Annotated in this window: 43 protein-coding genes, 1 pseudogene and 1 riboswitch (1 of these 45 running past the window's edge); of the genes and pseudogenes, 13 read left to right on the top strand and 31 right to left on the bottom strand. The window is 71.4% G+C overall.

Going from position 1 to position 57,671, the window contains the following annotated elements:
- On the bottom strand, positions 1–2,422 hold the 5' portion of the coding sequence (locus tag ABZ937_RS04325; protein WP_361685523.1) for a GNAT family N-acetyltransferase. It extends 398 nt beyond the left edge of the window; the window shows 2,422 of its 2,820 coding nt (coding positions 1–2,422); its start codon is at positions 2,420–2,422; its stop codon lies beyond the left edge, outside the window.
- 178 nt (positions 2,423–2,600) lie between these two features.
- Here ABZ937_RS04325 and ABZ937_RS04320 point away from each other — a divergent pair, with 178 nt between their 5' ends.
- The gene (locus ABZ937_RS04320) at positions 2,601–2,882 is read left to right on the top strand and encodes an HPr family phosphocarrier protein (protein WP_145866789.1); all 282 of its coding nucleotides are present in this window, start codon (positions 2,601–2,603) and stop codon (positions 2,880–2,882) included.
- A gap of 172 nt (positions 2,883–3,054) precedes the next feature.
- Here the strand turns inward: ABZ937_RS04320 and ABZ937_RS04315 are convergent, their stop codons facing one another.
- The 4 genes from ABZ937_RS04315 to ABZ937_RS04300 all read right to left on the bottom strand — a co-directional run bounded on the left by ABZ937_RS04315 (position 3,055) and on the right by ABZ937_RS04300 (position 7,866).
- Positions 3,055–3,741: a GntR family transcriptional regulator gene (locus tag ABZ937_RS04315; protein ID WP_361685520.1), complete on the bottom strand. Its 687-nt coding sequence runs from the start codon at positions 3,739–3,741 to the stop codon at positions 3,055–3,057.
- A gap of 198 nt (positions 3,742–3,939) precedes the next feature.
- Positions 3,940–4,695 carry a M23 family metallopeptidase gene (locus ABZ937_RS04310; RefSeq protein ID WP_361685518.1) on the bottom strand — a complete coding sequence of 252 codons (756 nt, stop codon included), beginning with the start codon at positions 4,693–4,695 and terminating at the stop codon, positions 3,940–3,942.
- Positions 4,696–4,707: 12 nt separating this feature from the next.
- Positions 4,708–4,868: riboswitch (cyclic di-AMP (ydaO/yuaA leader) on the bottom strand.
- Positions 4,869–5,077: 209 nt separating this feature from the next.
- Positions 5,078–6,466 carry a pitrilysin family protein gene (locus ABZ937_RS04305; RefSeq protein ID WP_361685516.1) on the bottom strand — a complete coding sequence of 463 codons (1,389 nt, stop codon included), beginning with the start codon at positions 6,464–6,466 and terminating at the stop codon, positions 5,078–5,080.
- Positions 6,463–7,866 (bottom strand): pitrilysin family protein, encoded by a 1,404-nt coding sequence (locus tag ABZ937_RS04300; protein ID WP_361685514.1) that lies wholly within the window; start codon positions 7,864–7,866, stop codon positions 6,463–6,465. Before ABZ937_RS04300 ends, ABZ937_RS04305 begins: the two co-directional genes overlap by 4 nt.
- Positions 7,867–8,226: 360 nt before the next feature.
- Here ABZ937_RS04300 and ABZ937_RS04295 point away from each other — a divergent pair, with 360 nt between their 5' ends.
- The gene (locus ABZ937_RS04295; RefSeq protein ID WP_361685512.1) at positions 8,227–10,686 is read left to right on the top strand and encodes a DNA topoisomerase IV subunit A; all 2,460 of its coding nucleotides are present in this window, start codon (positions 8,227–8,229) and stop codon (positions 10,684–10,686) included.
- Here ABZ937_RS04295 and ABZ937_RS04290 read toward each other — a convergent pair.
- Together ABZ937_RS04290 and ABZ937_RS04285 are read right to left on the bottom strand one after the other, a co-directional pair.
- Positions 10,683–11,750 carry a GTP-binding protein gene (locus ABZ937_RS04290; protein WP_361685510.1) on the bottom strand — a complete coding sequence of 356 codons (1,068 nt, stop codon included), beginning with the start codon at positions 11,748–11,750 and terminating at the stop codon, positions 10,683–10,685. The genes ABZ937_RS04295 and ABZ937_RS04290 overlap by 4 nt on opposite strands.
- Positions 11,751–11,874: 124 nt before the next feature.
- Positions 11,875–13,041, bottom strand: coding sequence for a citrate synthase/methylcitrate synthase (locus ABZ937_RS04285; RefSeq protein WP_361685508.1), 1,167 nt, complete (start codon positions 13,039–13,041; stop codon positions 11,875–11,877).
- A 113-nt stretch (positions 13,042–13,154) separates the two neighbouring features.
- On the opposite strand from ABZ937_RS04285, the gene ABZ937_RS04280 reads away from it, so the two are divergent.
- The 4 genes from ABZ937_RS04280 to ABZ937_RS04265 all read left to right on the top strand — a co-directional run bounded on the left by ABZ937_RS04280 (position 13,155) and on the right by ABZ937_RS04265 (position 17,871).
- The gene (locus ABZ937_RS04280; RefSeq protein ID WP_361685506.1) at positions 13,155–14,411 is read left to right on the top strand and encodes a citrate synthase; all 1,257 of its coding nucleotides are present in this window, start codon (positions 13,155–13,157) and stop codon (positions 14,409–14,411) included.
- A gap of 53 nt (positions 14,412–14,464) precedes the next feature.
- Complete coding sequence (locus ABZ937_RS04275) at positions 14,465–15,406, top strand: sucrase ferredoxin (protein ID WP_361685504.1); 942 nt, start codon at positions 14,465–14,467, stop codon at positions 15,404–15,406.
- A 93-nt stretch (positions 15,407–15,499) separates the two neighbouring features.
- Positions 15,500–17,191: a sensor histidine kinase gene (locus ABZ937_RS04270; protein ID WP_361685502.1), complete on the top strand. Its 1,692-nt coding sequence runs from the start codon at positions 15,500–15,502 to the stop codon at positions 17,189–17,191.
- Complete coding sequence (locus tag ABZ937_RS04265) at positions 17,191–17,871, top strand: response regulator (RefSeq protein ID WP_361685500.1); 681 nt, start codon at positions 17,191–17,193, stop codon at positions 17,869–17,871. The genes ABZ937_RS04270 and ABZ937_RS04265 overlap by 1 nt, the downstream gene beginning before the upstream one ends.
- 18 nt (positions 17,872–17,889) lie before the next feature.
- Here the strand turns inward: ABZ937_RS04265 and ABZ937_RS04260 are convergent, their stop codons facing one another.
- The 3 genes from ABZ937_RS04260 to ABZ937_RS04250 form a co-directional block, all read right to left on the bottom strand.
- Positions 17,890–18,945 carry an ABC transporter substrate-binding protein gene (locus ABZ937_RS04260; protein ID WP_361685498.1) on the bottom strand — a complete coding sequence of 352 codons (1,056 nt, stop codon included), beginning with the start codon at positions 18,943–18,945 and terminating at the stop codon, positions 17,890–17,892.
- Between the two features lie 61 nt (positions 18,946–19,006).
- Positions 19,007–19,870 (bottom strand): ABC transporter permease, encoded by an 864-nt coding sequence (locus ABZ937_RS04255; protein ID WP_361685496.1) that lies wholly within the window; start codon positions 19,868–19,870, stop codon positions 19,007–19,009.
- The gene (locus ABZ937_RS04250) at positions 19,860–20,675 is read right to left on the bottom strand and encodes an ABC transporter ATP-binding protein (RefSeq protein ID WP_361685495.1); all 816 of its coding nucleotides are present in this window, start codon (positions 20,673–20,675) and stop codon (positions 19,860–19,862) included. The genes ABZ937_RS04255 and ABZ937_RS04250 overlap by 11 nt, the downstream gene beginning before the upstream one ends.
- Positions 20,676–20,833: 158 nt before the next feature.
- Between ABZ937_RS04250 and ABZ937_RS04245 the strand changes: the two genes are divergently transcribed.
- On the top strand, positions 20,834–21,526 hold the full coding sequence (locus tag ABZ937_RS04245) for a response regulator (RefSeq protein WP_361685493.1): 693 nt from the start codon (positions 20,834–20,836) through the stop codon (positions 21,524–21,526).
- An 18-nt stretch (positions 21,527–21,544) separates the two neighbouring features.
- Here ABZ937_RS04245 and ABZ937_RS04240 read toward each other — a convergent pair whose 3' ends face one another.
- The 6 genes from ABZ937_RS04240 to ABZ937_RS04215 all read right to left on the bottom strand — a co-directional run bounded on the left by ABZ937_RS04240 (position 21,545) and on the right by ABZ937_RS04215 (position 28,790).
- Complete coding sequence (locus tag ABZ937_RS04240; protein ID WP_361685491.1) at positions 21,545–23,137, bottom strand: cation acetate symporter; 1,593 nt, start codon at positions 23,135–23,137, stop codon at positions 21,545–21,547.
- The gene (locus ABZ937_RS04235; RefSeq protein WP_361685489.1) at positions 23,134–23,679 is read right to left on the bottom strand and encodes a DUF485 domain-containing protein; all 546 of its coding nucleotides are present in this window, start codon (positions 23,677–23,679) and stop codon (positions 23,134–23,136) included. The genes ABZ937_RS04240 and ABZ937_RS04235 overlap by 4 nt, the downstream gene beginning before the upstream one ends.
- A gap of 69 nt (positions 23,680–23,748) precedes the next feature.
- Positions 23,749–24,438, bottom strand: a complete 690-nt coding sequence (locus tag ABZ937_RS04230; RefSeq protein ID WP_361685487.1) for a response regulator transcription factor — start codon at positions 24,436–24,438, stop codon at positions 23,749–23,751.
- Entirely contained in the window at positions 24,435–25,586 is a 1,152-nt protein-coding gene (locus ABZ937_RS04225; RefSeq protein WP_361685485.1) for a histidine kinase, read from the bottom strand. Before ABZ937_RS04225 ends, ABZ937_RS04230 begins: the two co-directional genes overlap by 4 nt.
- Positions 25,583–26,104 carry a DUF1453 domain-containing protein gene (locus ABZ937_RS04220; protein WP_361685483.1) on the bottom strand — a complete coding sequence of 174 codons (522 nt, stop codon included), beginning with the start codon at positions 26,102–26,104 and terminating at the stop codon, positions 25,583–25,585. The genes ABZ937_RS04225 and ABZ937_RS04220 overlap by 4 nt, the downstream gene beginning before the upstream one ends.
- Positions 26,105–26,666: 562 nt before the next feature.
- On the bottom strand, positions 26,667–28,790 hold the full coding sequence (locus ABZ937_RS04215) for a DNA topoisomerase IV subunit B (RefSeq protein WP_361685481.1): 2,124 nt from the start codon (positions 28,788–28,790) through the stop codon (positions 26,667–26,669).
- Positions 28,791–29,232: 442 nt separating this feature from the next.
- On the opposite strand from ABZ937_RS04215, the gene ABZ937_RS04210 reads away from it, so the two are divergent.
- Positions 29,233–29,463, top strand: a complete 231-nt coding sequence (locus tag ABZ937_RS04210) for a hypothetical protein (RefSeq protein ID WP_030785372.1) — start codon at positions 29,233–29,235, stop codon at positions 29,461–29,463.
- A gap of 99 nt (positions 29,464–29,562) precedes the next feature.
- On the opposite strand, the gene ABZ937_RS04205 is transcribed toward ABZ937_RS04210, so the two are convergent.
- From ABZ937_RS04205 to ABZ937_RS04175, 7 genes are all read right to left on the bottom strand, one after another.
- Complete coding sequence (locus ABZ937_RS04205; protein WP_361685479.1) at positions 29,563–30,423, bottom strand: serine protease; 861 nt, start codon at positions 30,421–30,423, stop codon at positions 29,563–29,565.
- 120 nt (positions 30,424–30,543) lie between these two features.
- Entirely contained in the window at positions 30,544–32,085 is a 1,542-nt protein-coding gene (locus ABZ937_RS04200; RefSeq protein ID WP_361685477.1) for an RNA polymerase sigma factor, read from the bottom strand.
- A gap of 438 nt (positions 32,086–32,523) precedes the next feature.
- Positions 32,524–33,411 carry a FadR/GntR family transcriptional regulator gene (locus ABZ937_RS04195; RefSeq protein ID WP_361685475.1) on the bottom strand — a complete coding sequence of 296 codons (888 nt, stop codon included), beginning with the start codon at positions 33,409–33,411 and terminating at the stop codon, positions 32,524–32,526.
- Between the two features lie 162 nt (positions 33,412–33,573).
- Complete coding sequence (locus ABZ937_RS04190) at positions 33,574–36,303, bottom strand: ATP-binding cassette domain-containing protein (RefSeq protein WP_361685473.1); 2,730 nt, start codon at positions 36,301–36,303, stop codon at positions 33,574–33,576.
- A gap of 162 nt (positions 36,304–36,465) precedes the next feature.
- Positions 36,466–37,224, bottom strand: a complete 759-nt coding sequence (locus tag ABZ937_RS04185) for an NUDIX hydrolase (protein ID WP_361685471.1) — start codon at positions 37,222–37,224, stop codon at positions 36,466–36,468.
- A gap of 151 nt (positions 37,225–37,375) precedes the next feature.
- Positions 37,376–39,292: a glycogen debranching N-terminal domain-containing protein gene (locus tag ABZ937_RS04180; RefSeq protein ID WP_361686108.1), complete on the bottom strand. Its 1,917-nt coding sequence runs from the start codon at positions 39,290–39,292 to the stop codon at positions 37,376–37,378.
- Between the two features lie 647 nt (positions 39,293–39,939).
- Positions 39,940–41,499: a DUF4192 family protein gene (locus tag ABZ937_RS04175; RefSeq protein ID WP_361685469.1), complete on the bottom strand. Its 1,560-nt coding sequence runs from the start codon at positions 41,497–41,499 to the stop codon at positions 39,940–39,942.
- A 142-nt stretch (positions 41,500–41,641) separates the two neighbouring features.
- Between ABZ937_RS04175 and ABZ937_RS04170 the strand changes: the two genes are divergently transcribed.
- Both ABZ937_RS04170 and ABZ937_RS04165 read left to right on the top strand, forming a co-directional pair.
- Entirely contained in the window at positions 41,642–43,807 is a 2,166-nt protein-coding gene (locus ABZ937_RS04170) for a RecQ family ATP-dependent DNA helicase (RefSeq protein WP_361685467.1), read from the top strand.
- Between the two features lie 338 nt (positions 43,808–44,145).
- A complete protein-coding gene (locus tag ABZ937_RS04165; RefSeq protein WP_361685465.1) occupies positions 44,146–44,766 on the top strand; it encodes a hypothetical protein in 621 nt (206 codons plus the stop codon).
- 423 nt (positions 44,767–45,189) lie between these two features.
- On the opposite strand, the gene ABZ937_RS04160 is transcribed toward ABZ937_RS04165, so the two are convergent.
- The 3 genes from ABZ937_RS04160 to ABZ937_RS04150 all read right to left on the bottom strand — a co-directional run bounded on the left by ABZ937_RS04160 (position 45,190) and on the right by ABZ937_RS04150 (position 47,297).
- On the bottom strand, positions 45,190–45,822 hold the full coding sequence (locus ABZ937_RS04160) for a hypothetical protein (RefSeq protein ID WP_361685463.1): 633 nt from the start codon (positions 45,820–45,822) through the stop codon (positions 45,190–45,192).
- A 68-nt stretch (positions 45,823–45,890) separates the two neighbouring features.
- Positions 45,891–46,592, bottom strand: a complete 702-nt coding sequence (locus ABZ937_RS04155; RefSeq protein WP_361685461.1) for a ribonuclease HII — start codon at positions 46,590–46,592, stop codon at positions 45,891–45,893.
- Between the two features lie 81 nt (positions 46,593–46,673).
- Entirely contained in the window at positions 46,674–47,297 is a 624-nt protein-coding gene (locus tag ABZ937_RS04150) for a TetR/AcrR family transcriptional regulator (RefSeq protein WP_361685459.1), read from the bottom strand.
- Positions 47,298–47,480: 183 nt separating this feature from the next.
- Between ABZ937_RS04150 and ABZ937_RS04145 the strand changes: the two genes are divergently transcribed.
- Entirely contained in the window at positions 47,481–49,031 is a 1,551-nt protein-coding gene (locus tag ABZ937_RS04145; protein ID WP_361685457.1) for an MFS transporter, read from the top strand.
- 367 nt (positions 49,032–49,398) lie between these two features.
- Here ABZ937_RS04145 and ABZ937_RS04140 read toward each other — a convergent pair whose 3' ends face one another.
- From ABZ937_RS04140 to ABZ937_RS04130, 3 genes are all read right to left on the bottom strand, one after another.
- On the bottom strand, positions 49,399–50,304 hold the full coding sequence (locus tag ABZ937_RS04140) for an ADP-ribosylglycohydrolase family protein (RefSeq protein WP_361685455.1): 906 nt from the start codon (positions 50,302–50,304) through the stop codon (positions 49,399–49,401).
- 12 nt (positions 50,305–50,316) lie between these two features.
- Complete coding sequence (locus ABZ937_RS04135) at positions 50,317–50,976, bottom strand: histidine phosphatase family protein (RefSeq protein ID WP_361685453.1); 660 nt, start codon at positions 50,974–50,976, stop codon at positions 50,317–50,319.
- Positions 50,977–51,125: 149 nt separating this feature from the next.
- Positions 51,126–51,731 (bottom strand): YdbC family protein, encoded by a 606-nt coding sequence (locus ABZ937_RS04130; protein WP_361685451.1) that lies wholly within the window; start codon positions 51,729–51,731, stop codon positions 51,126–51,128.
- 125 nt (positions 51,732–51,856) lie between these two features.
- On the opposite strand from ABZ937_RS04130, the pseudogene ABZ937_RS04125 reads away from it, so the two are divergent.
- Positions 51,857–52,417: pseudogene (locus ABZ937_RS04125) on the top strand (TerD family protein); the annotation flags it as partial.
- Positions 52,418–52,516: 99 nt separating this feature from the next.
- Here the strand turns inward: ABZ937_RS04125 and ABZ937_RS04120 are convergent.
- Positions 52,517–55,417 carry a vitamin B12-dependent ribonucleotide reductase gene (locus ABZ937_RS04120; protein WP_361685449.1) on the bottom strand — a complete coding sequence of 967 codons (2,901 nt, stop codon included), beginning with the start codon at positions 55,415–55,417 and terminating at the stop codon, positions 52,517–52,519.
- A 164-nt stretch (positions 55,418–55,581) separates the two neighbouring features.
- Positions 55,582–56,133 (bottom strand): transcriptional regulator NrdR, encoded by a 552-nt coding sequence (gene nrdR / locus ABZ937_RS04115; RefSeq protein WP_361685447.1) that lies wholly within the window; start codon positions 56,131–56,133, stop codon positions 55,582–55,584.
- Positions 56,134–56,695: 562 nt separating this feature from the next.
- On the opposite strand from nrdR, the gene lexA reads away from it, so the two are divergent.
- A complete protein-coding gene (gene lexA / locus ABZ937_RS04110; protein ID WP_030750750.1) occupies positions 56,696–57,475 on the top strand; it encodes a transcriptional repressor LexA in 780 nt (259 codons plus the stop codon).
- The last annotated feature ends 196 nt before the right edge of the window (positions 57,476–57,671 follow it).

Genomic DNA, 57,671 nt, shown 5'->3' with positions numbered 1-57,671 from the left:
GTGCCATCGCCTGCACCACCGGGCGCAGCTCCTCCGGCGGCCCGAACAGCTCGGTCAACTCGGCGTACGACCTCAGCAGTTGCTCCTCGTCCGCGAGGTCCAGGCGTACGCCGCCCAGGTCGGCGCGGTGCCTGAGGTGCGGGGCCGTGGCCTTGAGGGCCACCGGGTAGCCGAGGGCGCGGGCGGCTTCGGCGGCGGCGTCCGGGGTGAGCGCGGAAAGCGCCCGGCGGACGTGGATGCCGTACTTCCCGAGCAGCTCACAGGTCTCGTCGGCGGAGATGGTGAGCCCTTCCCCGCGCGCCAGCAGCCCCTCGATCAGCCGCGCGGCCCCCTTCTCGTCGATGTCGTCGTAGTCCGGCACCTTCCCGGGGTCGGCCGCCTCCCGCTGCCACTGGCCGTACTTCACGGCTTCCGACAGAGCCCGGACGGCGCGTTCGGCGGCGGGGTAGGCGGGGATGAGGTGGGTGCCCTCGGGCGGGGAGGTCCGCGCGGGGGGCTCGGCCGTGCCGGCCGCCGCCGCGGTGTCGGACGCCCTGCCGGTGGCCCACGGTGCGGTACTGGCCGCGGCCGACAGCGCCTCCGCCAGCCCCCCGAGCTCCACGTGCACCACCAGCACCGGCTTGCCCGGCACCGCGGCGGCGGCCGACCGCAGCGCCTCCGCCAGCTCCGCGTCCCCCGGCGACCCCTCGCCGATCGCGGGGATCGCCGTGACGACGACGGCGTCGTTCGTGCCGTCGGCCAGCGCGGCGGCGAGTGCCCGGTGGAAGTCCTCCGCCGTCGCCCCGGTCGTCAGGTCGACCGGCCGCGCCGGCCGCAGCCCCTCGGCGAGACACCGGTCGTACGTCAGGACGCCCAGCGACTCCGAGTTGCCGAGGATGGCCACGCGCGGCCCCGCGGGCAGCGGCTGACGCGCGAGCAGCAGCCCGGCGTCGACCAGCTCGGTGATCGTGTCGACCCGGATCACGCCGGCCTGGCGGAGCAGCGCGGAGACGGTGGCGTGCGGCAGCCGGGTGGCCCGTACCGCGTGCCCCTGGGGTGCCGCACCGGTCCCCTGGACCACCACCAGCGGCTTCGCCGCCGCCGTGCGCCGGGCGAGGCGGGTGAACTTGCGGGGGTTGCCGATGGACTCCAGGTACATGAGGACGACGTCGGTCTCGGGGTCGTCGTACCAGTACTGCAGGACGTCGTTGCCCGAGACGTCGGCGCGGTTGCCGGCGGACACGAAGGTGGACACGCCGGTGACCCCCGTGACCCCTCCCCCGCGCCGGTGCAGCCGGGACAGCAGGGCGATGCCGATGGCGCCGGACTGGGCGAACAGTCCGATGCGGCCGGGGCGGGGCGGCTCGGGGGCGAGCGAGGCGTTCAGCCGGACGTCCGGCGCGGTGTTGATGACACCGAAGGCGTTCGGGCCGATGATCCGCATGCCGTACGCGCGTGCGGCCCGGACGAGGGCCCGCTGCCGCTCGCGTCCCTCGGGCCCGCTCTCGGCGTATCCGGCGGAGAGCACGACCAGCCCCTGGACGCCGTGCTCCCCGCACTCGGCGACCACCCCGGGCACGTGCTCGGCCGGTACGGCGACGACGGCGAGGTCCACATGCCCGTCGATGTCCCGCACCGAGCGGTACGCGGGCACCCCGTCGACCTCCTTGAGGTCCTCCGGGAACGCCTTGTTGACGGCGTGCAGGCGGCCGGGGTAGCCGGCGTCGCGGATGTTGCCCAGGATGCTGCGGCCCACCCCGCCGGGGGCCCGGCCGACGCCGACGACCGCGACGGAGCCGGGCGCGAGGAGCCGCCGTACCGAACGGCCCTCGGCGCGCTGCTCCCGCGCGCGCTGCACGGCGACGGAGCGGTCGGTGGGTTCGAGGTCGAACTCCAGGCGGACGACGCCGTCCTCGAAGCTGCGCTTCTGGGTGTAGCCGGCGTCCGTGAACACCTTGATCATCTTGTTGTTGGCGGGGAGCACCTCGGCGGCGAAGCGCCGGATCCCGCGCTCGCGCGCGACGGCCGCGATGTGCTCCAGGAGGGCGGAGGCGACCCCGCGGCCCTGGTGGGCGTCCTGGACGAGGAAGGCGACCTCGGCCTCGTCGGCGGGCGCTGAGGCGGGCATGCCGTCGGCGCCGATGCGGTCATAGCGTACGGTGGCGATGAACTCGCCGCCGATCGTGGCCGCGAGTCCCACCCGGTCCACAAAGTCGTGGTGCGTGAAGCGGTGGACGTCCTTGGCGGAGAGTCGTGGGTACGGCGCGAAGAAGCGGTAGTACTTCGACTCGTCCGAGACCTGCTCGTAGAAACTGACCAGGCGGTCGGCGTCATCAACGGTGATGGGCCTGACGCGCGCGGTGCCACCGTCGCGCAGCACCACGTCCGCCTCCCAGTGGGCGGGGTACTGGTGCCGGTCCTGCCGGCCCGCCGAGGTCTGCATGGGCCCCAGAGTACGGCTCGCGTACGACAACGGCGCGGGGCAGTCTGTGGAGGACGGAGAGCCGGACCGAGGCCGCGGTCCGGTGCCACGGCGGAGCGGGACGAACGTCCCCTCCGGGCACGCTTCGCGATATGGGAAACTGGTCTAGACAACCCTGAACACCGAAGGGCAGCAACACATGGCTGAGCGCCGCGTCAACGTCGGCTGGGCCGAGGGCCTCCACGCCCGCCCCGCCTCCATCTTCGTCCGAGCCGCCACGGCCGCAGGCGTCCCGGTGACGATCGCCAAGGCCGGGGGCAACCCCGTCAACGCGGCCTCGATGCTGGCCGTCCTGGGCCTGGGCGCCCAGGGTGGCGAGGAGATCGTCCTCGCCTCCGACGCCGAGGGCGCGGACGTCGCCCTCGACCGTCTGGCCAAGCTGGTCTCCGAGGGCCTGGAGGAGCTGCCCGAGACCGTCTGAGCAGGACCGGGAAGCCGCGTCGTCCGTACCGGACGGCGCGGCTTCCGCGTTTTCCCGGCAGCCTGAATTCCCCGCGGGCACCGAACGGCTCGCGTCCCGGAATTCAGGCAGGAAAAGGGCAGCAGAAAACACCCCTCCACCGAATAACTCTTCTTTGTATACGGTGTCCGTGTTAATACCGCGGGCCCGAGATGTTTACGGCGTGTTGCGAAGTCCTCACACGCTCCGCGGCACCGGAAAAGCGCAGCCGGTGCGCGCCTGTCGCGCGCTCCGCGTGCAGCGCCGTGAGCGTCCGCGCGCGCTCCCCGTCCCCGCGCGCCACCGCGTCCACGATCGCGCCGTGCTCCGCCCAGGAGTCCCCCGGGCTCAGCGGCGCCTCCAGCACGTACATCCAGGCGATCTTGTGCCGCAGCTGGGTGAGCATCGAGGTCAGCGAGGGGCTGCCGGAGGCCTGCGCGAGCGTCTCGTGGAACCAGCCGCCCAGCGAGCGCAGATCCTCGCTGTTGCCCCTCCTGGCCCGCTCCTGGCCCAGCCGGACCAGGCCGCGCAGCACCTTCAGATGGGCCTCGGTGCGCCGCTGGGCGGCCCGGGCGGCACCCAGCGGCTCCAGCAGCATCCGCATCTCCAGCAGGTCGGCGGCCTCCTGCTCGGTCGGCTCGGCCACGCACGCGCCCGCGTGCCGGCGCGTCACCACGAAGCCCTCGGCCTCCAGGGTGCGCAGGGCCTCGCGCACGGGGACGCGCGAGACGCCGTAGCGGCGGGCCAGGACTTCCTCGGTGAGACGGCTGCCACGCTCGTAGACACCGGCGACGATGTCGTCCCGGACCGCGGTGCACACCGAGTGCGCCGGAATACGCATGACCGACCTCCGCTTTAATCCCCGTGAAACGTCGTCGACGGACGCGTGTTCCGAGACTCTATTCCAATGAGCCGGAATTTCCGACGGCAGGCCGTAATCCATGGATATTTTTTGGACAACGGGTCCGGCGGACACTGCGAAAAACGACGAAAGCCCCGGCTCGATGAGCCGGGGCTTCGGACTGCCGTGCGGGAGGCGTCAGATGTTCACGCCGTGCTGGCGGAGGTAGGCGACGGGGTCGACGTCCGAGCCGTACTCGGGGGTCGTACGCGCCTCGAAGTGGAGGTGCGGGCCGGTGACGTTGCCGGTGGCGCCGGACAGGCCGATCTGCTGGCCCGGGACGACCTTCTGGCCCACCGTGACGCCGATGGAGGACAGGTGCCCGTACTGGGTGTACATGCCGTCGGCCATCCGGATCACGATCTGGTTGCCGTAGGCGCCGCCCCAGCCCGTGGAGACGACCGTGCCGGAGCCCACCGCGTGGACGGCCGTGCCGCTGGCCGCGTGGAAGTCGACGCCGGTGTGCGAGCCGGAGGACCACAGCGAGCTGCTGGCCTGGTAGCCCGTGGAGACGTAGGAGTGCGCGATGGGCGCGACGAAGGCGTTCAACAGCTTGCGCTCGGCCTCCCGGGCGGCGCGGGCCTTGGCCTCGCGCACCTCCTGGGCCCGCTGGGCGGCTTCCTTCGCCGCGGCCGCCTCGGCCGCCTTCTCGTCGGCGGCCTGCTGCTGGGCGGCGGCCTGCGCGTCGATCTGCTCGGCGACGTCGTCGGTAGCGGCGAGGACCGGGGTGAGGCCGGTCTGCTCCGCGGGGGTCTCGGCGGCCAGCGCCGGGGAGGCGGCGAGGGTGCTGATCACACCGGTGGTGGTGAGGGCCGCGATACCGGCCGCCTGAGCGGTGGTCCGCTTGACCCGGCCGGGCTTGCGGTGCTTCCCGGTGGCGCACATGAACGCCATGAAGTGGCTGGTCCTTTCCTTCCCTCTCGCCTACCGGGTTAGCTGACGGGTTCGGAGCAGGAAGGTCTCCTACGAGCCCCCTCGCAGCCGCGCGGGCGCCCGATTCACCCCAGGGACGGTGGGTCCCCGGCTCCCCTGGCTCGCGCCGTACGGGGACTCGGCGATGGCTGTCCGGTGCCGCGGGCGCGGCGCACTGCCTGACGAACAGCCCGGACGACGCTACGGTGGCCCGCTTTCAATCCTCAAACGGATCCGGGCTTTTGTAGCGCATCCCACAGGGCAGACAGGCAACCTCCGCCCCAAAACGGGCATCTGGGGGAACGAGTGGAACAGCAGGGGCCCTGACGACCCGTAGGTCGTCAGGGCCCCTGCGCGCGTGGCACTACTCGGCCGTCACCACGGTCACTTCACCGATGCCGAGCGCCTCGACCGGCGCCTTGATCTGGGCGGCGTCGCCGACGAGGACGGTCACCAGGCGGTCCACCGGGAAGGCGTTCACGACGGCCGCGGTGGCCTCCACCGTGCCCGTGCCGGCCAGCTGCTGGTAGAGCGTCGCCTGGAAGTCGTCGGGCAGGTGCTGCTCGACCTGGTCGGCCAGCGTGCTCGCGACGGCCGCGGCGGTCTCGTACTTCAGCGGCGCCACGCCGACGAGGTTCTGCACGGCGACGTCCCGCTCGGCGTCGGTCAGGCCCTCCGTCGCGACGGTCCGCAGCACCTTCCACAGGTCGTCCAGCGCCGGGCCGGTGTTCGGGGTGTCCACGGATCCGCTGATGGCGAGCATGGCCGCGCCCGTGCCGTCCGGCGCGGACCGCAGAACCTGCCCGAAGGACCGCACGCCGTAGGTGTAGCCCTTCTCCTCGCGCAGGACGCGGTCCAGCCGGGAGGTGAGGGTGCCGCCGAGGCAGTACGTGCCGAGCACCTGGGCGGGCCACACCCGGTCGTGCCGGTCGGGTCCGATCCGGCCGATGAGCAGCTGCGTCTGGACGGCGCCGGGCCGGTCCACGATGATCACGCGCCCCGTGTCGTCGGCGGTCACCGGCGGCACCGGCCGGGGCTCGCCCGGGGTGCCCGTCCAGGCGCCCAGGGTGTCGCCGAGCAGCGCGTCCAGGTCGATGCCGGTCAGATCGCCGACGACCACCACGGTGGCCGTGGCGGGCCGGACGTGGCGGTCGCAGAAGGCGCGCACGGCCGCCGCGTCGATCTTCTCGACCGTCTCCTCGGTGCCCTGGCGCGGGCGGGACATGCGCGAGGTCGCCGGGAACAGCTCCTTGGAGAGTTCCTTTGCGGCCCGGCGGGCGGGGTTGGCCAGCTCGTGCGGGATCTCGTCCAGGCGGTTGCGGACCAGCCGCTCGACCTCGCTCTCGGCGAACGCGGGCGCGCGCAGGGCGTCGGCGAGCAGGCCGAGGCCCTTGGCGAGACGGGAGGCCGGGACCTCCAGGCTGATCCGGACGCCGGGGTGGTCGGCGTGCGCGTCGAGGGTGGCGCCGGCGCGCTCCAGCTCGGCGGCGAACTCCTCGGCGGAGTGCTTGTCGGTGCCCTCGGAGAAGGCCCGCGCCATGATCGTGGCGACGCCGTCCAGGCCGTTCGGCTCGGCGTCCAGAGGCGCGTCCAGCAGCACCTCCACGGCGACGACCTGCTGGCCGGGGCGGTGGCAGCGCAGCACGGTCAGGCCGTTGTCGAGCGCGGTCCGCTCGGGGGCCGGGAACGCCCAGGGCCTGGCCTCGCCGGGCTGCGGCTGGGGGTGGAAGTCCATGGTGGCGAGCTGGGTCACTTGGCCGTCTCCTCGTTCTCGGTCTCGTCGCGGCCCGCCTCTACGGTCGCTTCCTGCTCCGGGTCCTCGGGGACGTCGGCGTCCGGGGCCTTTTCCGGGGACTTCGGCTCGTAGACGAGGACCGCGCGGTTGTCGGGGCGCAGGTGGGCCTTGGCGACCTCCTGGACCTCCTCCGGGGTCACCGCCAGGACGCGCTGGACGGCGGTCAGGGCGAGCTGCGGGTCGCCGAACAGGACGGCGAACCGGCACAGTTCGTCGGCGCGGCCGGCGACCGTGCCGAGCCGGTCCAGCCACTCGCGCTCCAGCTGGGCCTGGGCGCGCTCCATCTCCTCGGGGGTGGGGCCCTCGGCGGCGAACCGGGCCAGCTCCTCGTCGATGGCGGCCTCGATGACGGGCACCTCGACGTCACCGGAGGCCTTCACGTCCAGCCAGCCCATGGAGGGCGCGCCGGCCAGGCGCAGCAGGCCGAAGCCGGCCGCGACGGCCGTGCGGTCCCGGCGCACCAGCCGGTTGTACAGGCGGGAGGACTCGCCGCCGCCGAGGACGGTCAGGGCCAGATCGGCCGCGTCGCACGCGCGCGTGCCGTCCTGCGGGAGCCGGTAGGCGGCCATCAGGGCGCGCGCCGGGACCTCCTCGACGACGACCTCGCGCAGCTGCTCGCCGATGACGTCCGGCAGGGAGCCCTCGCGGGGCTCGGGCTTGCCGTCGTGGGACGCGATCGACCCGAAGTACTTCTCGATCCAGGCGAGGGTCTGCTGGGGGTCGATGTCGCCGACCACGGAGAGCACCGCGTTGTTCGGCGCGTAGTAGGTGCGGAAGAACTGGCGGGCGTCCTCCAGGGTGGCCGCGTCCAGGTCCGCCATCGAGCCGATCGGCGTGTGGTGGTAGGGGTGGCCCTCCGGGTAGGAGAGGGCGGTCAGCTTCTCGAAGGCGGTGCCGTACGGCACGTTGTCGTAGCGCTGGCGGCGCTCGTTCTTGACGACGTCCCGCTGGTTCTCCATGGACTCGTCGTCCAGGGCGGCCAGCAGGGAGCCCATGCGGTCGGCCTCCAGCCAGAGGGCCAGCTCCAGCTGGTGGGTGGGCATGGTCTCGAAGTAGTTGGTGCGCTCGAAGCTGGTGGTGCCGTTCAGCGAGCCGCCGGCGCCCTGCACCAGCTCGAAGTGACCGTTGCCCTTGACCTGGGCGGAGCCCTGGAACATCAAGTGCTCGAAAAGGTGAGCCAGGCCGGTACGCCCCTTGACTTCGTGGCGGGAACCGACGTCGTACCAGAGGCAGACCGCCGCCACCGGGGTCAGGTGGTCCTCGGAGAGCACCACGCGCAGACCGTTGGCCAGCCGGTGCTCGGTCGCTGCCAGGCCCCCGGAGCCTGCCTCGGCCGTGGTCGTGTGACCCATGGGCATGTACGTCCCTTCGCGAGCGGAGGCGGTCGAAAGAAACCGCGGTTTTCCTGCCGTTCCTGCCACTGTATGCAAAGCGTGCGGGGCCTCGGCGAAGTTCCCGCGGGGCGTACGCCGAGAGCGGATCGCGTAGCCTGCGTCGGACCCGCTCCCGGACGGCCTCGCGGCTCCGGGGCGGCCGTTCCCCAGCGGCCTCGCGCCGCCGGATCGGGCCGCGCCCGACGGCCCCGCGCCGCCGGGGCGGGCCGTTCCCCGGCGCCGGCCGGGCCGCCGGGACCGGGTCGCGGCACCGCTTGTCAGTGCCTCGGTCCACAATGGTCCGCGTCAGATCCGTCAAACGCTTCAGCAAGGAGCCAGGCAGCGATGGCCCGCCGCAGCACGAAGACCCCGCCGCCCGACGATTCGTTCGAGGAGAGGATCCTCGACATCGACGTCGTGGACGAGATGCGTGGCTCCTACCTTGAGTACGCGTACTCGGTCATCTACTCGCGCGCCCTGCCGGACGCCCGTGACGGCCTCAAGCCGGTGCACCGCCGGATCGTCTACCAGATGAACGAGATGGGCCTGCGCCCCGAACGCTCGTACGTGAAGTGCGCGCGTGTCGTCGGTGAGGTCATGGGCAAGCTGCACCCGCACGGCGACGCGTCGATCTACGACGCCCTGGTGCGCATGGCGCAGCCCTTCTCCATGCGTGTGCCGCTGGTCGACGGCCACGGCAACTTCGGCTCCCTGGGCAACGACGACCCGCCGGCCGCCATGCGGTACACCGAGTGCCGGATGGCCGAGGCGACGAGCCTGATGACCGAGTCGATCGACGAGGACACGGTCGACTTCGCGCCGAACTACGACGGCCAGGAGCAGGAGCCGGTGGCCCTGCCCGCCGCCTTCCCGAACCTGCTGGTCAACGGCTCCTCGGGCATCGCGGTCGGCATGGCGACGAACATGCCGCCGCACAACCTGCGCGAGGTCGTCACCGCCGCCCGCCACCTGATCCGGTACCCGAACGCCGACCTGGACGCGCTGATGAAGCACGTCCCGGGCCCGGACCTGCCCACCGGCGGCCGGATCGTCGGCCTGGACGGCATCCGGGACGCGTACGCGACCGGTCGCGGCACCTTCAAGATGCGCGCGACCGTGTCGATCGAGACCGTCACCGCCCGCCGCAAGGGCCTGGTGGTCACCGAACTGCCGTTCACGGTCGGCCCCGAGAAGGTCATCGCGAAGATCAAGGACCTGGTCAACGCGAAGAAGGTCCAGGGCATCGCCGACGTCAAGGACCTCACCGACCGCGAGCACGGTCTGCGCCTGGTCATCGAGATCAAGAACGGCTTCGTGCCGGAGGCGATCCTGGAGCAGCTGTACAAGCTGACCCCGATGGAGGAGTCCTTCGGCATCAACAACGTCGCCCTGGTCGACGGCCAGCCGCTCACCCTGGGCCTGAAGGAGCTGCTGGAGGTCTATCTGGACCACCGCTTCGAGGTGGTCCGGCGCCGCAGCGAGTTCCGCCGCGGCAAGAAGCGCGACCGGCTGCACCTGGTCGAGGGCCTGCTGACCGCGCTCGTCGACATCGACGAGGTCATCCGGATCATCCGGTCCAGCGAGAACTCCGCGCAGGCCAAGGAGCGCCTGATGGAGCGGTACTCGCTGAGCGAGGTGCAGACGCAGTACATCCTCGACACGCCGCTGCGCCGGCTCACCAAGTACGACCGGATCGAGCTGGAGGCGGAGAAGGACAAGCTCACCGCGGAGATCGCGGAGCTGACCCGGATCCTGGAGTCGGACGCGGAGCTGCGCAAGCTGGTCTCCGCCGAACTGGCCGCCGTGGCGAAGAAGTTCGGCACCGACCGGCGCACGGTCCTGCTGGAGTCCGGGGGCGCCCCGGCGGTCGCCGTGCCGCTGCAGGTGGCCGACGACCCGTGCCGGGTGCTGCTGTCCTCGACGGGGCTGCTGGCCCGTACGGCGACCGACGAGCCGTTCCCCGAGGCGGCGGGCGCCAAGCGGGTCAAGCACGACGTGATCGTCTCGGCGGTGCCGGCGACCGCGCGCGGGGTGATCGGCGCGGTGACCTCGGCGGGCCGGCTGCTGCGGATCAACGTGGTCGACCTGCCGCAGCTGCCCGAGTCGGCGGCAGCGCCGAACCTCTCCGGAGGAGCCCCGCTGGCGGAGTTCGTCTCCCTGGAGGACGACGAGACGGTGGTCTGCCTGACCACGCTGGACGAGTCGTCCCCGGGTCTGGCGCTCGGCACCGAGCAGGGCATCGTCAAGCGCGTGGTGCCCGACTATCCGTCCAACAAGGACGAGTTGGAGGTCATCACGCTCAAGGAGGGCGACCGGATCGTCGGCGCGGTGGAGCTGCGCACCGGCGAGGAGGACCTGGTGTTCATCACGGACGACGCGCAGCTGCTGCGCTTCCAGGCCTCCATCGTCCGCCCGCAGGGCCGCCCGGCGGGCGGCATGGCGGGCATCAAGGTCACCGAGGGCGCGCGGGTGATCTCCTTCACGGCGGTCGACCCGGCCGCCGACGCGGTGGTGTTCACCGTGGCGGGCTCCCGCGGCACGCTGGACGACTCGGTCCAGACGACGGCCAAGCTGACCCCGTTCGACCAGTACCCGCGCAAGGGGCGGGCCACGGGCGGCGTGCGCTGCCAGCGGTTCCTGAAGGGGGAGGACTGCCTGGCGCTGGCCTGGGCGGGCCCGACTCCCGCGCTCGCGGCGCAGAAGAACGGCATGCCGGCGGCGCTGCCGGAGCCGGACCCGCGCCGGGACGGCTCCGGGACGTCGCTGCAGAAGACGGTGTCCGTGGTGGCGGGGCCGGTCCTCTAGGCGGGCGGATCCTCCAGGTCGGCTTCCGCCGCGTCCGGGCCCGGTACGTAGCGCAGGACGCCCCACATGCCGTGTTCGTCGGCGTGTGGGGCGTCGTTCTTGCACGCCTCCAGCTCCTTGGCGAGGGTCCCGGTGTCGATGCCGGAGCCGATCAGCACGAGCTGGGTGAGGCGGGCTTCGCCGGGCGCCCAGGGCTCCGGGTAGAAGCGCAGGAACCGGCCGACGGCGTGTACGGCGTACCGGTTGAGGGTGTCGTACGGCCCGAAGTCGACGTACCCCTTGATCCGGTACAGCCCCTCGGGCCGGCTGTCCAGGAACTGCATGAGCCGACGGGGCTCCAGGGGCACGTCGGAGGTGAAGGGCAGGCTGTCGTAGCCGGTGTGCAGGTGCCCGGCGTGGTCGTGCGCGCCGTGGTCGTGCAGGTCGTCGAAGGACAGCTGCCCGATGCGCTCCTCGCTCGGCCGGCAGTCGAAGAGGAACTCGGGGTCGATACGGCCGTAGGTGGCGGGGACGACGGCGGCGCGGTCGGTGAGCGAGCGGACGAGCCCCAGGACCCGGTCGGCGTCGTCGGCGCGGTCGAGTTTGTTGACGACGACCAGGTCGGCGAGGGCGAGGTGCCGGTCGATCTCGGGGTGCTTCGCGCGGGTGTCGTCGGACTCGGCGGCGTCTACGACCTCGACGAGACCGCCGTAGACGATGCGCGGATGCTCGCTGGCGAGCACCATGCGCACGAGTTCCTGTGGCTCGGCGAGCCCGCTGGCCTCGATGACGATCACGTCGATGCCGGCGGCGGGCGCGGCGAGCCGGTCCAGGTAGAGGTCGAGTTCGCTCGCGTCGACGGCGCAGCACAGGCAGCCGTTGCCGAGCGAGACGGTCGAGTCGCCGAGGGCGCCCGCGACGGCCATGGCGTCGATCTCGATGGACCCGAAGTCGTTGACGACAGCCCCGATCCGGCTGCCTCCGCTGCGGTGCAGCAGATGGTTGAGGAGCGTGGTCTTCCCGGAGCCGAGAAATCCGGCGAGTACGACGACGGGGATCTGCTGCGGGGTGCGGCTGCTGCCCAACGGGCGTCCTCTCTTCCCTGGACCGACTGGGCTGACCAGGATATGAGCGGGGCGCCTGAGGAGGGTGCCCCGGGCTCGTGGACGGCTTGCGGCGGGCGGGGGGCGTGCTCCGTCGCCCGGTCCGTCAGGGCTGTGCCGGCACCGCCACCTGCGGCTGAGGGCCCACGTACCGCGCCACCGGGCGGATGATCTTCGGGTCGGCCGCCTGTTCCAGGATGTTGGCGCTCCAGCCCACCACCCGTGCCGCCGCGAAGGTGGCGGTGAACATCTCCCGGGGCAGACCGCACAGTTCCATGACGACACCGGCGTAGAACTCGACGTTCGTGTGGAGTTCGCGGCCGGGCTTCAGCTCGGCGAGGATCGCCTCCACCCGCCGCTCGACCTCCACCGCGAAGTGCACCCGTGGGCCGCCGAAACCGAGGGCGATCTCCCGCAGCATCCGCGAGCGGGGGTCCTCGGTGCGGTACACGGCGTGGCCGAAGCCCATGATCCGGTCGCCGGCGAGGACCCGCTCGCGGATCCAGGCGTCGATCCGGTCGGGCGTGCCGATCGCGTCCAGGGTGTCCAGGGCCCGGCTGGGCGCGCCTCCGTGGAGGGGCCCGGACAGGGCGCCGACGGCGCCGGTCAGGCAGGCCGCCACGTCGGCGCCTGTGGAGGCGATGACGCGTGCGGTGAAGGTTGACGCGTTGAATCCATGATCAATGGTTGAGATCAGGTATTGCTCGACGGCACGGGCCCGGCGGGGATCCGGTTCGGACCCCGTCAACATGTACAGGTAGTTGGCCGCGTACGAGAGGTCCTCGCGCGGCTCGACCGGGTCGAGCCCCCGGCCGAGCCGGTACAGCGCGGTGAGCAGCGTGGGTACGGCCGCGCAGGCGGCCACGGTGTCGGCGCGCCGCCGGTCCGCGTCGATGTCGTACACCGGCCGGAAGCCCTGCGAGGCGCCCAGCAGGGACAGTGCCGTGCGCAGCCCGGCCAGCGGTCCGGACAGCCGGCCGGCGGCGGCGATCGCGGGCAGGGCCGCGCGGACGTCCTCGGGCAGGTGTCGCAGGGCGGCGGTCTCGGCGGCGAAGACGGCGCCGCGTCGCGCGTCCGGGAGCGTGCCGTGGGCCAGGAGGTGCCAGACGTCCTCGAAGGTCCGGGTGCGCGCGAGGTCCACGGCCGAGTACTGGCGGTAATGGTAGAAGCCCTCCCGGCCTCGGACATCACCGACCTGGGTCTCGGTGACGACGACACCCGCGAGGCCGCGCGGGGCGTGGATGAGCGGGGTGGCGGTCCTGTTGACGGTCATGGTGTTCCTCCCTGGACTTGATCCGACTGTCCATGCTTGACTCAATTCCTGTCAATATTGATCCAATCAATGAATAGCCATCAAGATGTGCAGGGGCGACTACGGTGACCTCCATGCGCGATCACGACACCGCTCCCCACCGTCCCGGGCACCGGCTGACCACCAAGGAGACCGCCGAACTGCTCGGTGTGAAGCCGGAGACGGTCTACGCGTACGTGAGCCGCGGCCTGCTCAGCAGCAGACGCGAACCCGGCGGCCGGTCCAGCACCTTCGAGGCCAAGGAGGTGGAGGCACTCGCCCGTCGCAACCGGCGCGAGGCGGCCGGGAGCGCGGGCTCCGGTGGTGACCTGTCCGTCCGTACCCGGATCACGCTGATCGAGCAGGACCGGTACTTCTTCCGGGGAGTGGACGCCGTCGAGCTGGCCGGCCGCCACTCCTACGAGGAGGTCGCGGAGTGGCTGTGGACGGGCCGGCTGACCCCGGGGGTGACGTTCTCCGCGCCCGAGGCCCTCGTCGAGGTCGCCCGCCGCGCGGTGGACGCCCTGTCCGAACACGCCTCCCCCGTCGACCGGCTGCGGGTGGCGGCGATCGCCGCGGCGGCCGAGGACCCGCTGCGCTTCGACCTGTCCGAGGAGGCCGTACTGAACACGGCGCGCATCCTCATCCCCACCCTCGTCGCCGCACTGCCGCCGGTCCGGGCCGACCACAAGGACGACGGCCCGCTGGCCCACCGCCTGTGGGGACGGCTGACCGGCCACCCGGCCGACGAGGCATCCCTGCGCGCCCTGGACACCGCACTGGCCCTGCTCGCCGACCACGACCTGGCCGCGTCCACGCTCGCGGTCCGGGTCGCCGCCTCGGCCCGGGCACACGCGTACGCGGCCGTCTCGGCCGGGCTCGGCGTCCTGGAGGGCCCGCTGCACGGCGCCGCCAGCGGTCTGGCCCACCGGATGCTCCTGGACGTGCTCGACCAGGGCACGGCGGTCCCGGTGATCGCCGAGGAGCTGCGCGCGGGCCGTCGCGTCCCCGGCCTCGGCCACCGGCTGTACACGGGCGAGGATCCCCGCGCGCGGGTGCTGTTCGGCCTCCTGGAAGAGGTCCCGGGCACGGAGTCCGCGCTGCTCGCGGCCCGCGACATCGTCGCCACGACCGCCCGGCACACGTCGCTGCACGCCAACGTGGACCTGGCCCTGGCGGTGTTCACCGCGTCCAGCGGCATGCCGGCCACGGCCGGTGAGACGATCTTCGCCGTGGCGCGGACGGCGGGCTGGATCGCCCATGCCCTGGAGGAGTACGGCGAGCGCCCGCTGCGCATGCGCCCCAGCGGCCACTACGTCGGTCCGCGCCCGCCGCAGCCCCTCCCGGAGTAGGACACGGCCCCGGCCGGAAGTCCCCCGCCGAAAGTCAGGTTAGGCTCACCTCTGTGAGTAGGTGTGCGACCGTCTCCCGGAGCCTCGACGAGCCCGTTTCCGGCACGGCTGCCACGGCGACGACGTGGCTGCTGCTGGAACAGCCCGGGCCGTGGGGTGCCAAGGCACTCACTGCCAGCCACCTGGACCGCGCGCTGGGCCGGGCACTGGAGGCCGCCGCGGACGGCACCGGCGTGCGCGTCGCGCTGATCCGGCGCCCCGGACGCCACGCCGACCCCGGCACGCCCCCGGTCCGGCAGGTGTACGCCGCGCACACCGTTCCGGGGCGCGTGTGGCTGCACAGTGCCACCACCCGCGATCCGGAGCGGCTGCTCGCCCTCGACTTCGCCGGCCTCGGCGCGGGAGACCACCGTTCCTTCGGCGCGGCGCTCGGCGGGCGACCGCACGGGGGTGACCCGCTGGCGCTCGTGTGCACCAACGGCAAGCGCGACCGCTGCTGCGCCCTCCTGGGCCGCCCCCTCGCCACGGAGCTGGTCGCCTCGGGAGTGCGCGGCGTCTGGGAGGTCACCCATCTGGGTGGACATCGGTTCGCGCCCACGGTGCTCGTCCTGCCGTACGGCTACGCCTACGGCCGCGCCGAGGCCCACACCGTCAAGGAGGCCCTGCACGGCGTCCAGGAGGGGCGGGTGGTCGTCGAGGGGTGCCGGGGGTGCTCCGCGTGGGAACGGCCCGGCCAGGCGGCCGAGCTGGCCGTCCGGTCGGCCGCGGACGAGTACCGGGCGGGTGTGCTCAGCGTCGTACGGACCGACGGCACGGCTCCGCGCTGGGAGGTCACCGTCGCCCACGCCGACGGCCGCCGGTGGCGGGTCATCGTGGCACAGGGGGCGTCGTTGCCGCCCCGCCCGGAGAGCTGTGGCGCGGCGGTCCTCGGGGCGCCCGCGCGGATGGACGTGGTCGAGGTGCGCGAGCTGAGGCCGACGGCGCTGGCGAGCTAGCCGGGGCAGTTGATCGATCGGTCAATGGTGGATCAAGAGATCCACCCCACACCCGCTGGGGCGCTTCCGGCCGCCCCACGTACCGTCGTGGGTATGAGCCCCACTCCCCCCGCACGCCGTCTGCGCCTCGGTCTGCCACGGCGGATGTTCTCGCAGGTGCTGCTGATGCAGGTGGCGATCGCCGCGGGAGTCGCGGTGCTCGCGACCGGGCTCTTCCTGGCGCCGCTCAGCAAACAGCTGGACCAGGAGGCGATGCGCCGCGCGCTGGCCATCGCCGAGACCACGGCCCAGGACCCGCAGATCGCCGAGGGCGTCCTGACCACCCCGCCGACCAGGAACGGCCCGGTGCAGAAGGAGGCCGAGCGGATCCGGAAGGCCACGCACGCGGAGTACATCGTCGTGCTCGACCGGCGTGGTTTTCGCTGGTCGCACACCACGCCCTCGGAGATCGGCCAGCATGTCTCGACCGATCCCAAGGAGGCTCTGACCGGCCACGAGGTCATGGAAATCGACAACGGCACCCTGGGCCGCTCCGCACGCGGAAAGGTGCCCCTGTACGACGCCCGCCACCGCATCGTCGGCGCGGTCTCGGTCGGCATCGCCTACGACAGTGTGCGAGCGCGGCTGATCAGCGCGATCCCGGGGCTCTTCGCCTACGCGGGCGGGGCGCTCGCGGTGGGTGCGCTGGCGGCCTGGCTGATCTCGCGCCGGGTCCAGCGGCAGACCCGGGACCTGGCTTTCTCGGACATCTCGGCGCTGCTCGCGGAGCGCGAGGCGATGCTGCACGGCATCCGGGAGGGCGTGGTCGCGCTGGACCGGGGCGGCCGTATCCGCCTGCTCAACGACGAGGCGCGGCGGCTGCTGGGCATCGGCGACGAGGCCGTCGGGCGGACCCCGGACGAGGCGCTCGGCGCGGGCCGTACGACGGACGTGCTGACCGGCCGGGTGACCGGCACCGACCTGCTCACCGTGCGCGGCCAGCGCGTCCTGGTCGCCAACCGCATGCCCACCGGCGACGGCGGCGCCGTGGCAACCCTGCGCGACCGCACCGAACTGGAGCAGCTGGGGCGCGAACTCGACTCCACGCGCGGGCTGATCGACGCCCTGCGCGCCCAGGACCACGAGCACGCCAACCGCATGCACACCCTGCTGGGGCTGCTGGAGCTGGAGATGTACGACGATGCGGTGGAGTTCGTCGGCGAGGTGGTCGGGGACCACCGGGCCACCGCCGAGCAGGTCACGGAGAAGATCCAGGACCCGCTGCTGGCCGCGCTGCTGGTCGGCAAGGCGACCGTGGCGGCCGAGCGCGGGGTCGCCCTGTGGGTGTCGGAGCACACCCGGCTCCCGGACCGGCTGATCGATCCCCGGGGGCTGGTCACGGTCGTGGGCAACCTCGTGGACAACGCCCTCGACGCGGTCGCGGGCACGCCGCACGCGCGCGTGGAGGTCGAGTTGCGCACCAAGGGCCGTACGGTCGTCCTCAGGGTGCGCGACACGGGCCCCGGAATCCCCGAGGACCAGCGAGAATTGATCTTCACGGAGGGGTGGTCGACCAAGAAGCCCCCCGCGCACGGCAAGCGGGGCATCGGGCTCTCGCTGGTGCGCCGGCTGGCCGAGCGGCAGGGCGGGAGCGCGACCGTGGGCGCGGCGACCGGCGGGGGCGCGGAGTTCACCGTGGTGCTGCCCGAGGCGCTGACCGAGCCGGAACTGGAGCCCGCGCTCACCGGGTCCGCCGAGCCCGCCGCGGCGGCGAACGTCCCGGCCACCGCCGAGGAGGAGGCGTGATGATCGAGGTGCTGGTCGTGGACGACGACGCCCGGGTGGCCCGGGTCAACGCCGCCTACGTGGAGAAGGTGCCCGGTTTCCATGTGGCCGGCGAGGCCCACAACGCGGCCGAGGCGCTGCGCCAGGTGGAGGCCCTGCCGCAGGTCGATCTCGTCCTGCTGGACCACTACCTGCCCGACGACACGGGTCTCGCGGTCGTCCAGGAGATGCGCCGGCGCGGCCACCAGACCGACGTGATCATGGTGACGGCGGCGCGGGACGTGTCGACCGTCCAGGCGGCCATGCGGCAGGGGGCGCTGCAGTACCTGGTGAAGCCGTTCGCCTTCGCCGGTCTGCGCGCCAAGCTGGAGGCGTACGCCGAGCTGCGGCGCACCCTGGACGGCGGCGGCGAGGCCGAGCAGGCGGAGGTGGACCGCATCTTCGGCGCCCTGTCCGCGCCGTCGGAGCCCGGGCTGCCCAAGGGGCACTCCCCGACGACGGCCGAGCTGGTGCGCCAGGCGCTGCTGAACGCCGAGCGCCCCCTGTCCGCCCAGGAGATCGCCGAGCGGACCGGGGTGAGCCGGCAGACCGCCCAGCGGTACCTGAAGCTCCTGGAGCGCACCGGGCGGGCCCGGCTGACGCTCAAGTACGGCGACGCGGGCCGCCCGGAACACCGTTACGTGTGGGCGACCCGCGCCTGAGCGGGATTCATGCAGCGGTCACTTGACCGCCTTGACGAACTCCGTCGTGTATGTCTTGCTCAAGTCGACCTTCGCGTTCTGGATGTTCGGGTTGAACGCCTTGAGGACCTTCTCAACGGTCTCGGGACCGCCCTCGGGCATCACGCCGTCGTCGGTGAACATCGGAAGAGTGCTCTTGATGGCCTGCGCGTACAGGGACTTGTTGCCCTGGGAGTAGTCGGCGGGCATCTTCGCGGCGATCTCGTCGGCGCTGTGCGTGGACATCCACTTGAGCGTCTTGACGAATGCGTTGACCAACTTCTGGACGGTGTCCTTGTGCCCGTTCACCCAGTCCGTCTGCATGTACAGACTTGACGACGGGTACGGCCCGCCCAGCGCCTCCTGGGAACCCTCGGGGGTGCGCATGTCGAGGAGGATCTTCCCGGCCTTCTTGTCCAGGATCGTCGCCACGGTCGGGTCGGTGGTCATGCCGCCATCGATGGCGCCCTTCTGGAGCGCCGCGATGAACGTCGGCCCGGCCCCCACCGCGACCGGCGTGAACTCACTGATCTTCACACCGTTCTTGACCGCCAGGTACTTCGTGAGGAAGTCGGTCGAGGAGCCGAGCCCCGTCACGCCCAGCTTGCGGCCCTTGAAGTCCTTGGGCGAGGTGAGGTCGCCGGCCGCCTTGTCCGAGACGACCTCTACCTCGCCCGGCGCGTGCGAGAACTGCACGACCGACTCCACCGACTTGCCCTTCACCTGGAGGTCGAGGGTGTGGTCGTAGAACCCGACCGCGCCCTGCACCTGGCCGGAGACGAGCGCGGTCTCGGCCTGGACGCCGGCGGGCTCGCTGAGGAGCTGGACGTTGAGTCCCTCGGCCTGGAAGTAGCCGAGGCGCTGGGTGAGCATCGCGGGCAGGTAGATGACCTTGTCCAGGCCGCCGACCATGATCTTGACGGTCTCGCCCTTGCCGCCGCCTCCGCTGCCGGCGTCGGCCGTGGAGCTTGCCGCGTCGTTGGCGCAGGCGGTGAGCGAGGAGAGGGCGAGGAGGCCGGCGGCGGCCAGGGAGGCGTATCTGGCGGTCTTGCGCATGCGGGTCACGTCCTTGTGAGAGGGCGGTGCGGGGAGGAGTGGGGGGCGGCGAAGGGACCGGTCAGCTGTCGGAACCGGTGGGCTTCCAGCGGAAGATGCGACGCTCGGCGAAGGTCAGCAGTCCCTCGGCGACGAGGGCGACGACGGCGAGGATGACCATCGCGGCGTACACGCCGGCCGCGTTGAAGGTGTTCTGCGACTGCGAGACCAGCAGGCCGATGCCCTTGGTCGCGCCGATGTACTCGCCGACGATGGCGCCGATGAGCGCGAAGCCGAAGCTGACGTGGAGGCTGGTGAAGATCCAGGAGGTGGCCGACGGGATGACCACCTGGAGGGTCACCCTGCGGTCGCTCGCGCCCAGGATGCGGGCGTTGGCCACGAGGTTGCGGTCCACTTCGCGGGCGCCCTGGAAGGCGTTGAAGAACACCGGGAAGAAGACGAGCACCACGGCGGATGCCACCTTGGAGGACGGTCCGAGGCCGAACCAGATCAGGAAGATGGGGGCGAGGACGATCCTGGGGATCGAGTTGAGCACCTTGATGTATGGACCAAGAACCTCGGCGAGCAATCTGATCCGCCCGAGCGCAATGCCGAGCAGTACACCCGCCACCACACCGATGACCCAGCCGAGCAGTGCCTCGTACAGCGTGTACCAGATCTGCTCGCCCAGGGACCCGAGCGCGGTTCCGTGGTTCACCCAGGTGTAGATCTGGTCCCAGATCTTCGAGGGCATCGAGAAGTTGAACGGGTCGATGACCTCGGCGCGGGACAGCCCCTCCCACAGCCCGAGGACTGCCACCAGGAGCAGCGCGCGTGCGGCGTTGACGAGGAGCTTGCGCCGGCGTGCCGCCTGGGCGCGGGTCCGCGCGCGGTCGGGCGCCTTGACGGTGTCGACGACCGGGGTGCTGAGGACGTCAGGCGACATGGGCGGCACCCCTTTCGCGGGTGATGCGGACCTCTTCGCCGAGGGACTCCCAGATCTCGCGGTAGATCTCGATGAACCGCGGCTCCAGGCGCACCGACTCCACCTTCCGCGGGCGGGGCAGGTCGATGTCGAAGACCTGCTTCACGGTCGCGGGTCCGGCGGTCATCACGACGACCTTGTCGGCCAGCGCGATGGACTCCTCCAGGTCGTGGGTGACGAAGACGACGGAGGCGCCGGTGCCCTCCCACAGCTCCAGCAGCTCGTCCGACATCAGCGCCCGGGTCTGTACGTCCAGCGCCGAGAACGGCTCGTCCATCAGCAGGATCTCGGGGTCGTTGACGAACGTGGCCGCCAGGGCGACACGCTTGCGCTGACCGCCCGAGAGCTGGTGGGGATAGCGGTCCTCGAAGGCGGCGAGTCCCACCCGGGACAGCCACTCACGGGCCTTCTCCTTGGCCTCCGCCTTGGGGACGCCCCGGAAGCGCGGGCCCGCCATCACGTTCGACAGGACCGTCCGCCAGGGGAAGGTGGCGTCCTGCTGGAAGACGAAGCCGACCTTGTCGCCGACGCCGTCGACCGGCTCCCCGGCCACCAGCACCTCGCCCTCGGAGGGCTCCTCCAGGCCGCTGACCAGGGTCAGTGTGGTGGACTTGCCGCATCCGGTCGGTCCTACGACGGCCACGAACTCGCCGCGCTCGATGGTGAGGTCCAGACCGCGCACGGCCGTGTGCAGTCCCCCGGACGGGGTTCTGAAGGTCTTGCTCGCGCCCCGCAGCTCGATGGCGGGGCTGGTGTGTGCGCTCATGGGGCGGGACGGTAGGTGTGGCCCCTGCCACAGCAGGAGTCTTGTGAGCACAAGCCGTTCTTTTGCTCGCAAGAGCCTGTTGTGCTCGTTTTGCTCGCGCTACAACTGCGGAGCCGAAACACGGGCTCCACGCTCGCCGGCCTTGAAGGAGAGGCCTGATGATTGACGTCCTGGTGGTGGACGACGACTTCCGCGTCGCCGAGATCAACGCCAAGTACGTGGGAAAGGTTCCCGGCTTCCGGGTGGCCGCCCGCGCGCACAGCGCCGCCCAGGCGCTGGCCGCCGTCGAACGCGGCACCATCGATCTGGTCCTGCTCGACCACTATCTGCCGGACCGGACCGGTCTCGAACTCGTGCACCGCATGCGGGAGCAGGGCCATGGCACCGACGTCATCATGATCACCGCGGCCAGCGATGTGACGACCGTCCAGCAGGCGATGCGCCTGGGCGCCCTGCACTACCTGGTCAAGCCGTTCACCTTCGCCGCGCTCCGCGCCCGCCTGGACTCCTACGCCGCCCTGCGCCGCACGGTCGACCGGGTGGGCGGCCGGGGCCTGACGGGGCAGGAGCAGGTCGACCGGATCTTCGGCGCCCTGCGTACCACCCCCGCCCCCTCCGCGCCCGGCCTGCCAACCGGTCACTCCGAGCCCACGACCGACCTCATCTGCGGTGTCCTGCACCGCGCCGCCCATCCGCTCTCGGCCCACGAGGTGGCCGCCCGGACCGGGCTGAGCCGCTCCACCGCCCAGCGCTACCTCCGCCATCTGGAGCAGGCCGGCCGCCTCCGCCTCTCCCTGAAGTACGGCGACACAGGCCGCCCGGAACACCGGTACGCCTGGGTCGCGCCGTAGCCCGCACCCGCGGCCCCGCTACGCGGCTCCGGCCCCGGTCAGCGAACGCACCTCCGTCTCGGCGTACTTCGCCTCGTCCGCCACCTCGTCCGAGGTGACCGTGCCCAGCCAGCCGGCGAGGAAGCCGAGCGGGATGGAGACGATGCCCGGGTTCTCCAGCGGGAAGTACTGGAAGTCGACGGCCGGGAACAGCGAGTCCGGGCTGCCGGACACCACCGGGGACAGCAGCACGAGACCGATCGCCGGAACCAGTCCGCCGTACACCGCCCACACCGCGCCGCGCGTGGTGAAGCCGCGCCAGAACAGCGAGTAGAGCAGGACCGGCAGGTTCGCCGACGCGGCGACCGCGAAGGCGAGGCCGACGAGGAAGGCGACGTTGAGATCGCGGGCCAGCAGACCGAGCGCGATCGCCACGACCCCGATACCGACCGCCGCCCACCGGGCCACCGCCACCTCGCTGCGCGCCCTGCCGCGCGCCCGTCGCAGCGACGCGTACAGATCATGGGCCACCGAGGCGGACGAGGCGAGCGTGATGCCCGCGACCACCGCGAGAATCGTGGCGAAGGCGACGGCGGCGACCACCGCGAACAGCACGGTGCCACCGGTGGAGCCCGCTCCGCCGCCCAGGTCGAGGGCGAGGAGGGGCACCGCCGTGTTCCCGGCCGCGTTGGATGCGCGTACGGCCCGCGGCCCCACCACCGCCGCCGCTCCGAACCCGAGGATCATCGTCATCAGGTAGAAGCTGCCGATCAGACCGATGGACCACACCACGGAACGGCGGGCCGCCCGCGCGGTCGGCACGGTGTAGAAGCGGGACAGGATGTGCGGCAGCCCGGCCGTGCCCAGCACCAGCGCGAGCCCCAGGCTGATGAAGTCGAACCGGGCGGTCCAGTCCCCGCCGTACCTCAGGCCCGGCGCCAGAAACGCCTTCCCGTGTCCGCTGCGCTCCGCGGACGTGAGCAGCAGCCGGTCGACATCTCCGTGGAAGCGCACCAGGACGAGCACGGTCAGCACGACCGTCCCGCTGAGCAGCAGAACCGCCTTCACGATCTGGATCCAGGTGGTGGCCCGCATCCCTCCCAACGACACATAGATCACCATGAGCGCGCCGACCACGATGACCGCCCACACCCGGGCCGCGCCGCTCGTCCGCCCCAGCAGAAGCGCCACCAGGCTGCCCGCGCCGACCATCTGCGCCACCAGATACAGAACGGACACCACGACCGAGGACGTTCCCGCGGCGATCCGCACCGGCCGCTCTCTCATCCGCGCGGCCACCACGTCGGCCAGCGTGAACCGCCCGCAGTTGCGCACCAGTTCGGCGACCAGGAAGAGCACGACCAGCCACGCCACGAGGAAGCCCACGCTGTACAGCAGCCCGTCGTAGCCGTACAGCGCGATGAGTCCGGTGACCCCGAGGAAGGAGGCGGCCGACATGTAGTCGCCCGCGATGGCAAAACCATTCTCCATCGGTGTGAACAGCCGCCCGCCGGCATAGAACTCCTCCGCCGAGCCATGCCGTCTACGGCTCACCCAGGTCGTGATCCCCAAGGTGACCGCCACGAACCCGCTGAACAGCAGCAACGCCAGCGCCTGATGGTCACCGGTCACGAAGCACCCCCCTGCACTCCGCGGGCCAGTTCCTGGGTGTCCCAGCGCAGCTCCAGCGCGGCCCGGTCCCGGCGCAGCCGCGCATGCCGGGCGTAGGCCCAGGCGAGCAGGAACGTGGTGAGGAACTGCCCGAGCCCCGCGAGCATCGCCACATTCACCGCCCCCGCCACGGGCCGGGCCATGAGTCCCGGCGCGGCCGTCGCTGCGACCACATAGCCCACGTACCAGACCAGGAAGGCGGCGACCCCCGGCACCACGAACCGCCTGTACCTGCCGCGCACCTCCTGGAACGCCTGGCTCCGCTGCACCTCGATGTACACATCGCGGGTACGCGCCGCCGTCGCACCGGACTCGCCTCGCGCGGGCGGCACGGCCGGCGCCGGCATACCGGTACCGTCCAGCTCGCCCCAGCCGGAGGCCAGCGCGTCGTACCAAGGGTCCTCGTACGCCATGTCGCGGGAGGGCGCACCGTCGTCTTCCTGGTTCCCGCCCGGACTCTCGGGCCCGTCCCCGGCTCCGGAACGACCGTTGCTTGACTGCATGCCCAAGGATGGACAGAACGGGAAGATCTCCGACTCTTCTTCCTCCGGCTGTTCATCCCATCAGGTGATTCACCCGGTGGGTGGCCGCACCAGCCCCTTGCTGTAGGCGTAACGCACGGCCTGTGCCCGGTCCTTGAGGCCCGTCTTGGCGAAGAGGTTGTTGATGTGCGTCTTCACAGTCGCCGTCGACACATGCAGTCTCCGAGCGATCTCCTGATTGCTGAGACCTTCGCCGATCAGCACCAGGACCTCGGTCTCCCGCGCGGTCAGCCCGTCGGGCGCCTCGGCGGCCGCCGGTGCCGGCTCGGGCTCTGGCTGCGACAGCCGCTCCAGCAACCGGCGCTGGACACTCGGCGACAGCCCCGCGTCCCCCGAGAGCACGCTGTGCACGGCACGTACGATCTCGTCACCGCTCGCGTCCTTGGTCAGATATCCCCGGGCGCCGGCCCGCAGCGCGGGGAACAGCGACTCGTCGTCCGCGTAGGTGGTGAGCACCACGACCTGGGTCCCCGGGTACTGCGCCCGGATCCTCCGGGTGGCCTCCACACCGTCGCAGCGGGGCATCCTGAGGTCCATCAGGACGACATCGGGAGCGAGTTCCCCGACCAGCCGCACCGCCTCCTCCCCGTCTCCCGCGGCCCCCACGACCTCCACACCGGGCAACAGCCCGAGCAGCATCACGATGCCCTCACGGACCACGGTCTGGTCGTCGGCCACCACCACCCGTGCGGACTTCTTCTCCCCCTCCGTCTCCGTCATACAGGCACCTTCAGCGTCACCACGAACCCCTCCTCGTCCGGCCCCGCGTCCAGCGAACCACCCAGCAGTTCGGCCCGCTCGCGCATGCCCAGCAGACCGTACCCGCCTCCGGAGCCGTTGAGTTCGCCCGGCTGCCCGCCCGAGTCCCGGACGTTCAGCGTCACTTCGTGGTCGCTGTAGTCGAGCCGCACATCCACTCTGGCGCCGTGGGCGTGCTTGCGAACGTTCGTCAGCGCCTCCTGCGCGACCCGTCGCACGGCCTGGGACGCCTCGGCCGGCAGAGGTCTGCGTTCACCGGTGACGGTGACCTCGGCACCGTCGGCCGTGCTGACGAGTGCGCTCAGGTAGTCCTCCAGCGGAGTCAGCTCGCCCCGCAGTGCGGACAGCGCATGACGGGTCTCGGCCAGGCCGTCGCGGGCCATCCCCCGGGCGGCCACCACCCGCTCCAGGATCCGCTCGCGATCCGCGCCGTTCTCGATCAGGAGCCGGGCCGCCTCCAGGTGCACGAGCTGCGCCGAGAGGCTGTGGGCCAGCACGTCGTGGATCTCCCGGGCGATGCGGGCCCGCTCGGCCAGCGCCGCGGACTCGGCCTCGGCCGCGCGGGCGGCGCGCTCCTGGGCGAGCAACCGCTGCGCACTGCCCCGGGCTTCCGCGTCCAGCCGCATGACATACCCGGCGAGGGCCATACCGGCCACGGTGGCGGCCGTGGACAACCAGACGTCGCTGGTGAACGCGGAGTACGAGGCCAGCGCCACCGTCGCGACCGGGACCGCGGCCCCGAACGGCAGCCGCTCCAGAGCGGCCACTCCGCAGCCGCACCAGATCACAAGGGCCGGCCCTCTGAATCCCGTGGCCTCGGCGACGACCGCGATGCCCAGCAGGACACCCATGAGCGCGAGGGAGGGCACCAGCCGGTGCGCGTACGTGGTCCGGAAGAAGGCCCAAGAGACGACACAGGCGAGGGCGACGCCCGCCACTGCCGCGAGCGCTCCCCAGACGCCGACGTGCCTCTGGTTGAAGGCAGCCCACAGAAGCAGAGCCATCATGAGCAGTCGGACTGCCCAGGCGAGCAGGCGCCGGGGCCGGGAGACCCCTGTGGGGCCGAGCGCTTCGCGTGACGGCCAGCGCATCCAGGCGTTCTCTGTCACACGCGCTCCTTCCAGGCCGACGGCTTTTCGTCACCGTACGCCGGGGCGGGACTGCTCGCGGCGCCGAGGGACTGGGCCCGCCAGGCCAGGATCCCGCCGCGAACCAGCAGCGTGCCGGCGAGGCCGAGCATGAGCGCGGAGCTGTCCTGGTGCAGTCCGAGTGCGGAACCGAGGGCGAAGACACCGGCTCGCAGGGCTATGCCCGCACCCCACACGGCGATGCTCGCCTTGGTGCTCTTGCTCCACGCGACGCCGTCCGGCGCCGTCCAGACACGGGTGGTCCAGCCCCAGCCGACGCCGGTGGCCAGGCCGATGAGCAGCTCGACCGCGAGCAGTACGGCGGACTCTGCACGGTGGTGGGCTTCGAGGATGCCGGGCTCGCGCAGCGCGACGACGGCCATGATCACGGGCGGTAGCCACCAGCGCCGGTCCGTATGGATCGCGCAGGCGCGGAACTGCCGTGCGATCACCATGGCGACGACGGCCACGATCACCAGCGCGTTGACGAGCCCGGACATCAGATCCTCCGTGAGCGAGAAGGCCGTGCCGGGAGCGAGTGCTGCCGACGCCTTCGAAGCTACGGAAATCCGCAGGCCGGGAGATCGGAGCCGGGGTGGATCACGGGTGGAACCGCTGCTCGGCCCGCCTCCATCCACGGGTGGAGAGACGCTGCGTCACGGCCGGCCCCGGGGGTCGGTCTTCCTCGCGCAACCATCGGGCGAGGGCCACTCGCGACGGCCGCACGGATAGAACGGCAGGCGGCAGGCGGCAGGCGGCAGGCGGCAGGCGGCAGGCGGCAGGCGGCAGGCGGCAGGCGGCAGGCGGCAGCAGGATGCTCGTCTGCGCAGACACGGCCAACGAGCCGACCCCGCTCATCACCCGGCGCCCGGCCACCGGCGCCGGCCGCGGTGCCACCGGACGCCGGACAGCCGTCACCACTGCCTCATCAAGGCAATCCCCTACCGGCGAGCGAGCCCCGCTCCCTCCCCCGCCGGTTCCCGGCAGCGTCCTGCTTCCATCAGCCGCGGACCGCTGGCCCTCCACCTGCCCCAGCCCGTCGGCCGAAGCCGGGCGCGGCCGCTACGCGTCGATGCGCGACCGGTCCAGCGTCGCAGCCGAGCTGGAGATGAACTCCTTGCGGGGAGCCACATCGTTGCCCATCAGCAGGTCGAAGACCTGTTCGGCGGCCTCCAGGTCGGAGAGGTTGATGCGGCGCAGGGTGCGGTGGCGCGGGTCCATCGTGGTCTCTGCCAGCTGGTCGGCGTCCATCTCGCCCAGACCCTTGTAGCGCTGGATGGAGTCCTTGTACCGGATGCCCTTGCTCTGGAACTCCATGAGCTTGTCGCGCAGTTCGCGGTCGGAGTACGTGTAGACGTACTTCTCCTGGCCCTTCTTCGGCTGGATCAGCTCGATGCGGTGCAGCGGCGGCACCGCGGCGAAGACCCGGCCGGCCTCGACCATGGGCCGCATGTAGCGCTGGAACAGCGTGAGCAGCAGGCAGCGGATGTGCGAGCCGTCCACATCGGCGTCGGTCATCATGATGATCTTGCCGTACCGGGCCTGGTCGATGTCGAAGGTGCGGCCCGAGCCCGCCCCTATGACCTGGATGATCGCGCCGCACTCGGCGTTCTTGAGCATGTCGGTCACCGACGACCGCTGCACGTTGAGGATCTTGCCCCGGATCGGCAGCAGGGCCTGGAACTCGGAGTTCCGCGCCAGTTTGGCCGTACCGAGCGCGGAGTCGCCCTCGACGATGAACAGCTCGCTGCGGTCGACGTCATCACTGCGGCAGTCGGCGAGCTTGGCCGGCAGGGACGAGGACTCCAGGGCGGTCTTCCGGCGCTGGGCGTCCTTGTGCTGGCGAGCCGCGACACGCGTGCGAGCGGCGGCCACCACCTTCTCCATGACGACCCGGGCCTGGGCGGCGGCGTCGCGCTTGGTGGCCGTGAGGAACGCCTTCAGTTCCTTGGTGACCACGTTGTTCACGATGCGGCGGGCCGCCGAGGTGCCGAGGACCTCCTTGGTCTGCCCCTCGAACTGCGGCTCGGCCAGGCGCACGGTGACGACGGCGGTGAGGCCCTCGAGGGCGTCGTCCTTGACGATGTTGTCCTCGGCCACGCGCAGCATCTTCTTGGCGCGCAGCACATCGTTCAGCGTCTGCGTGAGCGCCTGTTCGAAGCCGGCGACATGGGTGCCGCCCTTGGGGGTGGCGATGATGTTGACGAACGACCGGACCTTCGCGTCGTAGCCGGTGCCCCAGCGCAGCGCGACGTCGACGCCCAGCTCGCGTGTGACCTCGGTGGGGGTCATCTGGCCGTGCTCGTCCAGGACCGGGACGGTCTCCTTGAAGGTGCCCTGCCCCGAGAAGCGGAGCACGTCGCAGACCGGCTTGTCGTTGGCCAGGTACTCGCAGAACTCGCTGATGCCGCCGTCGAAGCGGAAGGACTCCTCGCCCTTGCTGCCGCCTTCACCGAGGCCGAACTCGTCGCGGACGACGATGGTCAGGCCGGGCACCAGGAACGCGGTCTGCCGGGCGCGCTGGTGCAGGGTCTCCAGCGAGAGCTTGGCGTCCCTGAGGAAGATCTGCCGGTCGGCCCAGTAACGCACGCGCGTGCCGGTGCGCGTCTTGGGAATCTTCTTGGTCTTGCGCAGGCCGCTCTTCGCCTCGAACTTCGCGTCGGCGCCGTCCGCCGCGAAGGCGCCCGGCACACCGCGCCGGAAGCTGATCGCATGCGTGTGGCCGCCACGGTCCACTTCGACGTCGAGTCGGGCGGAGAGCGCGTTGACCACGGAGGCGCCCACGCCGTGCAGACCGCCGGAGGCGGCGTAGGAGCCACCGCCGAACTTGCCGCCCGCGTGGAGCTTGGTCATCACGACCTCGACGCCGGACAGACCGGTCCTCGGCTCGACGTCCACGGGGATGCCACGGCCGTTGTCCCGCACTTCCACGGAGCCGTCGTCGTGGAGAACCACCTCGATGTGGTCACAGACCCCCGCGAGGGCCTCGTCCACCGAGTTGTCGATGATCTCCCACAGGCAGTGCATCAGACCGCGGCTGTCGGTCGAGCCGATGTACATGCCCGGGCGTTTGCGCACGGCCTCAAGGCCCTCAAGGACGAGCAGGTGCCGCGCGGTGTAGTTGGAACCGTCCCGGTCTGCTCCTGCCAGCAGCGCTGTGGACGGCACGGACGTATCGGCGGTCACGCGGTTCGCTCCTCGCTGAATTTCAGGTGGCCCCCTTTTGGGTAAGGGGGCGGCTTCGGTCGCCGCTCAGAGGGTACCGAGCCCTGGTAGAGCCGGTGTAACGCCACCCTCGTCGGGATCTCAGACTAGTCCAGGCTCGCATGCGTGTTCGATCCCTCGATGGAGTGAAGTACATATCACGTTCCCTTCGGGGCATGAACCATTTAGGCTCCGGGCACGTCCTCATGAACAACCGGCAACCCAGCCGGGAGGACTGAAGACAGGCAAGACAGCGCGAACCCGTAAGCACCTAAGACACGCAATACGGCACATTCGCCGCCAACCGGCAGCAGACAGCCGCCCCGAAAGATTTTTTCGAGGAAAAGCCACGAGCGGGAACGTTTTCGGGCTGGTTGGATGTTGACCCTGGTACGACAGCTCGTCGAGCTAGAGAAGAGGCGACGTGACTACTGTTCTGACCCCCGCGAGCCCGCTGACGGCCGCCGATCGCTGCGACCGCTGCGGCGCCCAGGCATACCTGCGCGTCGTCCTGCTCAGCGGCGGAGAACTGCTCTTCTGCGCCCACCACGGTCGCAAGTTCGAGCCGGAACTCAAGAAGATCGCCGCTGAGATACAGGACGAGACGGAGCGGCTGACGTCCGTTCCGGGCACCGCTTCCGAAGAAGAGCGCTGAATCTCGCACACACGACGAGCCAGCCCCGGCGCAGGCCGGTGAACGGGCGGCCGCTCCTCACCAGGGAGCGGCCGCCCGTGCTCATGTCCGCGCACGCGCTCACAGGCGCTGCTCGGACCGTTTCTCGGCCCCTCTGGCCGCCTCCAGCGCCCGTAGGACCTCGGAGACACGCGTGTACACGCCGGGGCTGCCCGGCCGTCCGCAGCCGCTCCCCCATGACACGAGGCCGATCAGGCGCCCCCTGGCCACCAGCGGTCCGCCGCTGTCGCCCTGGCAGCCATCGGGACCGCCGGCCGGCTCACCGGCGCACACCATGGTGCTGGCCCGGTATGCCCCCTCCGGACCGCCCGGGTAGGCCCGGGCACACATCGCGTCGGGCAGTACGCGTACCCGTGCGGCGCGCAGCCGGCGCGCGTAGGCGCCTCCGCCCGTCGTGTCACCCCAGCCGGACACCAGTGCCTCCGTGCCGGGTGCGTACGCCGGGTCGCCCGCGCGTGCCATGCCGACGACCGCTCTTTGCGGCAGCGGTTCGGCGAGCGTGAGGACCGCGAAGTCGCCCGAGTTCGTCCTGACGTCGTATCGGGTGTTGCGCCGGATTTCGCGTACGGCGATCTCTTCGCCCTCCGTCGACAGCAGGTCGGTGCGGCCCGCGATGACCTTGAGGTCGCGCAAGCGGTTCGGCGGTCCCCCGAGGACGTCCTCGGCCAGGCAGTGGGCCGCGGTGAGCACCGTGGTGCGCCCGACGGCCACAGCGCCGCAGAACTGGCCCGCCCGCGTACCTCCGAACCGGTCACGGCTGGCCAGTGCCACCGTCCACGGGGCTTGCGAGACGTCGATCGGAAACCCCCCGACCACCACACTGTCGGCGGCCACGGGAGCGGCGCTCACCAGGGGTATCGCGGTCATGGTGGCCGCCAGGGCCAGCGGTCGGACCAGCGCTCGGGCAACGGAACGGCGCATGCATGCTCCTCACTCCGGGGTCCTCGTGGGACCCCAGAGTCATTCATGTCGGGGAAGCGCGCAGCACGAAGGCCCGGCTCCCGTGAGGGGAACCGGGCCTTCGCCGTCGTACGAGGGCGACTAGTCGAGGTAGTCGCGCAGCACCTGGGAACGCGACGGGTGGCGCAGCTTCGACATGGTCTTGGACTCGATCTGGCGGATGCGCTCACGCGTCACGCCGTACACCTTGCCGATCTCGTCGAGGGTCTTCGGCTGACCGTCGGTGAGACCGAAACGCATGGAGACGACGCCGGCCTCGCGCTCGGACAGGGTGTCCAGAACGGAGTGCAGCTGCTCCTGCAGGAGCGTGAAGCTGACCGCGTCGGCGGGGACGACGGCCTCGGAGTCCTCGATGAGGTCGCCGAACTCGCTGTCGCCGTCCTCACCCAGCGGGGTGTGCAGCGAGATGGGCTCACGGCCGTACTTCTGGACCTCGATGACCTTCTCCGGGGTCATGTCGAGTTCCTTGGCCAGCTCCTCCGGGGTGGGCTCGCGGCCCAGGTCCTGGAGCATCTGGCGCTGCACGCGGGCGAGCTTGTTGATGACCTCGACCATGTGCACCGGGATACGGATGGTGCGGGCCTGGTCGGCCATGGCGCGGGTGATGGCCTGGCGGATCCACCAGGTGGCGTACGTGGAGAACTTGTAGCCCTTGGTGTAGTCGAACTTCTCGACCGCGCGGATCAGACCGAGGTTGCCCTCCTGGATGAGGTCCAGGAAGAGCATGCCGCGGCCGGTGTAGCGCTTGGCCAGGGAGACCACCAGACGGAGGTTGGCCTCCAGGAGGTGGTTCTTGGCGCGGCGGCCGTCCTCGGCGATGATCTCCAGCTCACGCTTGAGCTTCGGGGCGAGCTTGTCGGCGTTGGCCAGCTTGTCCTCGGCGAACAGGCCCGCCTCGATGCGCTTGGCCAGCTCGACCTCCTGCTCGGCGTTGAGCAGGGGGACCTTGCCGATCTGCTTCAGGTAGTCCTTGACCGGGTCGGCGGTGGCACCGGCCGCGGCGACCTGCTGCGCGGGCGCGTCGTCCTCGTCCTCGTCGGACAGGACGAAGCCGGCGCTCTCGGCGCCCTCGGGCTCGTCGGCGACCTTGGTGTCCTCAAGGACCTCGTCCTCGAGAATCTCGACGTCGTCCTTCTTGGCCGCGGTCTTCTTCGCGGCGGTCTTCTTCGCGACGGCCTTCTTGGCGACCGTCTTCTTGGCGGTCGCCTTCTTGGCGACGGCCTTCTTGGCGGGTGCGGCTTCTTCGGCGGAATCGGCTGCGGCCGGAGCGGCGGGCGCCGCGGGAGCGGCCGTGGTGGCGGTGGCCTTCCTGGTGGTCACCGTCTTCGCCGCGACCGTCTTGGTGGCGGTGCGCTTGGCCGGGCTCTTCGCTGCGACGCTCTTTCGGGTGCGCTTGGGCTCTGCGGCACTGACCATCAGCGTCACACCCTCTTCCTCAAGAATCTGGTTGAGGCTGCGCAGTACGTTCTTCCACTGAGTGGCCGGAATCTGGTCAGCTTCGAAGGCCCGACGCACATCGTCGCCGGCGATCTGCCCCTCAGCCTTTCCCCGCTCAATGAGCGCCATGACAGAGACGGACTCGGCGATCTCCGGCGGGAGCGTACGGGATGTGCTGGCCGACACGAACAACCTCTCGGAACGTTGGAAAACGGCTTCCGGCACCGTCCACTGCGGACAGGAGCCGACCACCGGCCTGGGGATGGGCCGACGGCGCGGGCGGGGGCCGGGAAGATGCACAGCGCCTGTCATGGCGTCCGTATTCCCTCCGCGGCTGTCACCTCTTAGGTCATCGCGCTGTCTCCACGAGCGTTACGCCCAATCTGCGTGGCCCGAGTCACACCCCGTAAGCAGTCAAAAGCGGTCAGATGCGCACAGATGAGATCATCATCGGCCGCGGTCCTGGCCGCGCCCACGACCAGGGCGGTCCGCCGCACCGCCGGACCCTGCCGGACTCCAGAAGGTCCGGCAGGGTCCGGCGGCGACCGGTACCCGGGCCCGGCGCCGCCACGAGCGCCACGAGGACGCCGCACACTGGCGACCGCACCGCGTTCCTCGCGGTGGTCAGTGCTCGCGCGGGGCGGGCACCACGCGCTCCACCTCGGGGTGGACCGTGAGCAGCTGGCGCATCGCCGTCTCCGCCGCCGCGCCGTCACCGGTGCCGAGCGCGTCGACGATCCGCGCGTGCTGCGCGAGGGACGCCTCGTTCGGCCGTTCGCAACCGGTGACCGGGCCGCCGGAGACCTGGAGAGCCGCCGAGACGATGCCGGAGAGGTGCTCCAGCATGCGGTTGCCCGCGATCTGGATGAGCAGCGTGTGGAACTCCGTGTCGGCGCGCGAGTAGGTCAGCGCGTCGCCCTGCGCCATGGCATGGCTCATGATCTCGACCATGTCACAGAGGCGCTGCTGCACCTCCTCGCGCCCGTGCCCGGCGGCGAGTCGGGCGGCGAGCGGCTCGATCGTCCAGCGCAGCTCGCTCAGCTCCCGGCGCTGGTCGTCGCGCTGCGGCCCGAAGGCCCGCCATTCGATGATGTCCGGATCGAGGAGGTTCCAGTCGCTGACGGGACGCACGCGGGTGCCGACGTTCGGGCGGGCGCTGACCAGGCCCTTGGCCTCCAGGACGCGGAGGGACTCGCGGACGACGGTGCGGGAGACCTCGAAACGCTGGCCGATCTCCTCCGGCACCAGCGGACGGTCCGCGCCCAGGTCGCCGGAGACGATCATCTGTCCCAGCTGCTGGACGAGTTGGCCGTGCAGTCCGCGTCCGCGGCTGCCCGCGGCCCGCCGACCTACACGGCCCAGCTCGGGGTCCCCGCCGTCCCAGGCAGGCGCGCCGACGCGGTCGGCCACCGGGGCCTCGGCGTAGGGGTAGCGGTCGAGTTCGCCCGGGCCGGCGAGACCTGAGTCTGCGGAGCGGGCGGCGGTCATCATGGTGTGCGCAAGGGTACTCACGGATCCTTTGTCGGCGCCGCTTCCAACTCCCTTGAGGTCTTTGGTGAAAAGCACACGAAAGGGTGATCGCTCACGCCGTCGCAATTGACGCCTTATCGGAAAGAAATGGGCTTTCTGCGGGGAGTTGTGCGCACAGCGGGATCGGAAGCGGGCGGACGGTCGTCATCGGAGTCTGGTCCGCAGTGCCGTGAACAGGTACGCGCAGAGCAGCGCCGTGAGCGACAACGCCAGTGCGCTGCCGACCGGTTGAGCGAGGACCCGCGCGGCTGCCAGCAGATATCGCTCCCCTCCGAAGGGCCACTGCAGCAGGTAGACCTCCCGCATCCGTAGCGGAAAGTCGGCCGCCATCCGCACGGCCGGCCCCTGTAGTGCCTTGTTCACGACGGGTACGACGAGGACGGGTACGGCCAGGACGGCGGCCAGTCCGGCCGTCGTGGACCGGAACACGCCGGCGGCCAGCACACCGGCCCAGGCGCAGCCGACGACCAGCCCGAACCAACTCGCGGTCAGCGAAAGCCAGTCCGCGGGAACTTCCGTCAGCTCCCGTCCGTAGACGATATAGAGCGCTTCGGCGTCGCAGCCCACGGTGAGGAAGGCGAGCAGCACCGCGGTGGCCCCGGAGACGAGTAGTTTCGCGGTGAGCAGCCCCAGCCGGCGGGGCACGGTGCCGCGGTCCGCGGCCAGGGCCGGGTAGCGGAACTCGTCCCCGAAGGCCAGCGCGCCGAGCAGCCCCGCCGCGAGCGCCGCGGGCGGCAGCGGCAGCTCCCGCGGCCATGCAGCGAACAGCCGTGCCTGCGGGGTGTGCCCGATCCGTGCCAGGAGTACGGCGGTGAGCGCGGACACCACCAGCACGACTCCGCATGTGAGGAAGCCGGCGCTGATGCCCGTGGCGCGCCGGATCTCGTAGCGGAGGGGGCGGAGGGGGCTGGGGGCGGGGCGGACGGAGATGGGGGGAAAGACCGGGGAGGCGGCGGCGAGGGGGCGGACATCGTCGGTACGGCCGGCGCGCTCGGCCTGCGGCTGCCGGGCGTCGGGGTTCCTTGCCCCGGGGAGGAGGGTTCGGGTGCCGGTGATGGTCGATGTGGGCGTGCCCTTGCCGCCGGGCTGCGGCGTGGCGGCCGTCGCGGCTTTACGGGCGTTGGTGTCCGAGGTGGCCGTCGCGTCGGCGGAGCGCCCGCCTGCGGCTCCGGCGGGCGCCTCGCCGGAGCCGGTGGCGGCTGGGCCGTGCGCGCCGGATGCGGTGGTGCCGTTGTGCGCCGTGCCGCCGGTCGGCGAGGTCTCAGCGTCCGGCGACGCGTCGTGTGCTGGAGCGCCTGAGGTGGTCAGGGAACCGTCCGCCCCGGTCTCCTGATCGAGAGCGCGGCGGGCTGCGGTTTGCTCGCCGTCGGCGGTGCGCACCGGCTCCCGCGTCGAAGGGCCGGATTCCGCACGCCCTTCGTCGACCGGAAAGAGGCCGACCTCGGCCTGGCCCGTCGCCGGTGCCGACCGTTCGGCCGGCGCCCGTTGTCCCGATGCGTGCCCGACGGCCGTGGTGCTGTCCGGCAAGAGTCGCGACGCCGGGGTGTCCGGCTCCGGAACGGAGCGGTCAAGGGCTCCCGCGCCGGCTTCGGCCGCTGCCAGGTCGGTCGCCGTGACGCTCGATCCCATCGTCGACTCGGCCGCCGGCAAGTCGCCCGTCGCGGTCTCCTGCGACACCGTCGGCCTTGCGTGTTCCGGCGCCGGCGGGAAATCGTCCACGGCTCGGCCCAGGTCTTCGGTTGAGTCGCCGGGCATGGCCGGGGCGGGTTCGCGAGCGGAGAACGGGGCGGATTCCCGTGCCGTGACGCCGGACACCGCACGGTCGCGTTCCCTCCGTACGCGGCCGGCCAGGGCCTGCTCCCGCTCGCCGTGCGGGACGGCGGGCTCTGCCGGGTCCCACCCCCCCGGCCGGGCCTCCCGGTCCGTCGGCGATACATCCGGTACGGCCTGCTGGGGCTCGGCGAAGTGTGTCTCGATGTCGCTCTCGGCTCCGGCGCCCGGCCCCATGTCGCCTACTTCGTCGGCGAGTTGATGGACGAGGATGCCGTGGCGGAACGCGATCTCGCCGACGTCGGCGGTCGTGGTGCCGTACACCGAGAGGCGGTTGCCACCCTCGCGTACGACTTCGACGGAGCGGCGGGTGGTGCGTGCGTCCTTGGCGAGCAGGGCCGCAAGGCGCGGGGCGTGGGGGCTGCGGACGGCCACGCGCGGGCGCAGCCGGGTACGAGCGAAGGCCTTGGCCTCCTGATCGGCGACGAGTCTGCCGCTGTCGAGCGTGACGACCCGGTCGGCGGTGCGTGCGGCCTCCTTGGGGTCGGCCGTGGTGAAGAGCACCGTGCCGCCTTGGGTGGCGTGGGCGCGCAACATGCTGTGCAGCCATTGGGCCTCACGGGCGGAGAGACCGTCGGTGGGTTCGTCCAGGACGAGTGTGTGCGGGTCGGGCAGCAGGGCGCAGGCCAGGCCGAGTCTGCGGTCCATGCCGCGCGACAGTGTGCCGAGGCCTTCGTCGCGCAGGCTGACGAGGCCGACCACTTCGAGGACCTCGTCCGCGCGTCGGGCGGGAACTCCCGAGGCCGCGCACAGCATGCGCAGATGGCCACGGACCGAGCGGGCCGGGTGGCCCGGTACGTCACCGAGGAGGACGCCGACTTCGTGCGACGGATGGGCGATCCGGTGCAGGGGCCGGCCCCTGAAGTAGGTGATGCCACGCCCCTGTTGGAGCTCAAGCATCAGCTTGAGCGCCGTCGTCTTGCCCGCGCCGGCGCCCCCGAGGAGCGCGGTGACATATCCCGCGCGCGCTTCGAAGGAGACGTCGTCGACGGCGGGCGGATGCGCCTTGCGGGGATTACTGGTCAGTCCGAAGGCCTCGATCACCTGCAGCAAGATAGCGCGACATGTCCGGTTTTTTGTGTATAAGGCGGCTTGCACGGGTATGCCGCGTGGCCCGGACCCGCTCTTGTCCGCCGTTCGATGGACACTTCGCTCACTGTGAGCGACGGGCGCACGTCTCGTCCGGCGGGACCGTCGCCCCGGGTCTCACACCTCGGGGCGCAGCATCGGCGGGTTGAGCAGGGTGGCGCCGCCGGCCCGGAAGAGTTGGGCCGGCCTGCCGCCCTGGCGCGTGGTCGTACCGCCCGTGGGCACGAGGAATCCGGGAGTGCCGGTGACCTTGCGGTGGAAGTTGCGCGGGTCGAGCGCCACGCCCCACACCGCCTCGTAGACCCGGCGCAGCTCTCCCACGGTGAACTCGGGCGGGCAGAAGGCGGTGGCCAGCGACGAGTACTCGATCTTGGAGCGGGCCCGTTCCACACCGTCGGAGAGGATCTGGGCGTGATCGAAGGCGAGCGGTGCCACGGGTTCGCCGTCGCGGCCGTAGCCACCCTGCTGGAGCAGTTCCTCGACCGGGGCCCAGCGCGCGTTGCTGGCGTCGCCGCCGGCACGGGGTGCGGGCAGGTCGGGCGCGAGCGCGAGATGCGCGACGCTGACCACGCGCATGCGCGGGTCCCGCTCGGGGTCGCCGTAGGTGGCGAGCTGCTCCAGATGGGCTCCGTTGTCCTGGGCCGGGGCCGAGGGGTCGTGTGCGCACAGCCCGGTCTCCTCGGCCAGCTCGCGCGCCGCTGCCTGGGACAGATCCTCGTCGGCCCGTACGAAGCCGCCGGGCAGCGCCCAGCGCCCCTGGAAGGGGGGCTCACCCCTGCGTACCGCCAGCGCACACAGAGCATGGCGGCGCACGGTCAGCACGACCAGGTCCACGGTGACGGCAAAGGGCGGAAAGGCTGACGGGTCGTAGGGCATGCCGCGATCATAGTCGTCTGCCTGACGATAAACACTCCCTTCGCCGGCCGCTTCGATGGTGGTTCCGCTTCGTTCCGGTATGGGGCGCAGGGTCGCCTCCCGTCCGTCGGTCCGGTGGTGTCGTACGAGGTCATCCTCCTCTTCCGGGCGGTCACGCTCCCAGTTGCAGGCCTTCCGCCGCCGCCTCCACCATCGCGAGTCCCAGTCGGCTGATCCGCACGGCGAAGGGGGCGCCTGCGACGCGCAGTCCGCTGAGACCGAGTTCGCCGAGCGGGGCGCTCCGCACGGGGCGCAGAGTGACCGTGCGGGCGGGGGTGTCGGGGCGGATGCCGGCGAGGGAGGCGAGCAGCAGGACCACGGAGGCCGCGGCGGTGGCCGCCGGCCGGCAGGCCGCGGGATGCGGCAGGGGTGCGGAGCCGGCCGAGCGTTGCTCGCCGGCGAACATCTCGGGCATCCGGTGACCGAAGTGTTCCGCTGCTTCCAGGAGTCCTTTCAGCAGGCTTGAGGCTTCCTTCTCGTAGCCGGCCGCCGCCAGCCCGGCGACCGCGAGCGCGGTCTCCTGGACCCGCACTGCTCCGGTCCGGTGGCCGAACGGGTTGTGTCCCGCCTCTTTGGTGCCGAGGCTGCGCAGCCCCCAGCCCGCGTCCATGGCGGGGGTGCCGAGCAGCCGGGCGAGGTGTTCGGTGTGCACCTTGTCGAGCAGGCCCGGGGCGAGCCGGCCGCCGCCGAGCAGGCCCGTGTCGAGGAGGTGGACTGCGGTGGCGGCCAGGTGGGGCACGGGTCGGCCGTCCGGTGCCAGGGCCGCGGCCGGGCGTCCGCCGCCGCGGTCCTCCACCCAGAAGTCGGCCTGGAAGGCCGCCCGCAGGGTCTGGGCCCACTGGCGTAACTCCGTGGCGCCCGGTCTGTCGTAGGCATCGAGGAGATCGGCGCCGAGCAGCGCGGCGCGATGCGCGTGGGCCTGGGTCTCGCTGCGGGCCGGTCCTGCGGGGTACGGGTCGGGGAGGTAGGTGCCGTCGCCGACGGTGGTCCGCAGCCAGGTCAGGCAGCGCTCGGCCGCGGGCAGCAGTTCCTGTGTCTCCTGGTCGGGCAGCCCCCAGCGGCGGGCTTCGGCGAGCAGGACGGGGAAGAGCAGGGTGGCCTCCGTTCCGGTGCAGCTGGGTGGGAGGTGCGGGCCGGCGTCGCGTCGTGGGCCGGGGATCAGGCCGGTCCGGGGGCCTGGGCCCGGGAGCTGGGTGCGGGCCAGGGTGCGCAGGGTGCCCAGGGCGAGCCGGGTGCCCAGGGGCAACGTCATGCGGGCGGCGGCGAGGGCTTCGGCCGGGGCCATTCCACAGCGCCAGGGGGCGCCCGCCGCGAGGTAGGTGTCGGCGGGGTGTGCGGGGTCGCGCAGGAGCAGCGCCTGGAGATCGGCGACGGCCGAGTGCAACAGCGGGGCCACCCGGGGGTCGTCACCCGCCACCCGCGCGGGGGCGAGGGGGCTGGTCGCGGCGTGTCCGGCGGCCCGTAGGGGGCCTGCTCCTTCGGGCCGCACTCTCAGTTCCACGGCTGCCGTCCCGCCCGGTGGCAGTTCCAGTTCCCAGCGCAGCAGTCCGGCGGACGCCAGGGCGTCGGCGGGTGGCGGATCCGCGGTGACGCAGGCGGCGGCGTCGGCCGTGGCCCAGCGCAGACCCGAGTCGTGGACGCTGGCCGGGAGCTCGGGGCCGTGCGCGCCGGCGACGATGGCGCCGAGTTCCGCCAGGTCGGTGCCGAGGGCGACCTCCAGGGGCAGGCGCAGCGGGCGCAGGGCGGCGTTGCGGAGTGTGATCCGTTCGGTGCCGTCGGCGTGCCGTGTTCGTTCGACGACGACGTCGGGGTCGGGGCCGGCGGCCGGGGAGACGCGCAGCGTCCCCACGAAGCGAGCGCTGTCGGCTCCCGTCATCCCGGCCTGCACCGGCAGCGGCTCGCGGCCTGCCACGCGGACCTGGCAGCGGGAGAGCAGCCGCCTGCCGCCTCGGTAGAACCCGTCCAGTCCGCGGCCGGCCAGCTGCCCCGGCTCGCCGGAGATGGCGAGGCCGGGCAGGGCCACGCAGATCAGCGCGGTGTGCGTGGGCGGCAGCTCGGGCGCGGGGCGGTTGGCCGGGGGCGTGCGTGGCGGCGGTGCCGGTGCGGGCCGGCTCGGCCGGGGGGCGGGGGGCGATGGGGTCGCCCTGCCGGCGGGCCGGGCGGCGCACCCGTCGCCGCGAGCGGCCGGGGACTGAGGACCTGGGTCCGCGGGCGGCGGGAGTCGAAGGCCGGTGGGCTTCTGGGTGTGGGGACCGGCGCCGTCCGTCGGGAACGGCTCGCGATGACCCCGGGGCGGACGTTCGCCGGCGTCGGAGGTCGGAGTCGGCGGCTGGTGCATGAGGTGGCTTCTCCTGCGCTCGGTGCGCCTCGGACATGCGGGGCGGCCGGTGGGTCGCCCTGTGTGACAGGGGAGGTACGGCGGCAGGGCCCGTCCAGGCGTTCCGCCACTCAGGTGAACGGCAGGGGACTCGTCCGGGTCACGGCTCGTCCCGGGTAAGCCGACCGAGTGGTGGCGTGACCGACTGGCGACGGTGGCCGTCACGGCACTCCCTGACGCTCGGCACCGCCTCGGAAGTTCGGTCCGCCGACGTGCGGTGTGCCCTCCGGTCTTCGGCGGTGGACCGCCGGGCGTTCGAGCGAGGCCCGATGCCGGTCCGGACTCGCACCGGCCGGCGCTCATCCCTTCCCCTCGGGCTGCGGGCGCCCGCTGTCCGACGGGACGCCACCGGTCGTGGCGTCTCCCGGGCCCGCCGCACGCGTGCGCGTGGTGCCCGGGCCTCGGGTACCGGCCCGGTTGCCTTCGGCGGCGGACGATCGAGGGCGGGAGTCGGCCGGCCTCCGTCGATCGCTCTTCGCCCGGGCTGTGTGACGGCCGTCGTCGCCGTCGGCGCTGCGCGGGCGGCGCCGCCGCCGCTCCTTCGTACGGGAGTCAGGTCCGCGCCGCTGTTCGTCCGCCTGGGTGCCGGCTCCGGGTTCCAGGGCCGGGCTCTGCGCGGGCTCGGCGAGAGCGGTCTGCGTTGCCGGCTCCGCTCGCTCCGTGGCCTGCTGGGGCGTGCGCTGCGCGCTCTCCGCGCGCAGGCAGCGGCGGACCGCCTCGGGGTCGAGTCCTTCGTTGCATGCCTGGTGCAGCAGGCGGGCGAAGAGGTAGTCGGGATCCGCACCCAGCGCCATGGCCAGCGCCTCGCGCGCCTCCAGATCGTCACCCATGGACCAGGCGACCCAGCCCGCGAGGGTCAGTGGTGCGGCGGCGTGCTCGCCGTACGGCCCGACACAGCGGCGGGCCAGGGCGCGCCAGAGCCGGAGCGCCGGACCCGCCTCGTCGCCCTCCATCCAGGCGGCGGCCCTGTCGCGGGTCGTGCGGTCCTGGATTCCGAGGATCAGGGTCGCCGCCTCGTCGTCCCGGAGGAGGTCGTCGTCGCGCACGTCTGCCGGATGCGTGCCGGAGACCGGTGCGGCCGCGGCGAAGCGGCGGATGATCCGCTCGGCCAGGTCGAGGGTCTCGTCCGCCACCTCCTGGCGGGTCGTCTCGTCCAGGATGCGGGGCACCAGACTCATGCCGGCCGCGTCCAGGGCGATCTCCTGCTCCAGCGCGGCTGTGGCCTCCCAGGGCTGCAACCTGGCGCGCAACTCCCTCAGCGTGCCGCGCACCTGGAGGCCGGCGTAGGTGGCCGCCGCGGCGAGCACCGAGGTGCCGGGAAGGCCCATCGGCGAGCCGTCCTCGGGGCAGCAGCCCTTGACCGGGCAGCAGTACGACCAGAAGCGGCCGTCCGAGATGCACAGGGCCTCGATGACCGGCACGTCGAGGTTGCCGCACTCGATGCGCATGAGCTGGGCCAGCTTCTCCAGCCGCTGTTTGACGTCCCGGCCGGACTCTCCCGCGCCCGGTTCCTGGCAGACGTAGGCCACCATCCGCTCGGGCCGGGTGCCGCGCCGCTCACTGCCGGTCATCAGCCCGCGGGCCAGCTGCCGGGCGGCTGCCTCCCAGTCCTCCTCGTTCGCGGGGATGCCGAGCCGGGCTCGGCCGCCGAACCTGCCGCGGCCGCCACGGTCGTGCAGGGCGACGAGCACCATGCTGTCCTCCGGGCGGTAGCCGAGCAGATAGGGCAGGGCGTCGGCGAGTTCTGCCGGGGTGCGCAGGGTGACTTGTGCGGAGTGCTCGGTCGGTCCGGTCGACGGCTCCTGCCCCGAGATGTCGTTGCTTTCGAAGGGTCCGGCGGCTTCGCTGTGATTCGTCATGCGCCGACGATCTCGCGGATCTTGAGATTCCGCTTGGGCCTGTGGATAAGTCGAATCAGGGACACGACAAGACCGATCGTGTTGCCCACAGATCCGACCCGGGCTGGCCCGGTTGTCGGTCCCGTCCTGTTGTATGGAACGCATGGAGCACACGAGCAACGCGGATCTCCGGGCCCAGGCCGACGCCGTCCTCGCCCGGCTCGTCGGGGATGCCACGGGCGCAGCCCGGCTGCGCGAGGACCAGTGGCGGGCGATCGAGGCACTCGTCGCCGACCGGCGCCGGGCCCTGGTCGTGCAGCGCACGGGATGGGGCAAGTCCGCGGTGTACTTCGTGGCGACCTCGCTGCTGCGGGCCAGAGGAAGCGGGCCCACGGTGATCGTCTCGCCGCTGCTCGCCCTCATGCGCAACCAGGTGGACGCGGCGGGCCGGGCCGGGATCCACGCCCGCACCATCAACTCCGCCAACACCGAGGAGTGGGAGAGCGTCCAGGCCGAGATCGCGGCGGGCGACGTGGACGTGCTGCTCGTCTCGCCCGAGCGACTGAACAACCCCGACTTCCGCGACCAGGTGCTGCCCAAGCTGTCCGCGGCCACCGGCCTGCTGGTGGTGGACGAGGCCCACTGCATCTCCGACTGGGGCCACGACTTCCGCCCCGACTACCGCCGGCTGCGCACCATGCTCGGCGACCTCCCGCCCGGCGTCCCCGTGCTGGCCACCACCGCCACGGCCAACGCGCGGGTGACCGCGGACGTCGCCGAACAGCTCGGCACGGGCGGCACGTCCGACGCCCTGGTACTGCGCGGGCCGCTGGACCGGGAGAGTCTGAGCCTCGGCGTGCTGCGGCTCCCGGACGCCACGCACCGGATGGCCTGGCTCGCCGACCATCTCGACGAGCTGCCGGGCTCCGGCATCATCTACACGCTCACCGTCGCCGCCGCCGAGGAGGTCACCGCCTTCCTGCGGCAGCGCGGACACGCCGTCGCCTCGTACACGGGCAAGACGGAGAACGCCGAGCGGCAGCAGGCGGAGGACGACCTGCTCGCCAACCGCGTCAAGGCCCTGGTCGCCACCTCCGCGCTCGGCATGGGCTTCGACAAGCCGGATCTCGGTTTCGTGGTCCACCTCGGCTCGCCCTCCTCCCCCATCGCCTACTACCAGCAGGTCGGCAGGGCAGGCCGCGGCGTCGCACACGCCGAGGTCCTGCTGCTGCCGGGCAAGGAGGACGAGGCGATCTGGCAGTACTTCGCATCGCTGGCCTTCCCCTCCGAGGACCTGGTCCGGCGCACCCTGGACGTCCTCGCCCGCGCCGAGGGGCCCCTGTCGCTGCCCGCCCTGGAACCGCTGGTCGAGCTGCGCCGCTCACGCCTGGAGACCATGCTGAAGGTCCTCGACGTGGACGGCGCGGTGCGCCGGGTCAAGGGCGGCTGGATCGCGACCGGGCAGCCGTGGTCGTACGACGCCGAGCGCTACGCGTGGGTGGCCCGGCAGCGCGCGGCCGAGCAGCACGCGATGCGTGAGTACGCGGCCACCACCGAGTGCCGGATGGAGTTCCTGCAGCGCCAGCTGGACGACGAGGGCGCCAAGCCCTGTGGCCGCTGCGACAACTGTGCGGGAGCGCGCTTCGCCTCCGGCCTGTCCACGGCGGCCCTGGACGCCGCGCGGAGCGACCTGGGCCGTGCGGGGGTGGAAGTGGAGCCCCGTCGCATGTGGCCGACCGGCCTCCCGGCCATCGGAATCGACCTCAAGGGGCGGATCCCGGCCGCTGAACAGGCCTTGCAGGGGCGGGCTCTGGGTCGCCTCTCGGACATCGGCTGGGGCAACCGGCTGCGTCCGCTGCTCGCGCCGCAGACGCCGGACGCCGCGGTGCCGGACGACGTGGCGCGAGCCGTGGTCGACGTGCTCGCCGACTGGGCCCGAGGGCCCGGCGGCTGGGCCTCCGGTGCGTCCGACGCCCCGCCCCGGCCGGTGGGCGTGGTCACCGTTGCCTCGCGCAGCCGGCCCCTGCTGATCCACTCCTTGGGCACCCGTATCGCAGAGATCGGCAGGCTCCCGCTGCTCGGGGCGGTGGAATACGCCGGGGACGTCCCCCGGGTGGGGCGCAGCAACAGCGCTCAGCGGCTGAAGGCCCTCGACGGCGCGTTGACGGTGCCGCCCGCCCTGGCGTCGGCACTCGCCGAGGCGCACGGTCCGGTGCTGCTCGTCGACGACTTCACGGAGACGGGCTGGACGCTGGCGGTCGCGGCACGCCTGCTGCGGAAGTCCGGGGCGCGCGGTGTGTTGCCGCTGGTACTCGCCGTCCAGGGATGAGCTGTGCGTCGCCGCTGGTCCTCGCCGAGGATCGACCGACGCGCCGCCGCTGGTCCTCGCGGTCCAGAGGTGGACGCGCAACCGTTCGCGGGCGCGGGGGACCATGGCCGGCGGCATCAGGCGTCGACAGTCGAACCCTTGGGTAGGGATATAAGCCACGCACCACCAGATAACAGCCGGTGGCCCCAATTGCTCGTTGCCGCATCCAAGTTCGACAGGAAGAATTGAGGTCCGCTACCCGCACGGTCCGTCCGTCATCCGGTTGGGCTCCGTTGCGGTGCGCGCTCCCCCGAATCCGACCTCGCCCTCAGTGTGGGCGCGTAGCCGAAGGGAGGAACGTGACCTTCGGATTCGCCTCGTCCTCGGCGGCCTCGTTGTCGACGTCCGCGTCCGCCGCTTCCGCCAGTCGCCTGCTTGAGCCGGCGGAGTGGGCCTCCGCCGGAATCCCGCTGCTGCGCAACCCCCGTGAGGTCGTCAGCGGGCTGCATGCCCGCCATCAGCCGAAGCCGCTCACGGCGATCGTGGCCGTGCTCGATCCGGACGAGCGGCTGCGGGCCAGCGCCTCGTTCACGCGCCGTCCGGCCCCGGCCGACGGCTGGATGTTCCGCAACGCACTGCTGGCCCAGCTCCGCCGGGTGATTCCGCATGACCTGCGTCGCCGCACCCCTGTGCGCACGGCCATCCTGCTCTACTGCCGCGAGGGCGACGCGCGTTGGACCGAGGAGGACGGCGCCTGGATGTGGGGACTGCGCGACGCCTGCACGCTGCACGGGCTGCGCTGCGGGGCGTACATCACGCTGACGCACGACGGCTGGCAGGTGCTCGGCGAGGGACGCGGTGGACGCCGGCCCAACGCGGACTCCCCGCCGGAGCCCTTCGCCACGTCGGAGGCGCCACCGCTCATATCGCGCACCGGTGGCCCGGTCTCCGATGTTCTGCGCCGCGCGGCGGCTCGCTGAACGGCGCGACGCCGGCTGTACGACGCCTCCGTCCCGCGACCGGCCGGCACCAGCGGCACACCCGGCTGACGTACGACGACTGTGGCGAACCGGCGTGCGCCGCGAGCGGCCCCGAGGAGGACGAGCGGGCTCACGCGTCGAGCCCGGCCGACCTGCGAGAGCCGCTCCCGGCGTGACCCGGCACGCTCACCTCGTCCATGGCCGCGCGGGCAGGGACGTGCCGTCCGGCCCCGGTATGCGCCGCCGCGACGGCCTGGATCAGGCCCGCCGGACGATCCCTGCGCCCCTCGGGGTGCCCGGGAGAGCCGCCTCAGCGGCGGAACGGCCGCGGCCCGTCGTCCGGGCATGCCGAAAGCCGCACCATGCGGATTCCGCCGGAACGACTCCCCCGACACCCCGGTGCCCCAAGGTGCCTGGCGCGGCTCAGACGCCGGCGCCCAGCACCGAGTTGATCTGCTGCGGGTCGCCGCAGACGATCAGCAGCGCACCGGCCCGAGCGTGGGCCAGCGGGAGGGCGGAGGCAGCGGCGGAGGCAGGACCTCCGTTGACGGCCACGACGACGACCGGGCGGGACGCGGCACGCGAGGCGATGGCGGCATCCGTGTAGAAGACGTCGTCACCGGCGTCGTGCTGCGCCCAGTAGGGCGCTTCGCCGAAGGACAGCTCGTGCTCGGCCCAGGGGTGCTGGGCACCCGTGGTGATCACAAGCACGTCGCCGGGGGCACGGCCCGAGTCCAGGAGCAGGTCCACCGCCTCTTCGGCGGCGTCGAGCGCGCCCTCGGCGGAGGCCGGGATCAACTGGATCTGCGGGCTCGCCGCGGTGGCGGCGGGAGTGGCCGGGCCGGAGGGGCCAGGCTGGGCCGGAGCCACGTCACGCGGCGCGCGCTGCACCGGTGGCGCGGGCCGCGGAGGGCCGGGACGACCGGGGCGGGCCGGAGCCGCGGGGCGGGGACCGGGTACGGGGCGTGGGGTCGGCGCGGTACGGCTGCTGGCCGGAGTGGCGCGGGGACCCTGGGCACTCTCGTGAATCTGAGGCTCCTCGGGAATGAGAGGCATGAGCTGATATTTATCAAACATTGGTGCGGCGCGGATGACCGGGTGGCACATCAGTGCGAGCGGAACCGTCAGAAATCGAAGCCGAGCTGACCCTCAATTTCCGGAACGCTTCCGTCCGCCCAGCTGCGGACCTTCTTGAGGTGCCGCCACTGAGGCAACGCATCAAGATACGCCCACGACAGGCGGTGGTGCGGGGTGGGCCCCCACTCCTCCAGAGCAGCCTTGTGCACGGGCGACGGATACCCGACGTTGTCCGCAAATCCGAAGTGTGCATGGTCGATACCCAGTTCGGCCATCATTTTGTCGCGCTGAACCTTGGCGATCACCGACGCCGCCGCGACAGCCACACACGATCGATCGCCCTTGATCACCGTGCGCACCTTCCAGGGGGCGCCGAGGTAGTCGTGCTTCCCGTCGAGGATCACGGCGTCGGGGCGGACCGGCAGGGCGTCCAGCGCACGGACCGCGGCAAGCCGCAGCGCGGCCGTCATCCCCAGGTCATCGATCTCCTCGGGAGAAGCATGCCCCAGCGCATAGGACGTCACCCATGACCGCAGGGCCTCGGCGAGTTCCGTACGCCGCTTGATCGTCAGCAGCTTGGAGTCCGTCAGCCCCTCGGGCGGGCGGCGGAGTCCGGTGATCGCCGCGCAGACGGTGACAGGCCCGGCCCAGGCGCCGCGCCCCACCTCGTCAACACCGGCAATGACCTTCGCTCCGGTCGTGGCGCGCAGGGAGCGCTCGACGGTGTGAGTAGGTGGTTCGTACGGCATGGCGCCCTTAGCCTACGCCGCCGGGATCACCGTGCGACACCCCGGTCGCCGGACCGGCACCGAGAGTGCCGGCGCCGGGGATCAGGTTCCGTAGGGCCGCAGCAGCGGGAGCATCAGCTGGTCGACCAGCTCTTCGAGATCGCGATCGTTCCATTCGCTCGCGCACATCTTCGATCGGTACATCATCATGGCCGGGATGGCGTCGTAGACATATCCGTTGGCCGCGTCCGAACGAACCTCCCCTCGCTCTATCCCACGGGTGATGACGGCGCGAAGCAGCTCGACGGTCGGCTCCACCACACTCCCGATGATCACTTCCTCGAAGCGCTCCGCTTGCATGTGATCACATTCGTGAATGACGGAGCGCAGCGCGACGCCGGGCCGCGAGTACATGATCTGCCGCACCTGCCGGCACAGGGCGAGGAGGTCCTCGCGCACGCTTCCGCGGTCCGGGGCCTTCTCCACCCGGGGCAGTCCGGACACCAGGGCATCCGCGACCAGATCCTCCTTGGAGGGCCAGCGGCGATAGACCGCGGCCTTGCCGGTCTGGGCGCCGGCCGCGACGCCCTCCATGGTCAGCCCCTTCCAGCCGACCGTGCTGAGCTGTTCCAGGGCGGCGTCCAGGATCGCGCGCTCCAGTACCGCACCGCGCCGACGAGGGGAAGCCGTACGGGCAGGCGCGGCCGTCCAGCGCGAGGTAACCATCTGTGTTTCTCCAGCATGCAAGGGAAGCGGGGATTCCGGGGCAGTGGCGCCGCGCTGCAGCAACGGGGGACGCGGGACGCGGCGCGCGATTAAGTGAACGCTTGCGTTCACTGTTGAGGACTCACTACCGTGGGTGCGACAGTGAACGCGAGCGTTCACTAATGCCTGTATGGGGGACCCATAGTGACGACCTCTCAGCTGCTCCAGGACGACCAGAAACCGGGCGTGGCCCGCCGGGAGGGGCATCCCGGCATCGCACTCACCGTCATCGCGGCTTGCCAACTCATGGTGGTACTCGACGCGACGATTGTGAACATCGCGCTCCCGCACATTCAAGACGCGCTCAAGTTCAGTACCACCGACCTGACTTGGGTGGTCAGCGCCTACACGCTCACCTTCGGCGGCCTGCTGCTGCTCGGTGCGCGGGCCGGTGACATCCTCGGCCGCCGCCGAGTGTTCATGGCCGGCATCCTGCTGTTCACCTTCGCCTCGCTGCTGGGCGGTCTGGCCCAGGAACCCTGGCAGCTGCTGGCCGCACGGGCCCTGCAGGGTGTGGGCGGCGCGATCGCCTCGCCCACGTCGCTGGCGCTGATAACGACGACCTTCCCCGAAGGTCCCGAACGCAACCGGGCCTTCGGCGTGTTCGCCGCCGTGTCCGCGGGCGGTGGCGCCATCGGCCTGCTCGCGGGCGGCATGCTCACCGACTGGCTCGACTGGCGGTGGGTGCTGTTCGTCAACGTGCCCATCGGCGTGCTGATCGCCTCGCTCGCGCCGCTGTACATCAACGAGTCCCAGCGGCATCCGGGACGCTTCGACATCACCGGTGCACTGACTTCCACGGTCGGCATGGCCTCGTTGGTGTACGGGTTCATCCGCGCGGCGGAGGACGGCTGGCGTGACGGCCTCACCATCGGCTCCTTCGGCGCGGCCGTGGTGCTGCTGCTCGCCTTCGTCTTCACGGAGATGAGGGCGAAGGAGCCGATCACCCCGCTCCGGATGTTCGCCGACCGGAACCGCTGGGGCACGTACGTGATCATGCTGAGCCTGGCCGCGGCGATGTTCGGCATGTTCTTCTACATCGTGCTGTTCGTGCAGAACGTGCTCGGCTACAGCGCCATCAAGGCCGGTATCGCCTTCCTCCCCGTGACCGTCGCGATCGCGGTCGGCGCGGGTCTGTCCCAGCGTTTCCTGCCGGCTCTCGGCCCCAAGACGTTCATGATGACCGGTTCGGCACTCGTGATGATCGGGCTCGTCTGGCAGACCTTCATCCGGCCCGACAGCACCTATGTGGGCGGAGTGCTGGGCCCCATGCTGGTGTTCGGCTTCGGCATGGGCCTGAACTTCGTGACGGCCACCGTCACCGCCGTGTCGGGTGTCGCCCAGCACGAGGCCGGCGCGGCTTCCGGACTGCTCAACGCCATGCAGCAGGTCGGTGGTTCGCTCGGACTGTCGATCCTGACGACCGTCTTCGGGTCGGCCAGCACGGACGAGGCGAAGAAGCAGCTGCCGAAGTTCCTCGCCGGCGCCACACCGGAGCAGAAGGCGCAGTTCGCCAAGACGCACCAGTTGCCGGCTCCCTGGGGGCACGACGTACTCGCCCACGGCATCTCGACCGCCTTCATACCGGCAGCCGCGATGGCCGGGCTGGGCTTCCTGACCGCCTGGCTGGTACTGAGGGTCCGCAAGGACGACCTCGACTCCCTCACGGGCGCGGCGGGCCCGCACATCGGCTGAACCGGGCCGTGCCGCGCGAAGCCGCGGCCGGCCGGACCGCCGCCGGGGGACGGACGGCGCACGCGGCGGTCCGGCCGGCCGCACCACGGCCACCCGCGCACGCCACAGCGCCAGCAGCAGGGCCAGGCAGAGAGCCAGGCCCTGCCTCAGGCCCAGCTCCGACACCGGCACCTCCGGCTCCGGCAAGGCGAACGCCATCTCGCGCCCCCTCCCTCGCTCGTCGTCACCTCTCCGCCACCCCTGCGATCACAGGAGAGATGGGCGGCGGATACCGGAAGAACGCACGACGGTCACAGAGAGTTCCGGGCGGGCACGGAGAGTTTCCGATCGCCCAGGTGTACGGCGATCACGCGGACAGCGGGAGCCGTCAGACGCCGGTGGGCACCCAGTCCGGGAATGCCTCGGTACGCCGCACCCACTCGGCGGGCGGTGCCCCGGCCTTGCCGGCGGCGAGCACGCCACCCACGATCGCGCAGGTCGTGTCGACGTCCCCGCCGACCTGGGCGGTCGTCCAGAACGCCGTCTCGTAGTCACCGAGGGACCGGGCGGCGGACCAGAGGGCGAAGGGGACGGTGTCGTGGGCGGTCGTACGGCGTCCGCAGCCCAGGACGGCCGCGACGGTGGCCGCGTCGCCGTAGTCGAGCATGTCCCGGGCGCGGCGGAGGCCCTGGCCGACCGCGCTCTTCGGCACGAGGGCGATGACGCCGTCGAGGAGGGTCTCGGGGGTGGGCGGCCCGTCCGGCGAGCCGGCCAGTGCCGCCGCGGCGGCCACGGCCATCGCCCCGACCACGGCCTCCCGGTGCTGGTGCGTGGGATAGGCCGAGATCTCCGCCTGGTGGGTCGCCTGCTCGGGGTCGTTCGCGTACCAGGCACCCAGGGGCGCGATACGCATCGCCGCGCCGTTGCCCCAGGACCCCTGTCCGTTGAAGAGTCCGGCGGCCAGCCGGCGCCAGTCCTCGCCCTCCCGGACCAGGCGCAGCAGCCGGTTGACGGCGGGGCCGTAACCCCGGTCGAAGTCGTGGTGCTCGGCGAAGGAGCGGGCGAGCGCGTCCTGGTCGACGCGGTGGTGGGTGGCGAGGATGGCAACCACGGAGCAGGCCATCTCGGTGTCGTCCGTCCACTGCCAGGGGCCTGCGGGCAGCTCGCGGCGTTTCAGTAGCGGGTAGTTCGCGGGGACGAAGAACTGGGAGCCCAGCGCGTCCCCCACGGCCAGCCCGTGCAGGCTCGCCAGGGCGCGCTCCAGGCGCCCGAGGGAAGAGGAGTCAGCGGTCATCGCTCTGCCACTCTATCCGGTCACCCAGTAGGGGACAGGCTCGCGCCAGCGTTCGAAAGGTCGGTCGAGCGTGTACTTGCCGTCCTCTCCCAGAACGAGCATCCGCATCTCGGCGTTCCCGGGATTGCAGAGGGACTCGAATTCCGCGACCGTCCAGTGGAACCAGCGCATGCAGAACAGCCGCATCGCAAGCCCGTGGGTCACCAGGAGGACGTTCGGAGGGTGGTCGGGCGCCTCGAAACTGCGGAACAGGCTCTCCAGGAAGCCGCCGACCCGGTCGTACACGTCGGCGCCGGACTCGCCCTGGGGAAACCTGAAGAAGAAGTGGCCGTACGCGTCGCGGTAGGCCTTCTGCAGGCGCACATCGTCGCGGTCCTGCCAGTTGCCCCAGTCCTGCTCGCGCAGTCGGGGTTCCTCCCGGACGCGTATGAGGTCGGGGTCGAGGTCGAAGGCGCGGAGCGTCTCGTGGGTGCGGCGGTACGGGGAGACGTACACGCTCACGGGCTCCCGGCCGAACACCTCGCGGAGCTGTCTGCCGGTCTCCTCGGCCTGCCGCCGGCCGCGCTCGGTCAGCGCGAGGGCGTGGTCGGGTTCGCGCTCGTACACGGAGTCGTCAATGTTGCCGGTTGACTCGCCGTGCCGGACAAGGACGATGCGCCGTGGTCGTGCCATGCCAAAACCCTAGATCGAACGGCGGACGATCGAGCACTCGCTCCGCCCCTGTACGGCGTAGGTCACACGTTTCGTGCGTCCCGGGCCACTTCCGGAGCCTCCCTGCGGCGGCATCGGGCAGTGCGTTTGCTGATCAGACCCATCATGACTCAGACCGTCCAGGACGGCTCAAGATCCACGATGTCCCCGGAGAGTGCCGCGACGTCCGCCTCGGTCTGGGCGCGCAGGGCGAGACGCTCCACGCGCTCCGTGCGGTACTTGCCGTGCTCCGCCGCCGCCCGCCACATCGACAGGATGAGGAACTCCTGCTCCGGGGCCTCGGCGAACATGCCGCGGATCATGCCGGGTGAGCCGGCCATCGCCGGGTTCCAGACCTTCTCCTGCATGAGCGTGAAGTGCTCGACGCGCTCCTCATGGACCCGGCACAGGGCCACGCGGATCAGATCGGCGTCGGTGAAGCGCGGCTCGAAGCCCGTCTTCACATCGAAGCGGTACTCGAACAGCTTGACCTGGGCGTCCTTGAACGTGCCGGACTGGGCGGCGGCCAGGCGGTCGTGGGAGCGGGCCATGAAGGAGTCGTAGAAGGCACGGCTCTCCCAGAAGGCGAAGATGTGCGCGACCCCCTGCCGCTGCCGGCTCCAGCCCCCGCCCTGTCCCCGAAATCCCGGCTCCCCCGGAAGCCCCGCCCATTTTCGCTGCCCCCGCTCGAAGCCCCGGCGGTCCACCACGGCGCAGCGAATCCACTTGACCAGCACCGCGCCATCGTAAGGCCAGCGGGCATGGCGCCGGTCACGCTCGGGCGGAGATCGCCCGCGCGTGCGCCCCCGCGCGCGTGGCACGATGGACAAGAAACCCCGGCTGAAGGGGAGTTGGGGTCGAGCTAGCCACAGGGGGAAGGGGAAGCCTGGTGACCGGCTTCAGCAAGGGAATCCGCAAGGTGGAGGTCGCGCTCAAGTGGGACCCCAGTCCGGCGGGTCAGCCGCCGACCGATCTCGACATCGTCGCCGCGACGTTCGTGTCGGGTGACGCGTACGGGGCTCCGGCCTATCTGGTGCACTTCGACAGCCGTTCGCCGGACGGCACGATTCTCCTGAACCGAGACAGCACGGACGGCAGGGGCTTCGGCTGGGACGAGATCATGACGCTCGAACTGGACCGTCTGGACGGCCGCTACGCGCGTGTGGTGGTGGGTGTCGTCATCCAACAGCGGTCCGGGGACAGGACGTTCGGCAACGTGCTGAATCCCGCCGTACGCGTCCGGGAGGGCTACACCGTGCTCGCCGAGGACGACTTCGGTTCGGTCCTCGGGTCGACGGCCGCCACTTTCGCCGAGTTCGTGCGGGACGGCTCCGGGGAGTGGACCTTCCGTCCCGGGCTGCACGGCTTCGACGAGGATCCGGCGACCTTCACCCAGGTCATGGGCCGGGCGCACCAGCCCTGACGTCCGCGTTCCGCACGGGCATGAAGTGGCACACGATCGAACATGAGTAAGGGGCGCCGGCCATGGGCCGGCGCCCCTTACTTCAGGAACGGCGTGTCATCAGCTGCAGCCGCTGGTCGAGCCGCAGCCCTCGCAGATGTAGCAGGAACCGGCCCGCTGCATCTTCGTACCGCAGGAGAAGCACAGCGGGGCGTCGGCCTGGATGCCCAGCTGCATCTCCACCAGCTCGGCGCTGGTGTGCGCCTGCCTCGGGGCGGGCTTGGCCGCCTCGGACTCGGCCTTCGGCGTGGCGACCGCCTTCAGCTCCTGGGCGCGCGGCGCCGACTGGGCGAGGCCCTCGACGTCGACCTCGTCCTCGTCCTCGGCAGGCTCGTAGGAGCCGGTCTCCAGGTGACGCCGACGCTCTTCGGCGGAGTGGATGCCGAGCGCGGAGCGCGTCTCGAAGGGCAGGAAGTCCAGCGCCAGGCGGCGGAAGATGTAGTCGACGATCGACTGCGCCATCCGCACGTCCGGGTCGTCCGTCATGCCGGCCGGCTCGAAGCGCATGTTGGTGAACTTCGAGACGTACGTCTCCAGCGGCACGCCGTACTGGAGGCCCACGGAGACGGCGATGGAGAAGGCGTCCATCATGCCCGCGAGAGTCGAACCCTGCTTGGACATCTTCAGGAAGACCTCACCGAGACCGTCGTCCGGGTAGGAGTTGGCGGTCATGTAGCCCTCGGCACCGCCGACCGTGAAGGACGTGGTGATGCCGGGACGGCCCTTGGGCAGGCGCTTGCGGACCGGACGGTACTCGACGACCTTCTCGACGGCCTCACGGATCGTCGCCTCGGTCTTCGCGGTCACCTCGGCCTTCTCGTCCTCCTTCTTCTTGGCGGAGAGCGGCTGGCCGACCTTGCAGTTGTCGCGGTAGATCGCGAGCGCCTTGACGCCCAGCTTCCAGGCCTCGAAGTAGATCTCCTCGACCTCCTCGACGGTCGCCGTCTCCGGCATGTTGACCGTCTTGGAGATGGCGCCGGAGATCCACGGCTGGATCGCGGCCATCATGCGGACGTGGCCCATCGGGGAGATGGCGCGCTCGCCCATGGCGCAGTCGAACACCTCGTAGTGCTCGTGCTTGAGGCCGGGAGCGTCGATCACGTTGCCGTGCTCGGCGATGTGGGCGACGATCGCCTCGATCTGCTCCTCCTGGTAGCCCAGGCGGCGCAGGGCCTGCGGGACGGTGCCGTTGACGATCTGCATCGAGCCGCCGCCGACCAGCTTCTTGAACTTCACCAGAGCCAGGTCGGGCTCGACACCGGTGGTGTCGCAGGACATCGCGAGGCCGATGGTGCCGGTCGGCGCGAGGACGGACGCCTGGGAGTTACGGAAACCGTTCTTCTCGCCGAGGCGCAGAACGTCCTGCCAGGCCTCCGTGGCGGCGGCCCAGACGGGGGTGTCCAGGTCGTCCATGCGGACGGCGTCGACGTTGGCGTCGGCGTGCTGCTTCATGACGCGGTTGTGGGCGTCGGCGTTGCGGGCGTAGCCGTCGTAGGTGCCGACGACCGCGGCCAGCTCGGCGGAGCGGCGGTAGGCCGTGCCGGTCATCAGGGAGGTGATGGCGCCGGCCAGGGCGCGGCCGCCGTCGGAGTCGTAGGCGTGGCCGGTCGCCATCAGCAGGGCGCCGAGGTTGGCGTAGCCGATGCCGAGCTGGCGGAACGCGCGCGTGTTCTCGCCGATCTTCTGGGTCGGGAAGTCCGCGAAGCAGATCGAGATGTCCATCGCGGTGATGACCAGCTCGACGACCTTCTGGAAGCGCTCGGCCTCGAAGGACTGGTTGCCCTTGCCGTCGTCCTTCAGGAACTTCATCAGGTTCAGCGAGGCCAGGTTGCAGGACGTGTTGTCCAGGTGCATGTACTCGCTGCACGGGTTCGACGCGGTGATCCGGCCGGACTCGGGGCAGGTGTGCCAGTTGTTGATGGTGTCGTCGTACTGGATGCCCGGGTCGGCGCAGGCCCATGCGGCCTCGGCGATCTTGCGGAAGAGGGCCTTGGCCTCGACCTCTTCGATGACCTCGCCGGTCAGGCGGGCGCGCAGACCGAACTGGGCGCTGTTCTCGACCGCCTTCATGAACTCGTCGTTCACGCGGACCGAGTTGTTGGCGTTCTGGTACTGGACGGACGTGATGTCGTCGCCGCCCAGGTCCATGTCGAAGCCCGCGTCGCGCAGGACGCGGATCTTCTCCTCCTCCTTGACCTTGGTCTCGATGAAGTCCTCGATGTCGGGGTGGTCGACGTCGAGCACGACCATCTTGGCGGCGCGGCGGGTGGCACCACCGGACTTGATGGTGCCGGCGGAGGCGTCGGCGCCGCGCATGAAGGAGACCGGGCCGGAGGCGTTGCCGCCGGAGGAGAGCAGCTCCTTGGAGGAGCGGATGCGGGAGAGGTTCAGGCCGGCGCCGGAGCCGCCCTTGAAGATCATGCCCTCTTCCTTGTACCAGTCGAGGATCGACTCCATGGAGTCGTCGACGGACAGGATGAAGCAGGCGGAGACCTGCTGGGGCTGCGGGGTGCCGACGTTGAACCAGACGGGGCTGTTGAAGCTGAAGATCTGGTGCAGGAGGGCGTACGCCAGCTCGTGCTCGAAGATCTCGGCGTCGGCGGGCGAGGCGAAGTACTTGTAGTCCTCGCCGGCCTTCCGGTACGTCTTCACGATGCGGTCGATCAGCTGCTTGAGGCTGGTCTCGCGCTGCGGGGTGCCGACGGCACCGCGGAAGTACTTGCTGGTGACGATGTTGACCGCGTTCACCGACCAGAAGTCGGGGAACTCGACGCCACGCTGCTCGAAGTTGACCGAGCCGTCGCGCCAGTTGGTCATGACGACGTCACGGCGCTCCCACGTCACCTCGTCGTACGGGTGCACGCCGGGGGTGGTGTGGATGCGCTCGATACGCAGCCCCTTGGTGGCCTTGGTGCCCTTGGCTCGGGAACCTCGTGCCGGACCGCTCGCCGTCTCTGTCATGCCGCCTCCCTGTACGGGCAAAAACGCCCTGAAGTGCCCATTTGTTCCCGTGGGCACGTGTTTCTGTCTGGCGTTGCGGGCACCCTCAGCTGCCGCCCGCAACAGGTCTTCGTTCGCCGCCTCCCGGCCGGAACCGGCGTCTCCGCCCTGTTCCGGCCCGCCGGTCAGTCGGCGGCGTGGGCGGGCACGGGGACCTGAGTGGTCCCGCCGGGCCCGCGGTTGTCTTCCTGGCTCCCCGCGCCCGCGTCTTCGTCGTCCGCGGCGGGGTCCCGCGTCGCCTCCCTCAGCTCCGCGATGGCGGCCTCGAAGTCCTCAAGCGAGTCGAACGCCCGGTAGACGGAGGCGAACCGGAGATAGGCGACGAGGTCGAGCTCCTGCAACGGGCCGAGTATGGCCAGGCCCACGTCGTGGGTGGTCAGCTCGGCGCTTCCGGTCGCGCGCACCGCCTCCTCGACCCGCTGCCCGAGCTGGGCGAGTGCGTCCTCGGTGACAGGCCGTCCCTGGCACGCCTTGCGCACGCCGTTGATGACCTTGGTACGACTGAAAGGCTCGGTGACGCCGGACCGCTTGACCACCATGAGCGAGCACGTCTCCACGGTCGTGAAACGACGGGAGCAGTCAGGGCACTGGCGGCGCCGGCGGATGGACGTGCCGTCGTCGGTCGTACGACTGTCGACCACGCGGCTGTCGGGGTGCCTGCAGAAGGGGCAGTGCATGTTCTCCAACCCTCCTCACAGCAGACTCGTCAGCCTCGCCGGACCCGAGGGCCCCGCGAAGCAGCCCTAAGCATAGGCGATCGCCGAGCCTTCTCCGACCGGGGGACCACAACTTGTGGGCTGCGGTAGCCATCCAACCACTAGATGTGGGGATTGACTCATACGGCGAGGCAGACACGCGTGTCGCGAGGAAACGGCCACCGAGGGAAACTGCGGCGACCAGCGCGGACACGCGGGCGCCGCGCTGCGTCGCCGTGGCGGTTGCGGGGATACCGTGGGCGCTACACGGAGGACGCGTGGCACTCCCGCGCAGAAAGACCCCCGGGTCCCGGACTGCGGGATTCCGGATGGCAGACTGGGGACGCGGCCCACGAGGCGGGCAACCCCAGCGGTGAAGAGTACAACAATGGGCACTTTTGCCCGCCAGATGTCGCGCTAGCCATACACCCAGACACATGATCGCGTCAGGCGAAACGCACTTTTTCACTCGAACGTGTGTTTGGCGCAACCTTTCGAAAGCAACTACCGTTGTGCAGCAGGGAGACCATCGAGAGGGGCCGACGTGACCACCACCGCAGACAGTGCCACCATCACCGCCCAGGACCGCTCCCAGGGCCGAGTCGAGCCGGTACACGCGATGAACGAAGCCACGAATCCCGAGGGACACAAGCGCTCCCTGCCGGGCCGACCTCCAGGCATCCGGGCGGACAGCTCGGGGCTCACCGACCGGCAGCGCCGGGTCATCGAGGTCATCAGGGACTCCGTCCAGCGACGCGGCTACCCGCCGTCGATGCGGGAGATCGGCCAGGCCGTGGGCCTCTCCAGCACGTCTTCCGTCGCCCACCAGCTGATGGCACTGGAGCGCAAGGGCTTCCTGCGCCGCGACCCGCACCGCCCGCGCGCTTACGAGGTACGCGGCTCCGACCAGGCCGTCACCGTGCAGCCCACGGACACCGCCGGCAAGCCTGCCGCGTCGTACGTCCCGCTGGTCGGCCGTATCGCCGCCGGTGGCCCGATCCTCGCGGAGGAGTCCGTCGAGGACGTCTTCCCTCTCCCCCGCCAGCTCGTGGGTGACGGTGAACTCTTCGTCCTGAAGGTCGTCGGCGACTCCATGATCGAGGCCGCGATCTGCGACGGCGACTGGGTCACCGTGCGCCGCCAGCCGGTCGCCGAGAACGGCGACATCGTGGCCGCCATGCTCGACGGCGAGGCCACCGTCAAGCGCTTCAAGCGCGAGGACGGCCATGTGTGGCTGCTCCCCCACAACGCGGCCTACGAGCCGATCCCCGGCGACGACGCGACCATTCTGGGCAAGGTCGTCGCGGTGCTGCGCCGCGTGTGACGGCCGCGGCGGGCGGGCCCTGGCTCGCTCCCTGACCGGGCCCCGGAACCCCTGCGCCGGTTCCGGGGCCCTGCACATGTCCGAGGGGCGGCCACAGGGCCGCTCCCATCGCGAGGGGGGCGTGACCGGCGAGGGCAAGGGCGAGCCGTACACCCTCGCCCAGTACCGCAACCGGTACGCCCAGTACCGCACCGAC

The organism is Streptomyces sp. NPDC046727, from assembly GCF_040645635.1.
Lineage (GTDB): Bacteria > Actinomycetota > Actinomycetes > Streptomycetales > Streptomycetaceae > Streptomyces.
Note: the sequence above shows the minus strand (reverse complement) of the source record. Positions and strands in the feature narration are given on the sequence as shown.

Bases quoted from the DNA above. Each gene is read 5' to 3' on its own strand.
- ABZ937_RS04140 (WP_361685455.1), bottom strand. From the start codon at position 50,304: ATGACCGCTGACTCCTCTTCCCTCGGGCGCCTGGAGCGCGCCCTGGCG.
- ABZ937_RS04255 (WP_361685496.1), bottom strand. From the start codon at position 19,870: ATGTCGCCTGACGTCCTCAGCACCCCGGTCGTCGACACCGTCAAGGCG.
- ABZ937_RS04250 (WP_361685495.1), bottom strand. From the start codon at position 20,675: ATGAGCGCACACACCAGCCCCGCCATCGAGCTGCGGGGCGCGAGCAAG.
- ABZ937_RS04315 (WP_361685520.1), bottom strand. From the start codon at position 3,741: ATGCGTATTCCGGCGCACTCGGTGTGCACCGCGGTCCGGGACGACATC.
- ABZ937_RS04245 (WP_361685493.1), top strand. From the start codon at position 20,834: ATGATTGACGTCCTGGTGGTGGACGACGACTTCCGCGTCGCCGAGATC.
- ABZ937_RS04310 (WP_361685518.1), bottom strand. From the start codon at position 4,695: ATGGCGTTCATGTGCGCCACCGGGAAGCACCGCAAGCCCGGCCGGGTC.
- ABZ937_RS04120 (WP_361685449.1), bottom strand. From the start codon at position 55,417: ATGACAGAGACGGCGAGCGGTCCGGCACGAGGTTCCCGAGCCAAGGGC.
- ABZ937_RS04285 (WP_361685508.1), bottom strand. From the start codon at position 13,041: ATGACCGTCAACAGGACCGCCACCCCGCTCATCCACGCCCCGCGCGGC.
- ABZ937_RS04175 (WP_361685469.1), bottom strand. From the start codon at position 41,499: ATGACGAATCACAGCGAAGCCGCCGGACCCTTCGAAAGCAACGACATC.
- ABZ937_RS04170 (WP_361685467.1), top strand. From the start codon at position 41,642: ATGGAGCACACGAGCAACGCGGATCTCCGGGCCCAGGCCGACGCCGTC.
- ABZ937_RS04265 (WP_361685500.1), top strand. From the start codon at position 17,191: ATGATCGAGGTGCTGGTCGTGGACGACGACGCCCGGGTGGCCCGGGTC.
- ABZ937_RS04300 (WP_361685514.1), bottom strand. From the start codon at position 7,866: ATGCCCATGGGTCACACGACCACGGCCGAGGCAGGCTCCGGGGGCCTG.
- ABZ937_RS04185 (WP_361685471.1), bottom strand. From the start codon at position 37,224: ATGCCCTACGACCCGTCAGCCTTTCCGCCCTTTGCCGTCACCGTGGAC.
- ABZ937_RS04205 (WP_361685479.1), bottom strand. From the start codon at position 30,423: ATGCGCCGTTCCGTTGCCCGAGCGCTGGTCCGACCGCTGGCCCTGGCG.
- ABZ937_RS04270 (WP_361685502.1), top strand. From the start codon at position 15,500: ATGAGCCCCACTCCCCCCGCACGCCGTCTGCGCCTCGGTCTGCCACGG.
- ABZ937_RS04280 (WP_361685506.1), top strand. From the start codon at position 13,155: ATGCGCGATCACGACACCGCTCCCCACCGTCCCGGGCACCGGCTGACC.
- nrdR (WP_361685447.1), bottom strand. From the start codon at position 56,133: ATGCACTGCCCCTTCTGCAGGCACCCCGACAGCCGCGTGGTCGACAGT.
- ABZ937_RS04220 (WP_361685483.1), bottom strand. From the start codon at position 26,104: ATGTCCGGGCTCGTCAACGCGCTGGTGATCGTGGCCGTCGTCGCCATG.
- ABZ937_RS04155 (WP_361685461.1), bottom strand. From the start codon at position 46,592: ATGCCGTACGAACCACCTACTCACACCGTCGAGCGCTCCCTGCGCGCC.
- ABZ937_RS04230 (WP_361685487.1), bottom strand. From the start codon at position 24,438: ATGACGGAGACGGAGGGGGAGAAGAAGTCCGCACGGGTGGTGGTGGCC.
- ABZ937_RS04320 (WP_145866789.1), top strand. From the start codon at position 2,601: ATGGCTGAGCGCCGCGTCAACGTCGGCTGGGCCGAGGGCCTCCACGCC.
- ABZ937_RS04295 (WP_361685512.1), top strand. From the start codon at position 8,227: ATGGCCCGCCGCAGCACGAAGACCCCGCCGCCCGACGATTCGTTCGAG.
- ABZ937_RS04135 (WP_361685453.1), bottom strand. From the start codon at position 50,976: ATGGCACGACCACGGCGCATCGTCCTTGTCCGGCACGGCGAGTCAACC.
- ABZ937_RS04160 (WP_361685463.1), bottom strand. From the start codon at position 45,822: ATGCCTCTCATTCCCGAGGAGCCTCAGATTCACGAGAGTGCCCAGGGT.
- ABZ937_RS04260 (WP_361685498.1), bottom strand. From the start codon at position 18,945: ATGCGCAAGACCGCCAGATACGCCTCCCTGGCCGCCGCCGGCCTCCTC.
- ABZ937_RS04235 (WP_361685489.1), bottom strand. From the start codon at position 23,679: ATGCAGTCAAGCAACGGTCGTTCCGGAGCCGGGGACGGGCCCGAGAGT.
- ABZ937_RS04150 (WP_361685459.1), bottom strand. From the start codon at position 47,297: ATGGTTACCTCGCGCTGGACGGCCGCGCCTGCCCGTACGGCTTCCCCT.